The 57,671-nt window shown below is 37.4% G+C and carries 54 protein-coding genes and 1 tRNA gene (1 of these 55 running past the window's edge); 15 read left to right on the top strand and 40 right to left on the bottom strand.

Annotation, left to right across the window (positions count from 1 at the left end; all coding sequences use genetic code 11):
- Nucleotides 1–940, bottom strand: the 5' portion of a protein-coding gene (locus Q0954_RS10170; RefSeq protein ID WP_299456445.1) for a nuclear transport factor 2 family protein. 161 nt of this gene lie to the left of the window's left edge; 940 of the gene's 1,101 nt are visible here — the first part of the coding sequence; its start codon is at nucleotides 938–940; the stop codon falls past the left edge of the window.
- 147 nt (nucleotides 941–1,087) lie between these two features.
- Entirely contained in the window at nucleotides 1,088–2,182 is a 1,095-nt protein-coding gene (locus tag Q0954_RS10165) for an AraC family transcriptional regulator (protein ID WP_299456443.1), read from the bottom strand.
- A 134-nt stretch (nucleotides 2,183–2,316) separates the two neighbouring features.
- Here Q0954_RS10165 and Q0954_RS10160 point away from each other — a divergent pair, with 134 nt between their 5' ends.
- On the top strand, nucleotides 2,317–3,489 hold the full coding sequence (locus Q0954_RS10160; RefSeq protein WP_299456441.1) for a CapA family protein: 1,173 nt from the start codon (nucleotides 2,317–2,319) through the stop codon (nucleotides 3,487–3,489).
- A 7-nt stretch (nucleotides 3,490–3,496) separates the two neighbouring features.
- Here the strand turns inward: Q0954_RS10160 and Q0954_RS10155 are convergent, their stop codons facing one another.
- Nucleotides 3,497–5,065 (bottom strand): peptidase M61, encoded by a 1,569-nt coding sequence (locus tag Q0954_RS10155; protein WP_299456439.1) that lies wholly within the window; start codon nucleotides 5,063–5,065, stop codon nucleotides 3,497–3,499.
- A gap of 435 nt (nucleotides 5,066–5,500) precedes the next feature.
- Here Q0954_RS10155 and ahcY point away from each other — a divergent pair, with 435 nt between their 5' ends.
- Complete coding sequence (gene ahcY / locus Q0954_RS10150; RefSeq protein WP_299456437.1) at nucleotides 5,501–6,811, top strand: adenosylhomocysteinase; 1,311 nt, start codon at nucleotides 5,501–5,503, stop codon at nucleotides 6,809–6,811.
- A 68-nt stretch (nucleotides 6,812–6,879) separates the two neighbouring features.
- Here ahcY and Q0954_RS10145 read toward each other — a convergent pair whose 3' ends face one another.
- The 13 genes from Q0954_RS10145 to Q0954_RS10085 form a co-directional block, all read right to left on the bottom strand.
- Complete coding sequence (locus Q0954_RS10145; protein WP_299456435.1) at nucleotides 6,880–7,773, bottom strand: LD-carboxypeptidase; 894 nt, start codon at nucleotides 7,771–7,773, stop codon at nucleotides 6,880–6,882.
- Nucleotides 7,774–7,856: 83 nt separating this feature from the next.
- Nucleotides 7,857–8,366, bottom strand: coding sequence for an OmpH family outer membrane protein (locus Q0954_RS10140; protein WP_299456433.1), 510 nt, complete (start codon nucleotides 8,364–8,366; stop codon nucleotides 7,857–7,859).
- A 13-nt stretch (nucleotides 8,367–8,379) separates the two neighbouring features.
- Nucleotides 8,380–8,928, bottom strand: a complete 549-nt coding sequence (locus Q0954_RS10135) for an OmpH family outer membrane protein (protein WP_299456431.1) — start codon at nucleotides 8,926–8,928, stop codon at nucleotides 8,380–8,382.
- Between the two features lie 6 nt (nucleotides 8,929–8,934).
- On the bottom strand, nucleotides 8,935–9,489 hold the full coding sequence (locus Q0954_RS10130) for an OmpH family outer membrane protein (protein WP_299456429.1): 555 nt from the start codon (nucleotides 9,487–9,489) through the stop codon (nucleotides 8,935–8,937).
- A gap of 183 nt (nucleotides 9,490–9,672) precedes the next feature.
- Nucleotides 9,673–10,197, bottom strand: a complete 525-nt coding sequence (locus Q0954_RS10125) for an OmpH family outer membrane protein (RefSeq protein WP_299456427.1) — start codon at nucleotides 10,195–10,197, stop codon at nucleotides 9,673–9,675.
- Nucleotides 10,198–10,225: 28 nt separating this feature from the next.
- Nucleotides 10,226–12,733, bottom strand: a complete 2,508-nt coding sequence (gene bamA / locus Q0954_RS10120; protein WP_299456425.1) for an outer membrane protein assembly factor BamA — start codon at nucleotides 12,731–12,733, stop codon at nucleotides 10,226–10,228.
- 3 nt (nucleotides 12,734–12,736) lie between these two features.
- Nucleotides 12,737–13,483, bottom strand: a complete 747-nt coding sequence (locus tag Q0954_RS10115) for an isoprenyl transferase (RefSeq protein WP_002698809.1) — start codon at nucleotides 13,481–13,483, stop codon at nucleotides 12,737–12,739.
- 154 nt (nucleotides 13,484–13,637) lie between these two features.
- Entirely contained in the window at nucleotides 13,638–14,372 is a 735-nt protein-coding gene (locus tag Q0954_RS10110) for a DUF6089 family protein (RefSeq protein WP_299456422.1), read from the bottom strand.
- A 38-nt stretch (nucleotides 14,373–14,410) separates the two neighbouring features.
- Nucleotides 14,411–15,415, bottom strand: coding sequence for a DUF6089 family protein (locus Q0954_RS10105; RefSeq protein ID WP_299456420.1), 1,005 nt, complete (start codon nucleotides 15,413–15,415; stop codon nucleotides 14,411–14,413).
- Between the two features lie 53 nt (nucleotides 15,416–15,468).
- Nucleotides 15,469–16,344 (bottom strand): NAD kinase, encoded by an 876-nt coding sequence (locus Q0954_RS10100; protein ID WP_299456419.1) that lies wholly within the window; start codon nucleotides 16,342–16,344, stop codon nucleotides 15,469–15,471.
- 342 nt (nucleotides 16,345–16,686) lie between these two features.
- Nucleotides 16,687–17,352 carry a CBS domain-containing protein gene (locus tag Q0954_RS10095; RefSeq protein ID WP_299456418.1) on the bottom strand — a complete coding sequence of 222 codons (666 nt, stop codon included), beginning with the start codon at nucleotides 17,350–17,352 and terminating at the stop codon, nucleotides 16,687–16,689.
- 1,196 nt (nucleotides 17,353–18,548) lie between these two features.
- Complete coding sequence (locus Q0954_RS10090) at nucleotides 18,549–19,064, bottom strand: CvpA family protein (protein ID WP_299456416.1); 516 nt, start codon at nucleotides 19,062–19,064, stop codon at nucleotides 18,549–18,551.
- Nucleotides 19,065–19,067: 3 nt separating this feature from the next.
- Nucleotides 19,068–19,520 carry a GatB/YqeY domain-containing protein gene (locus Q0954_RS10085; protein ID WP_299456414.1) on the bottom strand — a complete coding sequence of 151 codons (453 nt, stop codon included), beginning with the start codon at nucleotides 19,518–19,520 and terminating at the stop codon, nucleotides 19,068–19,070.
- Between the two features lie 105 nt (nucleotides 19,521–19,625).
- On the opposite strand from Q0954_RS10085, the gene Q0954_RS10080 reads away from it, so the two are divergent.
- Entirely contained in the window at nucleotides 19,626–20,339 is a 714-nt protein-coding gene (locus Q0954_RS10080; protein ID WP_299456412.1) for a pyridoxine 5'-phosphate synthase, read from the top strand.
- Nucleotides 20,340–20,506: 167 nt separating this feature from the next.
- Here Q0954_RS10080 and Q0954_RS10075 read toward each other — a convergent pair whose 3' ends face one another.
- The 5 genes from Q0954_RS10075 to Q0954_RS10055 form a co-directional block, all read right to left on the bottom strand.
- Entirely contained in the window at nucleotides 20,507–20,917 is a 411-nt protein-coding gene (locus Q0954_RS10075) for a hypothetical protein (protein ID WP_299456410.1), read from the bottom strand.
- 188 nt (nucleotides 20,918–21,105) lie between these two features.
- Nucleotides 21,106–22,332: a VWA-like domain-containing protein gene (locus Q0954_RS10070; protein WP_002698792.1), complete on the bottom strand. Its 1,227-nt coding sequence runs from the start codon at nucleotides 22,330–22,332 to the stop codon at nucleotides 21,106–21,108.
- A 231-nt stretch (nucleotides 22,333–22,563) separates the two neighbouring features.
- Nucleotides 22,564–24,555 (bottom strand): FG-GAP-like repeat-containing protein, encoded by a 1,992-nt coding sequence (locus tag Q0954_RS10065; protein ID WP_299456406.1) that lies wholly within the window; start codon nucleotides 24,553–24,555, stop codon nucleotides 22,564–22,566.
- 166 nt (nucleotides 24,556–24,721) lie between these two features.
- Entirely contained in the window at nucleotides 24,722–25,513 is a 792-nt protein-coding gene (locus Q0954_RS10060; RefSeq protein ID WP_299456405.1) for a LytTR family DNA-binding domain-containing protein, read from the bottom strand.
- Nucleotides 25,485–26,642: a sensor histidine kinase gene (locus tag Q0954_RS10055; protein ID WP_299456404.1), complete on the bottom strand. Its 1,158-nt coding sequence runs from the start codon at nucleotides 26,640–26,642 to the stop codon at nucleotides 25,485–25,487. Before Q0954_RS10055 ends, Q0954_RS10060 begins: the two co-directional genes overlap by 29 nt.
- A gap of 198 nt (nucleotides 26,643–26,840) precedes the next feature.
- Between Q0954_RS10055 and Q0954_RS10050 the strand changes: the two genes are divergently transcribed.
- On the top strand, nucleotides 26,841–27,263 hold the full coding sequence (locus Q0954_RS10050) for a hypothetical protein (RefSeq protein WP_299456402.1): 423 nt from the start codon (nucleotides 26,841–26,843) through the stop codon (nucleotides 27,261–27,263).
- 28 nt (nucleotides 27,264–27,291) lie between these two features.
- A complete protein-coding gene (locus tag Q0954_RS10045; RefSeq protein ID WP_299456400.1) occupies nucleotides 27,292–27,732 on the top strand; it encodes a hypothetical protein in 441 nt (146 codons plus the stop codon).
- Nucleotides 27,733–27,744: 12 nt separating this feature from the next.
- Here the strand turns inward: Q0954_RS10045 and Q0954_RS10040 are convergent, their stop codons facing one another.
- Nucleotides 27,745–29,706, bottom strand: a complete 1,962-nt coding sequence (locus Q0954_RS10040) for a pentapeptide repeat-containing protein (RefSeq protein ID WP_299456398.1) — start codon at nucleotides 29,704–29,706, stop codon at nucleotides 27,745–27,747.
- 72 nt (nucleotides 29,707–29,778) lie between these two features.
- Here Q0954_RS10040 and Q0954_RS10035 point away from each other — a divergent pair, with 72 nt between their 5' ends.
- The 8 genes from Q0954_RS10035 (at nucleotide 29,779) to Q0954_RS10000 (ending at nucleotide 38,714) form a co-directional block, all read left to right on the top strand.
- Nucleotides 29,779–30,456, top strand: a complete 678-nt coding sequence (locus tag Q0954_RS10035) for an START domain-containing protein (protein WP_299456396.1) — start codon at nucleotides 29,779–29,781, stop codon at nucleotides 30,454–30,456.
- 413 nt (nucleotides 30,457–30,869) lie between these two features.
- Complete coding sequence (locus Q0954_RS10030) at nucleotides 30,870–31,151, top strand: hypothetical protein (protein WP_299456394.1); 282 nt, start codon at nucleotides 30,870–30,872, stop codon at nucleotides 31,149–31,151.
- 76 nt (nucleotides 31,152–31,227) lie between these two features.
- Nucleotides 31,228–31,734 (top strand): hypothetical protein, encoded by a 507-nt coding sequence (locus Q0954_RS10025; RefSeq protein ID WP_299456392.1) that lies wholly within the window; start codon nucleotides 31,228–31,230, stop codon nucleotides 31,732–31,734.
- Nucleotides 31,735–32,493: 759 nt separating this feature from the next.
- Nucleotides 32,494–32,814, top strand: a complete 321-nt coding sequence (locus Q0954_RS10020; protein ID WP_299456390.1) for a hypothetical protein — start codon at nucleotides 32,494–32,496, stop codon at nucleotides 32,812–32,814.
- Nucleotides 32,815–33,485: 671 nt separating this feature from the next.
- A complete protein-coding gene (locus tag Q0954_RS10015) occupies nucleotides 33,486–36,911 on the top strand; it encodes a two-component regulator propeller domain-containing protein (protein WP_299456388.1) in 3,426 nt (1,141 codons plus the stop codon).
- A gap of 7 nt (nucleotides 36,912–36,918) precedes the next feature.
- A complete protein-coding gene (locus Q0954_RS10010; RefSeq protein WP_299456386.1) occupies nucleotides 36,919–37,371 on the top strand; it encodes a 3-oxoacyl-ACP synthase in 453 nt (150 codons plus the stop codon).
- A 59-nt stretch (nucleotides 37,372–37,430) separates the two neighbouring features.
- Nucleotides 37,431–37,718, top strand: a complete 288-nt coding sequence (locus Q0954_RS10005; protein WP_299456384.1) for a hypothetical protein — start codon at nucleotides 37,431–37,433, stop codon at nucleotides 37,716–37,718.
- 144 nt (nucleotides 37,719–37,862) lie between these two features.
- A complete protein-coding gene (locus Q0954_RS10000) occupies nucleotides 37,863–38,714 on the top strand; it encodes a sterol desaturase family protein (protein WP_299456382.1) in 852 nt (283 codons plus the stop codon).
- 7 nt (nucleotides 38,715–38,721) lie between these two features.
- On the opposite strand, the gene Q0954_RS09995 is transcribed toward Q0954_RS10000, so the two are convergent.
- From Q0954_RS09995 to Q0954_RS09965, 7 genes are all read right to left on the bottom strand, one after another.
- Nucleotides 38,722–39,687, bottom strand: coding sequence for a M23 family metallopeptidase (locus tag Q0954_RS09995; protein ID WP_299456380.1), 966 nt, complete (start codon nucleotides 39,685–39,687; stop codon nucleotides 38,722–38,724).
- A gap of 122 nt (nucleotides 39,688–39,809) precedes the next feature.
- On the bottom strand, nucleotides 39,810–40,766 hold the full coding sequence (gene trxB, locus Q0954_RS09990; protein ID WP_299456378.1) for a thioredoxin-disulfide reductase: 957 nt from the start codon (nucleotides 40,764–40,766) through the stop codon (nucleotides 39,810–39,812).
- A 164-nt stretch (nucleotides 40,767–40,930) separates the two neighbouring features.
- Nucleotides 40,931–41,794 (bottom strand): sigma-70 family RNA polymerase sigma factor, encoded by an 864-nt coding sequence (locus Q0954_RS09985; protein ID WP_002698756.1) that lies wholly within the window; start codon nucleotides 41,792–41,794, stop codon nucleotides 40,931–40,933.
- Between the two features lie 402 nt (nucleotides 41,795–42,196).
- Nucleotides 42,197–44,335 (bottom strand): polyribonucleotide nucleotidyltransferase, encoded by a 2,139-nt coding sequence (gene pnp / locus Q0954_RS09980; RefSeq protein ID WP_299456373.1) that lies wholly within the window; start codon nucleotides 44,333–44,335, stop codon nucleotides 42,197–42,199.
- 89 nt (nucleotides 44,336–44,424) lie between these two features.
- On the bottom strand, nucleotides 44,425–44,700 hold the full coding sequence (gene rpsO, locus Q0954_RS09975) for a 30S ribosomal protein S15 (protein ID WP_299456371.1): 276 nt from the start codon (nucleotides 44,698–44,700) through the stop codon (nucleotides 44,425–44,427).
- Between the two features lie 245 nt (nucleotides 44,701–44,945).
- On the bottom strand, nucleotides 44,946–46,421 hold the full coding sequence (locus Q0954_RS09970; protein WP_299456369.1) for an LptF/LptG family permease: 1,476 nt from the start codon (nucleotides 46,419–46,421) through the stop codon (nucleotides 44,946–44,948).
- 16 nt (nucleotides 46,422–46,437) lie between these two features.
- Nucleotides 46,438–46,827, bottom strand: a complete 390-nt coding sequence (locus Q0954_RS09965) for an START-like domain-containing protein (RefSeq protein WP_002698749.1) — start codon at nucleotides 46,825–46,827, stop codon at nucleotides 46,438–46,440.
- A gap of 429 nt (nucleotides 46,828–47,256) precedes the next feature.
- Between Q0954_RS09965 and Q0954_RS09960 the strand changes: the two genes are divergently transcribed.
- A tRNA-Met gene (locus tag Q0954_RS09960) sits at nucleotides 47,257–47,330 on the top strand.
- A 579-nt stretch (nucleotides 47,331–47,909) separates the two neighbouring features.
- Here the strand turns inward: Q0954_RS09960 and Q0954_RS09955 are convergent.
- The 10 genes from Q0954_RS09955 to Q0954_RS09910 all read right to left on the bottom strand — a co-directional run bounded on the left by Q0954_RS09955 (nucleotide 47,910) and on the right by Q0954_RS09910 (nucleotide 55,646).
- Nucleotides 47,910–48,779, bottom strand: coding sequence for a toprim domain-containing protein (locus Q0954_RS09955; protein WP_299456364.1), 870 nt, complete (start codon nucleotides 48,777–48,779; stop codon nucleotides 47,910–47,912).
- Nucleotides 48,780–48,856: 77 nt separating this feature from the next.
- Nucleotides 48,857–50,191 (bottom strand): VapE domain-containing protein, encoded by a 1,335-nt coding sequence (locus tag Q0954_RS09950; RefSeq protein WP_299456362.1) that lies wholly within the window; start codon nucleotides 50,189–50,191, stop codon nucleotides 48,857–48,859.
- Nucleotides 50,192–50,384: 193 nt separating this feature from the next.
- Nucleotides 50,385–51,572, bottom strand: coding sequence for a site-specific integrase (locus Q0954_RS09945; protein ID WP_299456360.1), 1,188 nt, complete (start codon nucleotides 51,570–51,572; stop codon nucleotides 50,385–50,387).
- A 118-nt stretch (nucleotides 51,573–51,690) separates the two neighbouring features.
- On the bottom strand, nucleotides 51,691–53,028 hold the full coding sequence (locus Q0954_RS09940; protein WP_299456358.1) for a hypothetical protein: 1,338 nt from the start codon (nucleotides 53,026–53,028) through the stop codon (nucleotides 51,691–51,693).
- 172 nt (nucleotides 53,029–53,200) lie between these two features.
- Nucleotides 53,201–53,599 (bottom strand): hypothetical protein, encoded by a 399-nt coding sequence (locus Q0954_RS09935; RefSeq protein ID WP_299456356.1) that lies wholly within the window; start codon nucleotides 53,597–53,599, stop codon nucleotides 53,201–53,203.
- Complete coding sequence (locus Q0954_RS09930; RefSeq protein WP_299456354.1) at nucleotides 53,580–54,119, bottom strand: hypothetical protein; 540 nt, start codon at nucleotides 54,117–54,119, stop codon at nucleotides 53,580–53,582. Before Q0954_RS09930 ends, Q0954_RS09935 begins: the two co-directional genes overlap by 20 nt.
- Nucleotides 54,112–54,453 carry a hypothetical protein gene (locus tag Q0954_RS09925; protein ID WP_299456352.1) on the bottom strand — a complete coding sequence of 114 codons (342 nt, stop codon included), beginning with the start codon at nucleotides 54,451–54,453 and terminating at the stop codon, nucleotides 54,112–54,114. The genes Q0954_RS09930 and Q0954_RS09925 overlap by 8 nt, the downstream gene beginning before the upstream one ends.
- Entirely contained in the window at nucleotides 54,450–54,890 is a 441-nt protein-coding gene (locus Q0954_RS09920; protein ID WP_299456350.1) for a hypothetical protein, read from the bottom strand. Before Q0954_RS09920 ends, Q0954_RS09925 begins: the two co-directional genes overlap by 4 nt.
- Entirely contained in the window at nucleotides 54,883–55,410 is a 528-nt protein-coding gene (locus Q0954_RS09915; RefSeq protein ID WP_299456348.1) for a hypothetical protein, read from the bottom strand. Before Q0954_RS09915 ends, Q0954_RS09920 begins: the two co-directional genes overlap by 8 nt.
- Before the next feature lie 35 nt (nucleotides 55,411–55,445).
- Nucleotides 55,446–55,646, bottom strand: coding sequence for a hypothetical protein (locus tag Q0954_RS09910; protein ID WP_299456346.1), 201 nt, complete (start codon nucleotides 55,644–55,646; stop codon nucleotides 55,446–55,448).
- A gap of 111 nt (nucleotides 55,647–55,757) precedes the next feature.
- Between Q0954_RS09910 and Q0954_RS09905 the strand changes: the two genes are divergently transcribed.
- Nucleotides 55,758–56,186 (top strand): helix-turn-helix transcriptional regulator, encoded by a 429-nt coding sequence (locus Q0954_RS09905; protein ID WP_299456344.1) that lies wholly within the window; start codon nucleotides 55,758–55,760, stop codon nucleotides 56,184–56,186.
- A 71-nt stretch (nucleotides 56,187–56,257) separates the two neighbouring features.
- Here the strand turns inward: Q0954_RS09905 and Q0954_RS09900 are convergent, their stop codons facing one another.
- Entirely contained in the window at nucleotides 56,258–57,535 is a 1,278-nt protein-coding gene (locus Q0954_RS09900) for a hypothetical protein (RefSeq protein WP_299456342.1), read from the bottom strand.
- Nucleotides 57,536–57,671 lie beyond the last annotated feature (136 nt).

Below are 57,671 nucleotides of genomic sequence, written 5' to 3'. Positions count from 1 at the left end.
CGAGCAAGAAGGGTAAAATGTGTTTGATCTTGGCATCTTCGGCGTTAGAGTATCCGGTGGCTTTTTTGCCCGCGAGCAAGTAGCTGCCATCGCTTAGTTTTACATTGAGCAAACCCGCAGGTCCATGGCACACTGCTCCTACCACCTTATTGCTTTCATACATTTTGGCGGTAATTTGCTGTAGTTTTTTATTGTCAGGAAAATCCCACATCGTACCCTTGCCCCCTACATAATAAATGCCTGCATATTGGTCTATGTCTACCTGATCGGGTGACAATGTTTTTCTCAGCTCGTTTAAACGTTGCTTGTCACGAAAAAAGTGACGAGTGGTTTCGTCTACCGCAGCATTGGCTATACCGTTGATTGCCAGCATGCCTCCTTTAGGACTCACAAAGTCCACCTGATAACCTTTTTGGTTGAAAACCTCAAAAGGGTAGGTAATTTCAGGAAGGTAAGTGCCCGCCTTTTTATCCGTGTTACCTAGTTTTTCGTGGTTGGTTACCACAAATAGAATCTTTTTAGGCTGTAGCTTTTGCCCCTGATAAATCTTATTGACGATCTTCCACTCCCCTCCTACTTTCAACAACTGCATATAGTCGACAAACCTAAAGTTGGGGTACTCAATGAGCACCTCTGCATGGGCTATGTTTTTCATTATATTAATGGTGACTACCCGCCCTTTGCGATTCGATTTTTTGCCCGGCTTAATCATCTTCACATAATCGTCAATAGGCAGAAGTTTGTATTGATTACCCCTGATTCCTTGTAACCGGGCATCGGCATGAAAAGCCTTGCGCAACATGGCTACATCGCCATTGGTGCCTCCGTCTATGTAATAATTAAGGGTTTGAATGATGGCTTTTTTTTCTTGTTTTACCGATTGGGCTTGCGCCGAAACGACTATAAATAGTCCTAAAATAAGTCCAGATAACTTGTACATGGTTATTTGTTGTTTTTTTGATAAATAATGACACAAATAACGAGGGTATAAAATTCAAAATCTATTGAATTTATAAATCTATCAAACAAAAAAACATTCAATAGAAGGCATATAAGGGGTTTTTAGAATAAATTTCATTAACAAGGCTCAGGAGGTTACTTTGTATTGCTTGCGATATTGCGAGGGGGTTTGCTGGACATTTTTCTTAAATGCAGTATTAAAAGAGGACAAATTATTGAACCCGCTTTCAAAAGCAATTCCCGCAATTTTGTAGTGGTCAAACTCTGGGGTGACGAGCAGCTTTTTGGCTTCGTCTATTCGGTATTGGTTCACAAAATCGGCAAAGTTTTTTGCCAAATGTTCATTGATCACTTGTGACAAGAGGTAAGCAGGCATGCCTAGCATTTCGGCAAGCTTGGGCAAAGTCAATGCTGCATCTTTAAAAACCTTATTTTCTTCCATCAATGCCTTCACTCTGGCAATATGTGCCTGGGTAGTATTATCGGTCAAGGGGGAAGTTTTGTATTTAGGTTTGTCAAAAGTTTGGATAAAAACCTGTGACTGGGTAAGTGCTAACAAACCAATGAAAAATACCAAAGAAGTATAGATAATCAGGGCGTTTTGATACTTAAGAAAGGAGAAAAAATGGCTCGTGGTGTAAGCAAGCCATACCAAGGCAAGCATTACCCAAAGGCTACGCATCCATGTCCACTTGGCTTTATCCAATGCACTTCTGTTTTTTTGGGCTTTGTAAGACCGATAAAAACGCCTGAGCCATAAAAAATTAATAATTAGGTATACCAACAAATAAGCGTGTAAACCTCGGTAATACCACAAAAAGAAAGGAGCAATGCTTTGCCTGAATGCACCACTGTAGTTGGGCGGATATAATATAATGCTGCTGCAACACACCGCTACTACCCAAGGTACCAGCTGCAACAAGTCGGTATTCCGTAAGCTAAAGGTAGGCTGGGTCAATGCCCGAAAGTAAAACATCATAAGTGCCCCAATGAGCAAGTAGCCTGACAAACCTATGTTTACGAGTACATCGGGGTGATGCCCGGTACTGACAATGTAAGCCGATTTACCCAAACGCATTACCAAAGCCAACAACAAAAAGCCCAGCAGCTTGTTGGCTTTTTGGTTCCCCTTTTTACTGATAAAAAGGTATACTGCAAAAAACACACTTTGTAGTACGCCTGTATAAAAAAACAAAATTAGTAATACTCTCGAAAAACTCATCTCCTTTGGTGATTATTGGACTGTGTTGATATGTAAATATAACATATCTGACAAGATATACAGATTGACCTCACAACAAATAAAACTAGCACAATCATTGACTTAACCTGTGGCAGCAGATAATTTGTATATACATGAAGCTTTTCCGACTATTCATGGCTTTGGTTACCATTGCCTTTGCTTTAATTTTACCCACCAACCGCTCTGACCACTATCCCTCTAAGCGACAATTGACCTTAAGCAAGTATTGGAAACAAAGTGCTGTTCCTAAAGCCCCTGCTAAAACAGTTTTACGTAAAAAGCGCACCCAAACCAACGACACAATCACTATTACTGGGGTGGGCGATCTCATGTTAGGAACTAATTACCCTCATAAATATTTGATTCCCCCTAACAATGGCAAAGATTTAATGGCTGATGTCACTCCCTTGATTCGACAAGCTGATGTAGCTTTTGGCAACCTCGCCAGCCCAGTGCTCAATAAAGGAGGCAAACGCAAATATTGCCGGGACTCTACCAACTGTTTTGCTTTTCGTACACCTGAGGCAGTAGCGCAAAATGTGATAGACAGTGGGTTTGATGTACTCAATATAGGCAACAATCATATCAATGACTTTGGCAGGGCTGGTATTGTCAATACACTACAGTTTTTACGTAAAAATAGAATCCCTCATGCAGGCTTAGACTCTATTCCTTACACCATTTTCGAGAAGAAAGGCATTCGTTATGGTTTTGCGGCTTTTACTCCTTACGATACTATCACTATCAATATGCACGATAGCTCCAGGGTAAGTAGCATTATTCAACATTTAGACCAACACACCGATATTGTCATTGTGTCTGTGAGGGCAGGTGGCGAGGGTTCGGCTTATCAACAACTCACCAAACAGCCTGAGCACTTTGCAGGCGAAGACCGGGGAAATATCTATGCTTTTGCTCACTTTGCCATTGACCAGGGAGCAGATATTATCTTTGGGCATGGGCCTCACGTAAGCCGTGCAATAGAGATTTACAAAAAACGCTTTATTGCTTACAGCCTTGGCAACTTTTGCACCTATTCGGGCATTTACCGCAAAGGGGTAAGCGGCATAGCACCTATAGCAAGGGTAATGGTAAACCCACAAGGTGAATTTTTGATGGCACAACTAGTGTCTACCCGACAGCTTCGCAATGGTAAGGTAATAATAGATGCACAACAGCAGGTACTCAAAATCATCAAACGCCTGACCAAACTTGCTTTTCCAAAGTCAACGCTACACATTGATAACAAAGGCTGGGTAAGTTTGCTTACTCCTCCCAAAAAATAGGTCCAACTTACCTGCCCAACCAAGCCTTTCGTAACCTCTTTTGTTGGTCAGTGATATTTTTTACTGGCCTAAAATGATCATCTTTGGCATCATACGAAATACCCACCTTTAATAAATACTCTTTGAGTGGCAATGCCTTGGCATTGATGACATAGTCGGTAAAAAAATGTCGAATTTCAGGAAAAGTCATTTTGGCTATTTCAGAAATTAACTCTTCGTCTTTAAACGGCTTATGTTTGCCATACTTTGCCGACAAATTCCTCAAAAGATGTTGGGTGCCATATTTTCCATTGGAGAGTTCTCTCAAACGAATATCCAGGCATAATCCAATCAGAGCCCCCTTGAGGTAGACATTGTAATACTGATTGCTTAGGTTCAGGATATTTTTACTCATCTGAGTAAAAGACAAACGGTTATTGAACTTTCGGCTGTTTACAATTTTTTGTCTTACATTTTGTAAAAACTCCGCTACTCCCTGTAATTTTTGTTTGACAGGCATATGCAAGGTGGCATACTCAGTCATACCTTCGTATAACCACAAATGCTGAGACATTTTAGGTTGATTAAAGTCGTAATTTGCTATTTCCTCAGAGTGGATATTGAGTGGAGTTACAATGTGAAAAAATTCGTGTGAGGCAATTTTTCGTACCAAGGATGCAATAGGGTCAAGCTCGTCGTTGCTTGCTGCAAACAAATAAAACGATGAGTAAGAGTGCTCCAGTGCATCTCCGGTAATGCTGCCTGGTTTGCCTATGCCATGACTTATAATAAAAGAGTAATGATTGACAGGAAGCGAGCCTCCCAAATAATCTTTTTGAGCCTCTAGCAAACTTTTCAAATGCTGAGCTATTCCTGCCGAATACTTATTGCCAGTACGCGAGTGTACAGCCACTGTTATTTTAGTATTGGCTACTTTTATCACTGTAGTATCAGGTTGGCTATACATCAATGGGGCGTCTATCAGGCTACGGTAGTCAGCTGCTAAAAACACATCTTTGGTGGGCTGTTTTTTGATTGCTAACAGAGAGGTAGCCCCAAAAAAACCCACAGGTTTTACAAAGGTAAGTTGAACTGGAAGTTTGGTCATACCATCAAAATACCCAAACAAACAGTTATGATTGATTACAAATAGCTCATCTTTGACAAAGCTGCTCGCTGCTGACTGATACGGCTTGTCGCCCAAGTCTTTGTGTGTTTCATAACCATCGTCTACAGTATAACTCAACCTGTACAATTGGTGGGCATTATATATTTTCCATCCATTCTTCCCTACTTTTTCATGTTTCAATTGTCTGCCTTGCACAGTTTCTGCCCGAAAGTTAGACACAAACTGCCCAAAATGAAGTTTACTATAAATACCCGGTACAATTTGAGGCAAGTAGTAGATCACTTCTTTTTGTTTGATGGCAGGTACTTTTAACACTACACGCAATTGATCATTCTCTACCTTGGTCAAGTCAACATCAAATTCATAAGCAGGTAAGTTACCTTGACCTTGAGCAGCACTTACCCCGGCTAATATCCAGAAAAGCAAAGGGTATAGCAAGCTCACTTTTAAAATATTGTATATCCTCATCTGACTTATTTAAATAATTAGAAATATAATAGAACCACCACATGTTACACCTTATAATTTTCAACGCCAATTAACCAAATAAGATAAGGAACCTCTGCATAATTATTGTGTAACTTTTTAGTAAAATTAACATCAAAATCTTACACAAACAGAATTTGATGTGATTGCAGAACATAGGGAATAAACACTTAATTCCATTTTTATCTCAAAACATATCATCTACCAGTACATACAATTTCAACAAAGTATATTTTGAAAATAAGATCAAACCAATAATAATATTATATTTTTCAGTAAAACACAAAATTACACACAATAAGCATTGCTTGTAGAATAGCCTGATAACCCGGCTTATAAATTGCCATTGTCATTGAAATCAAGTATTTTTGCAACACTTATTCGAAAATTTACATAGTAAGAATAAATTTTAGGTCAATGTTAGAAACAACACAAGATAACTATAAAGTAAAAGACATTACTTTAGCAGATTGGGGACGTAAAGAAATTGAACTTGCCGAAGCTGAAATGCCAGGTTTGATGGCTCTAAGAGAAGAATACGGAGAGTCTAAGCCCTTGAAAGGTGCCCGCATCGCAGGATGTCTGCACATGACTATTCAAACTGCCGTTTTGATTGAAACTTTGGTTGTTTTAGGAGCAGAAGTTACCTGGTCATCTTGTAACATATTCTCTACTCAAGACCACGCCGCAGCCGCTATTGCTAAAGCAGGTATTCCTGTATTTGCCTGGAAAGGTATGAACGAAGAAGAGTTTGATTGGTGTATTGAAGCAAGCCTTAGATCATTTGAAGGTGGCAAGCCTTTGAACATGATCTTGGATGATGGCGGAGACTTGACTAACCTTGTATTAGACAAAAACCAAGATTTAGTAAGTGACATCCGTGGTCTTTCAGAAGAAACCACTACTGGTGTACACCGTCTTTACGAAAGAGTAAAAAATGGCACACTCACTATGCCTGCCATCAACGTAAATGACTCTGTAACTAAGTCAAAATTTGACAACAAATATGGTTGTAAAGAGTCTTTGGTAGATGCTATTCGTCGTGCAACTGACGTAATGCTGGCTGGAAAAGTAGCCGTAGTTGCTGGTTATGGTGATGTAGGAAAAGGTTCTGCTGCATCTCTTCAGGGTGCTGGTGTACGTGTAATTGTTACTGAAGCTGATCCTATTTGTGCTTTACAAGCTGCAATGGACGGTTTTGAAGTAAAACCAATGCTCAAAGCTATCTCTGAGGTAGACTTAGTAGTGACTGCTACTGGTAACAAAGATATTATCACTTCTGAGCACTTTAAGCTCATGAAAGATAAAACAATTGTATGTAACATTGGCCACTTTGACAATGAAATTGATGTTGCCTGGTTAAACGACAACTATGGTACTACTAAAGTATCTGTAAAACCACAGGTAGACATCTACAATGTAGAAGGAAACGATATTATTCTTTTGGCAGAAGGTCGTTTGGTAAACCTGGGTTGTGCTATGGGCCACCCATCTTTTGTGATGTCTAACTCTTTCACAAACCAAGTATTGGCTCAAATAGAACTTTGGAATAACAGTGCTAACTATAAAAACGAAGTTTATATGTTGCCTAAGCACTTAGACGAAAAAGTAGCCAACCTTCACCTTACGAAAATTGGCGTAGAGCTTGAGAAACTAACTAAGGAACAAGCTGATTACATTGGAGTAAAACCAGAAGGTCCTTACAAGCCAGAGCATTACCGCTACTAAGACAAAATAGAGTATAGACTCTATCAAAATATACATCAAGGGTTGCTCTTATCAAGAGTAACCCTTTTTTATTGAAACTGCATTTCTACCCGTTTCTCTGTTACTTGTAAGCGTGCCAGCCTATTACAAATTACTGTCATGTTATGCTTTTCGTGCCCCACCGGAAAATTGTAACACACAGGATACCTCAAATTTCTCGTCAAATCGTTTACAATCTCATATACTGTTTGGCCAAAAAATGCATCGTTGTCCTTTACCCCGGAGAAGTGTCCTATAATCAGCCCTGCCAAATTATCCAGTTTTTTGGCACGCTTAAGCTGCACCATCATTCGATCTATATGGTACAAGTACTCGTTTACCTCTTCAAGAAATAATATTTTTCCATCTGTATTTATTTCAGACGGAGTACCTATGGCGTTTGCAAACAATGTAAGGTTTCCACCTACCACAACTCCTTCGGCATTGCCCAGCTTATTCATCACACTCAATACCGAACTAATTTTAAGAGGTTGTCCAAACAAGGCCTGTTTCAAGCTTTCTATGGATACTTCTGTCTGTTTAGGAAAGAGCAAAGGCATAACACCATGGATAGTTTCTACCTTTAAATTATGCAAATGGCAGTGCAACACGGTTACATCACTAAACCCCACAATCCACTTTGGGTACTTCAAGAACTCGGTAAAATCTAATTGATCTACAATCCTTGTAGTTCCATATCCCCCTCTTGCGCATATAATGGCTCTAATCTCAGGTTCGTCTAACATTTGCTGAAAGTCTCCTGCCCGTTCTTCGTCTGTACCTGCAAACTGATAATGCGTATTAAATAAGTTTTTACCTAACACCACTTGCAAACCCCAACTCTCAAAAATAGACACTGCCATCTTAATTTCAGCCTCATTAATGCTTCTAGCTGGCGCCACAATGGCTACTTTTTGCCCCGGTTGTAAATAAGGAGGTCTCATAATTTATTCTTGTTTCAAATACACATAAAAAAACCTGTTTGATCTTTGATCAAACAGGTTTAAAAACTAATAATTTTAAAGTATTAATTTGTCTTAATACCTAGTTTTTTTAGCACAACATCAGAAATATCATATTTCTTGTTTGAAAACAAGGCAGTTTCTTTTCGAATAATAAAGTTATACTTACCCTCTTTTGCTACCACTGCCAATGCTGCTTCTACTTTTTTGTAGATAGGGTTCAACAAGTTGCCTCTTTTCTTGTCTATCCTTGTTTGGGCAGTTTGCTGAAACCGTTGTAACTCCATTTGTTGTTTTGATAATTGCTCACCTTTGGCTTTGCGGGCTGCAGCCGACATTTTAGCTTCCTGTTGTCTAAAAGCCTGCACTTGTTTTTGAAACATCTGTTGCTTTCTTTTAAACTCATCTTCTAGTTTTTTGGTATAGGTTTGCATCTCAGTTTGTGCTCTTTTATACTCTGTCATTTTAGGCAACACATACTGAGTATCAAAATAACCTATTTTATATTGTTGTGCCTGTGCTGTACTCAAAGTAAGCATACATAGCCCCAACATTAAAATCCAAATTCTTTTCATAATTCAAATATCCTTATTTTTTATTATTTGAGCCTTTAGGAGTAACCTTTTTAGGTGTAATGCCCATTTTTCTTAGTATATCATCCGATATATTAAACCCTTTGGTATCGTATACCAATTGGTCTTTTCTCAACACAAAGTCTATTTGCTTTTCAGCAGAATAAGCTTCTACGTTCTTACTGATGCTTTTGTAAATAGGCGATAGTAATTGTTGTTCTTTTACCATCGTTTGTTGGCGGGCAGTACGATCAAACTTTACAAGTTCATCTTGCAATCTCTTCAATTCCTGCTCACGGCTTGCTCTAATCAAATCACTCATCGTTGGCGCTTCTTTTTCATAGGCGCCAAACTTCTTTTTCAACTCCCCTTGTTTGTTCAGTAGTTCTGACTCCAACTGTTTTCTAAGGGCAGACAAATCTTTTTGCGCTTTCTTAAAAGCAGGAAGTTGTTGTGCCACATACTGTAAGTCTATAAAACGTACTTTAGGCGACGTTTGAGCCAACACATTCGACGTAAAACTTACCAATAAGATAAGTAATAATATATAAGTAGTTTTTTTCATGATGCCTTATTTATTGCCTTTCTTCGTAACCGTTACCCCTAAATCTTTCAATACCAAGTCTGAGATATTATCTCCAGGCACTTCGTATAGCAAAGCTTCTTTTTTAATTATGATAGCAAAGTTATTAGCCTTGGCTACCTTGTCAATAGATGTTTGTACTTTCTTGGTAACAGGGTTGATTAACGCATTTTCCTTCTGTAACGACTGCTGTCGGGCAGCTTGCTGAAACTGACGTAACTCCTGGTCAAGTTTGGTAATCTCTTGTTGACGTGTCTGGAGTATAGCCACTGGTGTAGCAGGTTTAGCACTTGCCAACTTCTGATATTCGGCAATTTTACTTTGCATTTCTTTTTGCTTTTTATTAGCTTCTGCCGTTAATTGCTTTTTGTATATATCCAACGCACTTTGGATTTTCTTATATTCAGGTAAGTTGCTAAACACATATCCCGTATCAAAATACCCTATTTTGGCAGGCGCCTGAGCCATTGCTTGCCCAAAGCTCCCTAATAAGATCACACCTAATAATAGTGCTTTTAAACCAAAAACTTTTTTTGTATCCATTATTCAAAATTTAATTCAAGAGTTGTTTTAAATAATCTACCTAGAAAGATGATGCAATTTTACTAGAATAACTGTTGTTTCACAATCTAATTGATAGAATTATAATAATGGGTGGTATAATAAATATAAGCTATTTATTACTCCCCCATTAAAACGGCCACCTATTCATTTTATTTCAACTGACTAATCCTCTTCAGCAAGTCCTAACTGTACCAAAACCCTTTCTGTATAATCATGGGTTGGACTGGCATAAATCATTATTAAATCACTGGATTTATCAAACACCACCTGGATTTTATAACGCCTGGCCACACGTTTGACAGCTTTTTGTAACTCTTCTTGAGCAGGTTTAATCAGCTCTTGCCTGCGCTGAAACAATAAGCCCTCATAACCAAAAACCTTTTTTTGATATTCCCTGGCCTCTTGTTCTTTTTTGGCAATTTCTTTCTGGCGTTCATCTTTCATTTCTGCAGTCAGCAGAATCTCTTCTTGAATATACTTGGCACGCATTCGCTCTACAGCTTTTAGCTTAGCTTCTACTTGCTGCTGCCAGTTAGTGGCAGCTTTGTCAATTTCAGCCTTTGCTTTTTTATATGATTCCATTTGTTGCAGAATAAAATTAGAATCAATAAAGCCAAACTTCTGAGCACTTACATAGGTAGCGCTCACAAGTATACACGTAAGAGAAAAAAATACACTTTTCAACATTGTTTCCGATTTTTATGTGACAAAATTTCTATCGTAAGATTTGTCCAATCGTAAAGTGAAACTGTCCTTTGTTTGCTCCAGGAGCCCCTCTAACCTCATCAAATCCATATCCCCAGTCTAAACCAAGCATACCGAAAGCAGGCATAAAGATACGTGCTCCAATACCAGCCGATCTGTAAATATCGAAAGGATTAAAGTTAGCATAGCTACCCCAGTTATTTCCACCTTCAAGAAACCCTAAAACAAAGATGGTTGCTGAAGGGTTGAGTGAAATAGGATAACGTAGCTCCATCACAAATTTATTAAATGCAATACCTGCTTCCTGTCTTCCATCCGTCAGGCGCACTGGCTGTATACTATTATTATTATATCCTCGTAAACCAATAATATCGTTGCCTAAAAGGAAGTTTTGCCCTGATAAACCATCACCTCCTAATATAAATCTTTCGAAAGGTCCATACCCAACATCAGAATTATACAAACCTAAGAAACCAAAATGTGCACGGGTATGGAAAACCAAATCGCCCACTATTGGAGTAAAAAATGATGCATCGAACATCCATTTATGGTATTCTATCAATGCAAACTTTTCCTGGTCAGATAATGTTGTGTAATCCTTGTTGTTAAACAAAGAGTAGGGAGGGGTTAAATTGATGCTCAAAGATAAGCTAGACCCGTTACGTGAATAAGTAGGATTATCAATACTATTTCGTGAGATTACAGTATTAAATGTAAAACTTTGAGAAATGCCCGCAGATGTAAAAGCACTAAAATTATCATTGTTGTACACCTGATAACCAAGAGAGTTGATTACTGTAAAATAGTTATCTGGCCACTTTAATCTTCTACCTAAACTCAGAGTCACACTTGAAACCTGTAAAGAACCAAGCACCTGATCAAATTGAATATTACGTTGAATAGAATGACTAAGAGATAAAGTAAATGAATTGGGCTTACGTCCACCTAACCACGGCTCAGTAAAGGTCAAAGAATAAGTCTGAAACCTTGTACCATTCGCCTGCATTCTCAAGGCAAGGCGTTGTCCATCGCCAGAAGGCAAAGGTCGCCAGTTGCTTAAACGCCCCATTTTACGCACTGAAAAGTTGTTAAAAACAAGCCCCAAGGTACCAATGAAGCCAAAGCCTCCACCCCAACCACCAGATAACTCTATTTGATCACTGGGCTTTTCTTCTACTGTGTACTCAATGTCTACTGTTCCATTTTCAGGGTGCGGAACAGGTTTAATGTCTAAGTTCTCAGGGTTAAAATACTGTAAACCAATGATCTCTCGTTGGGTACGAATGATGTTACGTCGGCTAAACTTTTGACCAGGGGTAGTTCTCACTTCGCGTATTACTACGTGGTCACTTGTTTTGGTATTTCCTTTAAGTATTACCTTATTGATAGTGGCTTGAGGTCCTTCATAAATTTGCATTGCTACATCAATAGAGTCTCCTTCTATAGCTATCTCAACAGGGGTTACTCTAAAAAACAAGTAGCCATCATCCATATATAGAGAGGTAATGTCTAAACTGGTTTGGCTAAAGTTCAAGCGTTTATTTAAGTCTTCCAGGTTATAGACATCCCCTTTATTAATGCCTAAAACTTTTCCAAGTTGTTCATCACTATATAAGTAGTTACCTTGCCAGGTAATGCTTCTAAAATAGTAACGACGCCCTTCTTCTATTTTTATATCAATATATACCAGGCCATCTTTGCCTCTACTCACTTTATCTTCTAGAATTCGGGCATCTCTAAACCCTTGTCTATTATAATAAGCGATCAGCTTGGCTTTATCTTCTTCAAAGTTGCTTTGTACATACTTTGATCTTTTGAATATTCTATACCACTTTTTTTGCTTAGTAGCTTTTAATTTTCGCCTTAGCTTTTTATCTGAAAAAACCTTGTTTCCTGTAAAGTTAATACGACGAACCTTGACCTTGCTTTTCTTTACAACTTTGATTTTCAGAATTACACCGTTTGCCACCAGTTTATCAGGAATTTCTTCTAAAAAGACTTCGGCATCCAAAAATCCTTTCCCTATAAAGTATTCTTTTGTTCTTTGTTTGATATTCTTTTTCTTGGAACTTGTCAAAATTCGCCCAAGCTTAATATTTTCTCCTACTTTATCTCTTTGCCCTCGGGTAAAATTCTCATACTGTACCCTTGTCAGTCGGGGTCTTTCTTTTACCTGAATATTGAAAAAGACTTTATCTCCTTCAACTTTTGCAATTGACAACTTTACATCTCCTAAAATCCCTTGCTTCCATAAGCGCTTTATAGCACTACTTACTTTAGGTCCAGGAATCAAAATCTTGTCACCTGTTTTTAAACCAGAAATAGAGATTAACACATTGGGGGATAAGTATTTGGCTCCTGTAACGGTAACACCACCTATGATATATTGTTTTGGAGTTCTGTAGTCTATATCTACTACTTGAGCCTGGGTTTGTGTAATAGAAATTACTAATGAGCATAGTATTAGTCCTAAAACTGAAAATCCCCGAAGACGGGGCAATTTAACTTGCTTTTTCATCAATTAATCATTTAATAAATTCACTTGTTCACTAGTCTTACCAAATCGTCTTTCTCGTTTTTGGTAATCTATAATTGCTTCATACAAGTGTTCGCGCCTGAAATCTGGCCATAGAATAGGTGATATGTAAATTTCGGAGTAAGCCAATTGCCACAGCAAAAAATTACTTACCCTCATTTCGCCACTTGTCCTGATCATCAGCTCAGGGTCGGGCATTTTATCGGTGCTGAGGTATTTAGAAAAGAGGTTTGTGTTAATATCATGAGGATCAACTTTACCATTTTTCACATCATGTGCGATGTCTTTCACTGCATTCACAATGTCCCAGCGTCCGCTATAACTCAAAGCCAATGTCAATGTAAGTCCTGTATGATCTTTGGTAAGCTCTATGGCTTCTGCCAACTCACGTTGACAGCCCTTAGGTAGATCATCTCTATTGCCAATAGATTGCAGTTTTACATTGTTTTTGACAAGCGTCTTGACCTCCTTACGTATAGTAGAGACCAAAAGCTTCATCAAGGCTTCAACTTCGGCTTTAGGGCGAGACCAATTTTCTGTCGAAAAAGCATATAATGTCAGGTATTTGATGCCTAACTCTGCTGATGCCTCTGTAACATCTCTTACAGCTTTTACAGCGTTTTTGTGCCCAAAAACACGACGAGCACCTTTTTTCTTTGCCCATCTACCGTTGCCGTCCATAATAACAGCAATATGCTGTGGTAAATTTTCAGAATTTATATTATCTTTCATTCAAAGCGGAAAGCTTTAAAATAGTGTCAATTTATAGCAAATTGACACCATTTATTAATCGAGACGCAAGTTATAAAAATGGATTGGTTATTTAAATTCTTATAAAGAATAATTATAGTCTTATTCTTTATTTGTGTTTTTGAGGAGGGAAATATTAAAAAGTTTTAATTTTTATAGGGCAGAGTCTTTTGGGAATCGGCATTACATAGCTAAGCGTAAAGCCAGTAAAGAAGTACATATCATTATCGGCAGTATTGCCAGTAAAGTAAATGGGGTTACGTGGATTACCAGCTTGATCTACATTTACTCCAATATCATCAATAAAATCAGTAAAAGTTTTACGTGCGCCAAACTCCATCCCCAGGTTGAGTTTATCATTCAGCATAAACTTCATACCTATACCTATTGGGATAGTGATAGAGTATAAACCATAAGTAGGTAAAAGATTATATCGGGGAGACATTTTCATACCACCCACACCAACAAAAAGATAAGGGGTCCAGGTTTCAGGAAACTTGAGGTTGCGCCTGAAATCTCTAAAGTTATATTCTATCTGTGCAGACAGCTCCAGCAAGTCGGTCTGAAAGAAATGTCCCCGCTGTTGAGAGATAAAATCAGTACCATTAGCATCAGTACCATCAACTTTTCCGTAAGTAAAGTTTCCCCTGATACTAATAGATCGGCTAAAGTTTCCACGATAAAAAGCGCCAACCGCTATGCGATTTGCAACATTATCTATTTGATGTAAGTTAGGAAAGTACTGAGACATTTCACCTTTGTAGCTGGCAAGCCCAGCCATTATCCCTACCTCGTGTATTTGTGCTTTTGCAGGAGAGTAAATCAACACAGAGGATAAAATAGCTATGAATATATATTTGAGAGATTTCATTCTACACAATTTTCTAAAATGTATAAGTATTTGATTGATTATCTAAATTGAGGACACTTCAAACCCACATTAATGATATAGGATAGTCTGATACCAGCTACAAGATAAATATCATTGTTTCCAGCTTCTCCTCTTTTATCACCTTTGCTTCCAAAGCCAGCAATCGTATTGTAAGGATTACCGTCACTACCTACATAAGTAACTCTAGGGCTTACTTGCTCCAGAATACGGCTCAAGTCTGGCTCACGGCTTCTGCCTGTTACAGCATTGTTTGTTTCTAGTGTACGATTAGATAATGAGCGAACCAAATCATTTTGTAAGTCACCCATATCGGGGTAAGTACCACTTACATCATCTATCTGATCAAAGAATAAATAACGAAATGCCAATTCAAACGAAAGGTTAGTACGGTCATTGAGTTTCCACTTTACCCCTGCACCAAAAATAAGTGCCGGTTGAATACGGGCATAAGGCTTTGCGTAACCTTCTACACCTGACTGTTGCCCTTCGGTACCTAACGGCTGAAGAGCTACCCATTTGCCCCCAAACTCATCAGAAGTTTTGGCCTTGGGATTGTGATGAAATACAGCAACTCCCCCTAGTATGTAAGGAGTAAAGTTAGCCCGGCGGTAATACTTTCCACTACTTCCTATAATATTATATTCACCCACGAGCGATAACTCTTTAATATCGTTTCGAAAATGAGTATTACGCATATAGCGATAACGGTGTCGTTCACTGTTTGGACTTGCAGAGATAAAATCATCGCCACGTAAACGACCATAAGTAAACTCTAGGCGTACATGAAAATTACTACTAAGTTTTCGTTGTACATTGATGGCAATACTTGGACGCAAAAAACGCCATTCAGGAGCCACATATTGGGTCAAAGGGTTCATATCTCCAAAATAGTTGATCGTACCCACTTGTGCCCCAACTGTAATAAAACCTTCAGTAACTCTTCTGTTAAACCTTTGTGCTTCTACGTTGTAACCGGCTAATGATAATAAAGTGATGATTAGCAGTATCCTATATTTATTCATACCACATTTTTTTTACAAAAATACCTATTTAACATTATCATACGTACAAAATCTTAGTTACGAATATCTAACCCCCAACTAAGTTTTCTTCGCAATGTATTTAAAAAATTATCTTCATTCATTTTTAGCAGTTGTGTTCTAAATCGTTCTTTTTTCACTGCTATCTGTACCGATGCATCTATTACTTTAGAACGAGAGTCTAATGAAACCAAGAAATTTTTGCTTCTACCTTCTATCTCGAACGATATAATGCTGTCATCTGAAATAATCAAAGGCCTTACGTTTAAGTTATGCGGACTAATTGGCGCAATGATAAAATTGTTTGATTCGGGTAAAACTACTGGTCCACCACAGCTTAAAGAATAACCTGTAGAGCCAGTGGGTGTTGAAACGATCAAGCCATCTGCCCAATAAGAATTCAAGTATTCACCGTTGATATATGTGTGTACCACAATCATCGATGAAGTGTCCCTTTTTGTAATTGCCAATTCATTCAAACCAAAATTCAAGCCATCAAAAATATCAGTGTCAGACTCTAAACTTACCAAACTTCGCGAATCTATACGGTAATACCCTTTACATATACTACTGATGGCTGCCCCTATTTCTTCTGGCGCAGTAGTTGCCAAAAAACCCAAACGACCTGTATTGATGCCTAAAATTGGGATTTCTTTATCTGCTACTTGGGTTACAGACTCAAGTAAAGTACCATCTCCCCCAAGGCTAAATAAGAAATCTGCACCTTTAAGATCATCCTTATTAGTATAAACAGAAGTACTTAAAGGATCAACACCTACCTCTTTCAGAAACTCATAAAATATTGATGACACTTGTACATCAATCCCTCTTTGTTTTAATTCTTTAAACATTCCTTGTACATAAGGTGTAGTTTCTGTGCGAAATGTTCTTCCATGTATGGCAATATTCATTCGTTCAAACTATTTGACTAACGAAGAAAAATGTATCATATTGAATAATTACTCTCATTGATAATATAAGAATAAATTATTGTCACATAACATACACTTTCCAGACTATGAATCAAGCAAATTCCAGTTTTATAACTTGCTGGTATATTGTGTTTTATTGTTGATATTTTGAGCGTAAAGAACCATCACCATCTGTATGGATAGTGAATGCTGATATATTAAAGAATGGTGATAATAGAATGATCTGTGTTATTTATATTATAACAAATACGACTTAGGTCTTGTTTAGTTGTACACTCAACCTAACTTTTACAACTTTTTGAAAGAATGCTGGTTTAGCCGTTACAAATCTAAATATCTGAATAAAATATCCAGACGCTCTTTATCTATTTCCTGGTTTTCAGTGGCTTGAAATTTAGCTATAATTCTGTAGCTAAACCGTTCAAAAGTAGAAATAATACGGGCCAAGTCTGTTTTATCTACTTTTATAGTTACATTAATTTTTGATGGATCTTGATTGTCTGTGGCAATATAAGTGCTTAAAATCTTGGCATGGTTAGATTCGACCAAACGGCTAATCTCTGTAAGTGAGTAGTCCCTCTGATCCATCCATAGAACAAAGATACTACCGGGCTCTTTCATTGCAGTAGATTTTGCAAATGCGCTTAAGGTATCATTCATTGTAACAACTCCTAAAAAGTTGTTTTCTTCCCCTAACACAGGTATTACCTCTACCCCATAAGTATCAGCCACCTTCAATACGTCGTAAAAGTGCTGGTAATAAGATACAAATATGTCTTGACCAAATAACTGCAGGTCTTTGATCAGAGCATTTTGATTGTTGTATTTATATATAATATCTTCACCGATTAAACCTATATATTCACCATTATCAACTACAGGAAGCTGATTAACACGTAATTCTTCCATCCAGGTCAACCCCTTATTTATAGAGTCTGTCGGCTTTAATGGTGGAATCATGTGATTAATTAGCTCTTCGGCGATCATAATTTTCTTATTTAAGTTTATTTTAACAAGCTATACCAAATAAGTGTTTGGCATGACTGAATTATCTTTATTTATCTTTTATAATGATTTTATTGTACTATTCAGCATTCAAAGTAACAACGCTAAAGTCAGAACTTTAGGTATCTGCTTAAATTTATTTATATAAGTTTCCTCAACCCGGTACCTGCATGTTTTTAGACAATACTAACACTGTTATTAAGCAATATTTACAACTAGTGCACTGGAAACTCAATTCCTATCATATTATTCGGAGTCTTTAGCCCGCTTACTTTACTTCAAAAAGTTTGCGTAGCTCCGGTTCCGATATGCATCGCATGCGTCAAAGCTTAATTTTACGAACACTTAAAATACCGTCAAAATCATCAAAAACGACTCTTTTAGGCGCAACTCCTACGGAGCCGTGTCCCGTTTCGTTTATTTTTTCTACCAAGGTTTCGCCCCACTGGGGCTAATATTCGTAAAAAGTGGCATAAAAACGAGCAAAGAGTTTTGAGCGATTCCATAAAAATTGTGATTCAACACAACTTGAAGCTGGTTTTTACAGGCGGAATTTTAAGCCCTGACCAATGCGATATGCATCGGAATTGTAAACTAACTCTGCGCACTTTTTGAAGTGCGTCAACAAACAAAATACCCTCGAATAAATAATATATTTATGTACCAAGACAAAATTAAATATACCTAATATGCAAGTATAACTGTCATATTATGAGAGAGTTATCTTTGCTTGTAGCTTATAGCTGATTGCTTGCTGCTACTTATTTAATCCCCAATGCACTAGTACTGGAGTACGTGTTAATATAAAGCATTTTTTTCACCTATTATAACATCATTTTTAGCCAACTTATTTGTAAGGCTTGATAACTGAAAGAAAACAGGCTATTATTAATATTTCTTTTAAATAATGTTTCAATGGTTTGCTTCCAAAACACATCTACTAGTAAGACGTAAAATAAACATAAACCCCTGATAATTCAAAACAAGTGCTTTTGGCAAAGCGTAAGTTTTAAGTGAAAAACAGAGAGAATTCTTTAGAGGTTCATCTAATGAAAAGAAAATGTTTGAATGGTACAGTGAAAATATGGGCAGTTCTCACTCTAAAACCTTGAAACTTACAGAATGATTTATTTGATTTCAAGGCTTTTCTGTATTGAATCTACACTTGGTAAAACAGACTATATAGAGTTTCGAATCATATCTGAGATATTGTTTTTGTTTTTTTTCCCTGCTAATTCTTTCCCTATCTTTTTGATAGTGCTATACAAAATAGATTTTTTCTCCATTTTGGCCTTAAAGCTTCCGGTTCCTTCTAGAGTCCAAATCAAAAATGTCATGATAATGGCATATTTGAACAAACCAATGACTGCTCCAATAATATTATCCCAGCTTCCAGGAAAGTCGTAGTCTATTTCTGTTTTAAAGTGATCGCCAATCTTATCTAAAAGGACTATGGCTAATAGCGCACCTAAAACAAAGACAAGTCTGGGGTATGCCTCTACACTGAACTTAAAAGCGTGTTCACGCAAAAGGCTTAATAATAAACCTACTACTTTGAAGCATATAATGAAGGCAATAGAATAGTGCAAGATGCTTACTACTTCTGACAGTAGCCCTTTTCTGAAGCCAATATAAGCTCCCCATGCCATAGGGAGCAATACCATTCCATCTAGTATTAATGCTGCTATTTGCATATTTTAGTTTGCCAATAAAGTTTTTACCATGCTGGCAATTGCTTTGCCATCTGCCTGACCAGCCAAAGCTTTAGAGGCAGACCCCATTACCTTGCCCATATCTTTAGGGCTTGATGCTCCTACTTGTTGAATAATTTCTTTGAGTTTTGCAGATAACTCATCTTCTGATAATTGTTTAGGCAGGTATTTTTCAATGATGGCAATCTCATCTTCTTCGTTTTTTGCCAACTCAGCTCGACCTTGTTCATGGTATATGCGGGCAGATTCACGTCTTTGCTTGGCTGCTTTGCTTAGCAGTTGTATTTCCTCCTCCTCGCTTAACTCACCAGTTTTGCCTTCTTTGGTTTCTTCTAATAAAATTAATGATTTAATTGCACGCAACGCGCGTAAAGACTCTTTGTCTTTTGCCCTCATAGCATCTTTAATATCAGCATCTATTTGGGTTTTTAAACTCATATCTTTTTAGTTTTAGGTTTTTTCTTGGATTATTTGTTTTATATACTGATTTATAGAGTGTTTTGATTTTGAATAATAAAGTAAATTTACATAAAAACTACTAAAATGACCAAACTTAGTGTAAATATCAACAAAGTCGCTACTTTAAGAAATGCTAGAGGTGGCAACAACCCTGATGTAATAAGGGTAGCGCAAGATTGTGAACGATTTGGCGCACAGGGCATCACAGTTCACCCACGCCCCGACGAACGGCATATCCGCTATCAGGATGTAATGGATTTGCAGAAAGTGGTAACCACGGAATTTAACATTGAAGGTAGCCCAAATGGGCGTTTTCTGGAGTTGGTAAAGAAAATAAAACCAACCCAGGTAACACTAGTGCCTGATGCTGAAGATGTGTTAACCTCGGATACAGGCTGGGACACCATCAAGTATGAAGCTTTTTTGACTGAAATAATTGCAGAGTTAAAGTCTTATGGTATGCGTACTTCTATTTTTATCAATCCAGCAAAGGATTTAATTACAGGAGCTGCTAAGGTGGGCGCTGACCGCATTGAGTTTTATACAGGTCCTTATGCTGAACAATACAGCAAAGACCGTGAGCAAGCCATAGAAGCTTATGTAGAGTGTGCCAAACTTGCTAATGGGTTGGGGTTAGGAATCAATGCAGGTCACGATTTAGATTTAACAAACCTTCACTACCTTAAACACCAAATTCCTGCGTTGAAAGAAGTATCTATTGGGCATGCATTGATTTGTGATGCCTTGTATTATGGTTTAGAAAATACTATACAGATGTATTTGAGGGAATTGCAATAAAGGCATAATAAAACCCTCTTGTTGTTACTTTGGCCTAAGGTTAAACCTAACATCAAGAGGGCAGTTTTATTTTTACAATGCCTGATATTCCAACATAAAGTTACATTGAAAGTTTTTATGGGTAAATAACAGCTATTATCTATGTCAAAGAATGTATAAAGTAAGTTTTAAACACTGCTTAACCATCTTATAGCAGCGCCTTCATCTTCAAAGTTTTTATAAGTAATTCCATTAAAAGCCATCTCAGTTTGCTCTGCTGAAAGTGAAGCAAAAATGTTGCTCGATACAATCGTAGCAGCATATTTCAACCCTAAACTCTCAGCTTTAGGCATCCACTCTTCGGCTATCCATTTGTCTATGCCTACGGGATAAGGACCTTTGATTGCAGTATTATAGTTCAAAACTTTATTTCTGCCAGTAGCTTTAAGTACTTCTAGCTCCTTGAGCATTCCTGCTTTTGACCTTTCAATCTTCTGAAAGCCCTGCCAATGCACAGTAATCCAATCGTTATCAGCTGCAGCTTCTATTTCAAAGTATACTTTGACATCTTTTAAACATTCTTTTGGGTAATGAGTCATATTGGTTAAAAATTACAAGTTAAGACATTACTTAAAAGCAAGAACAATTGATTAACATATAGCCATACAAGTTACTTACTTTTAAAAGATGGAGTTATAATTAATTATTCTAAATTTATATAAAAATCTTTTAGAGAGAACAGTTTCTGTAGTAGTGGTGTTACCCATATCAATTTTATCAATAGTAATTATATCATTTTGACTTTTCTTCCAGGGAAGTCACGTAAATATTCAAGGTCAGATCCTTCTTTACTGATAAGCCACAACAAGGGACAAACTGCTCTTACTGTAGGGTTTGAAGCATAACCATCTGTAAAGTAAATTAACGCATCAGGTCGGTATACATCATTGGCATACTGTAATGGTGGCTCAAAAGCCGTTCCTCCTCCTCCACTTACTGTTTTAGGGGTTTTACCACTGTAATAATACTCTGAGTGAATAGCAGTGTCACACTCTATTACAAACACTTCTGTTCCTTGTTTCCATATATGGTATACTTCATTAAAAAAATCTTTAAGTTCTTCCATATTAATACTTCCAGAGGTATCTATAGCAATCAAGAGTTTTTGTTTCTTTTTCACTTTAATGCCAGGGTTTGTTCCATACCTTTTAGAGGGGCGTCGCAGCGTATTTCTGATTTCGGTACGGCTACTGCTATTGGCAAAAAGTTTTAGTACCCTTTTCCAATTTACGATTGGCACCATCGACTTTTCAAATTCTTCGAGGTATTGCTGTAAGCCTGCTGGTAATTTGCCAAAATCTTTAGACTTTACCCTCTTCAACGTATTTTCTAATGCTTGGTTAACCGCAGCTTCAGCAATATCTTTTTCAGCACTTGATAGTTTATCTATTTCTTTCCAAAAAGAGTGGCGTTTTTGGTTTTCAGCATCCTGATCCAAAAAATTCTTTAAGTTTTTCCAAGCCTCGTTGCCTTCTGCTTCCTCTTCATTTTTGCCATCAGCAAATTTATTGTACAAGTCAAGCAATGCATTATAATAATGGTTGACGTGTTGATGGGGCTCTAGGTTTAGCTCAGGAAAATTACTTAGCAACACAGCTCCTTCAATCAGCTGATTAGCAGCCACATACTGATTTACAACTATATCAGCAGCTACATTAAAGATGGTTTTTTGGCTAAAGCTTTTGTAACGGAATATATGTTTGAAAACGATGTGTAAGATTTCGTGTTTGATTCCTCCATACTTAAAATCTTCGTTGGTAAGCGAATCTGTCCAAAACTTAGAGTTAATATACAAAGTAATCAAGCTATTGTGATACCCCACAGCCAGTGTATCAATTTCTTTACTTACTTTTTTTATCAAACCTGTAAAAAAGTGTCCATAAAAAGGCTCTTGTAAAAGTAATTGAATACTTACTTTTGACACGTCCTCTAATATTTGTTCGTCGTTTTGCATTCTTTTCTCCTAGTATAAACAATAACTCCAATTTAATACGGTAAAAAGTTTGTGTTAGCTATTGTTCGTGATTGTTTTTATCAAAAAAATAAAAAATTACTCTCTTCACAAATATACAAAATTTAAAAGAATGCCTATTACTGTCTGGCTATAGCACTCAAACAAAAAAAGCTGACCCTGAGCGTATTGTACAAACACGTTCAGGGTCAGCTAAATAATTTACTTACAATATTACATTTTCAATACCCTAAAGCTTTTAGATGCTCCATTACTTAACAGTAAAGTTATAGAGTAGGTGCCTTTGGGCAAGTGTTGGCTTTGCCATATTGTATCTGACTGCCCCTCTTTAAACTCCTGACACCCTATTTGTCGCCCTTTCACATCATATAAAAGCATTTTTTTTAATTGGAATTTATCAGTGTAAATTCTAAGGTAATCAACAAATGGGTTAGGGTAGATGGCTATTTCGGAAAAAAAAGCTCTATCTACCCCGTTAGGGTCAAGTATTTGAATGTAATTTGGGCGGATAATTGAATGACTACCTAACGCATTGGTAATGGTCAATTTTATGGTATATGTCCCTGCCTGATCATATATGTGGTTTGGGTCTTTATCCACCGTATCTTCTGTTCCATCGCCGTTAAAGTCCCAGCTATAAACGGCACTTTCACTTGTATCAATCAAGCTCGTATTTACGAAACTTACTGTTTCTTGAATATTATATTGAAGTTTGGCTGTGTTGAAATTTGCTCTCAAAAAGCCTTTGGTTACAGGCTCTTGAAAAGACATAAACTTCTTTGTTTGTACATTCACAAAGTGTTCTTTGATGCCTAAAGGCCACTCTATCACTAACGAGTCTACTTTTTGGGCGTCACCTAACCCAAAGTGTACCCTTAGACTATTTTGACAATTATACCCTGACTGAGCAGAAACTTCACGCATTTGCCATACACTTTTACCTCCTATGGTAGCTTTTACTCTTACCTTTGCTCCTATTGCTGAAGCATTAGATACAACGCCTTTCAACGAAATATTAAGCCAATGGTTGTTGTTTCCCTTGTTGCGATATAAACCGTTAGTCTCTGCTTCTTTGTAGGTATTGGCAGTTAATAAATCCAAGTCACCATCATTGTCATAGTCACCTAGAGCAGCCCCAAAAGTAGCGCCCTGATAAGTCGTCACGGGATCATTGGTTACTTTGGTAAAGGTACCATTGCCATTATTCAAGTAGAGAAAATTTTTCACTTTGATGTTAGTAAATGTAGCATTTGCCACAAACAAGTCAAGGTCACCATCGTTGTCTACATCACCCCATATAGAGCCAAAAGAATAAGCGGTTTCCTGTACTCCTGAGTTATTCGCTTGAACAAACCCACCCTTACCATCATTTTGAAACAGTTTGTTTTGCCCCTTAAAATTTGCTACAAACAAGTCAAGGTCACCATCATTGTCATAGTCGCCCCAAGCACTGCCCGTAGACGATGCCTGCGAAGTGACCGCAGCATGATTGGTAGATGCACTAAAACCTTTGTCTCCATTGTTGATGTATAATTCATTGGTCGCATTTCCTTCATTAGACACAAAAAGGTCTAAGTCATTGTCATTGTCAAAGTCTACCCAGTTAACGCTTCTGGAGCTTTTGGTGGCCTTAGACACTATTTGGCTGTTATCTACAGTAAAACGCCCATCTCCATTGTTTTTAATTAATACATTGCGTTCTCCTTCTGAGTTGGTCACATATAAGTCCAAATCACCGTCTTTGTCATAATCTGCCCAGCAAGCTGTTTCTGAGAATTTGCCTGCAATAATGTTACTATTTTTTATTTGGGTAAAATTTCCCTTACCATCATTAAGGTAAAACAAGTTGGCTTTGCCATACCAGTTTACTACATACACATCTAAGTCTCCATCGTTGTCTACATCGCCCCAAGTGGCGCCATCAGAGGGCATTTTATCCTGTACCAAAGGGTCATTTGTTTTTTTCATAAAAGAACCATCTTGTTGGTTGATGTATAGGCTATTATTTTCTCCACCTTTGCGTCCATTAGACACAAAAGCATCTAAAAATCCATCTCCATTTACATCAACCCAAGCAACGGAACGCGAAGCAGCAATATCAGAGGTGATGGGTGAACTTGTAATTTTTTCAAACTGTTGAGCTACTGTCACATACGGCAATACACAACATAGAAAAGCAATTAGGGGTTGGTTAAGTTTTTTCATTGAGATTGGGTTATATGATTTGCAAACCTTGGTAAAGTTTTCACTACTACGAAGACTAGGTACTATTACCTTTATTTGGAAAGCAATTAAACATATAACTTGCTATTTGTCAGGAACCAATCGGCTAACTGAGTGTTTTTCTCGGTGAACTGTTAGGGGTTTGTCTTTATTGAAATAGTCGTTGTACTTGTGACTTGTAAGTACGCCCTGACTTGTATTTTTGCCCATTTTTCATCACAAAAAAATACTCCCCATTAAAGTGTGGTACTATTTCTTTGATTTGTTTAACAGGTAAAATATAAGACCGATGAATCCGGATAAAATCTTCTGGGTTCAAGCGAGCTGCAGTTTCCTGAAGGGTAGTATTTACCAAGCTTTTATTGCCTGCATGGTGTACTTCTATGTAGTCGCTTGCTCCTACTATCGCTTCTACTTCCTCAATAACTATAAATACTATTTTATTCGCTTGACGTGCCACAAACCTACTCAAGTAAGTATCATTACTAGCCATAAGTGTAGGCTGAACTTGTGTTTTAAGTTGATTGTAGTCTTGGGCTAGTTGCAATAGTTTATCTTCCAAACGGTTCAACGAAGCTTGTTGAAACTTACTTTGTACTTTTTCAATCGTTTGATGAAAGCGTTTTTTGGTAAACGGTTTCAGCAAATAATCAATGGCGTTAAGTTCAAACGCGGCAAGTGCATATTCATCATAGGCAGTTACAAACACCAAATGCCCTCTAAAACCTGCCAGCTTTTGCGCTAGGCTAATACCTGTCATTCCTGGCATTTGAATATCAAGAAATAGTAAGTCGGGTGTTTGAGCATCTATTAGTTTAAGCGCTTCCTCCCCATTACTAGCTTCGCCTACCACTTGCAAGCTATTGTATTCTGTCAATAAAATATTGATCATTTCACGGGCAATGGGTTCATCATCTACTATCAATACTTTGATGCTCATTTTTGGGGCTTATTTTAAGTTCTTTGTCCTGATATGGGAAATATAACACAGTAGAAAATCCTCCTTCAGGTTTAGCTTTCAGGTCTAAACCATGTTTTTGCTTGTACAAACTATCTAACCTTTTTCGGCAGTTTTGTATCCCTATACCTTCTTTCAATGCCTTTCCATCTTTTAATCCAGCTCCATTATCTACTATTTCTATATAAAGTGTCTCATTTTCAAGCCTTACCGACAGAGAGATGCACCCCTTGTTCATATTAGGGGCTATACCATGTGTGATGGCATTTTCGGCGATGGGCTGAAGTATAAATGAGGGAACCAAAGCACTTTCGTAGCGTTGGGGCACATTAATGTCTAACTGACAGTCGTCTCCAAATCTTATTTGATGAATTTCAAGGTATAAACGCATCAGTTTTATCTCTTCTCTCAGGGGAATCAGTTGTTGATCGTTGTAATGCAATGTAAGTCTCAGTAAATCACTGAGCTTGGCAATCATTTCTAACGACTGGTCATAGGCTTCTTTAATGATTAGCCCAGAAATGGTATGTAAAGTATTGAATAAAAAATGAGGTTTTAACTGACGTCTAAGCAACTCTAGTTTTGACTCGGTTAGCTGCTGTTGCAACTGACTAAGTTTAACTTGTTGCTGTTCACGCTCTAACTGCAAATGTTTGGCGTTTTGCCAATGCCTAATAGCCATTGTAATGCCCGCCAGAGCAAATACAATCAATATATTAATGTGGGTTTTATAAGTAAGTACATTGAGGAGTATGGCAGTAAAAGATTTGGCTTGGTCAAATACAGGATATAAAAAGTAAGCCAGTATGGTTTCAAACAATACTTGGGTAACAGATATAAAAAAAGCAAATAATGTAACATTGATGATGATACGCCAGGCTTGTTGAATTTTCCCCAAAAAATATTGCAATGCTTGTAACACATAAGGGGTCATCAATAACCACATAACCCAGCTAATATCCCATATTAATATGCGCCCTATGGGTACTGGCCGGTTATTTACTTTATAAAAAAACACACTCTCACTAATGCTTACACTAGCTACTATTAACCATAGAATAATGCTGGTCACTACTACATACTTATGCTTTATAATTTCTGTTTTATTCATTTATTTTATTCATTGTAACCAGTGCAATGTATCACTAAAATACAGAAGGCATTGCATATATTTTGAGTTTTCTACCTTGATCAAATATATTTTTACGATTTTAGCTTCAAAATCGTTTGTACAATAATGTACTATTAACCTTTTTGATTTCTTAGTCTTATGGTAATAAACTACAGCTTTTTTATAATTTTTTATACAATGACCAACCTTGTTCCTGTCAATGTCCAGCAGTTTCAGATGGCGTGGCAAAGTTCTACGGTGCGTACTATGCGTATTAACTTTGAAAAAACCGATGATCGTTGGAAAATGACTCCCAGCCGGGCAGAGGATGACTATGTGATTTTGTGGACAGATAAAAAAAACAATCTATGTATACAAAGGAAAGAGAGTGAAGAACAGGTACATAAGGTATCATTGGATAAACATATAGGCAAAAAGGAACACAAAAAGTGGCATAAATTGAAGTACTTTGAACTCAAAGACTTGGATGATAAAGGAGAGCCTGTAAGACTTGAGATAACCGAACGAGGTGAAAACTTTGTACAATTAAAAGTGAAAGACCAAAAAGGTGAATTGCAAAAGTTTCAAGGTATTAAACTTACCTGGACGCCAAAAAAATAATTTTAATTACCACTAAAAATGTTATCCTATGTTTAGTTTTGGTTTTTTTGTGATGTTTTACGCTATGACCAACTTGGTACCTGCCAAGGTGCAAAAGTTTAAAATGAGTTGGCAGACTTCGGGAGACCGTGTACTGGAAATGCACTTTGAAAAGGAAAATAAACGCTGGAAAATATCTGATGGTAAAGGTGCTGATGATAACGTATACCTTTCGCTCAAAGATGCTCACACATTGCTGGTAGATATTCAGTCGGAACAAAAGTTTCCTTTGGACTTAAAAAAATTACTGAAAAAGGAACCCAACAAAAACTGGAAGAACCTGAATTATTTCTATGTGATGGATGATGAAGCAGGCAAAACCCAACTAAAGGTGCATAGGGGTAAAAAGTTAATCAGAATAACCAAGGCGAATGAAGGTAGCGAGGATTTTGATAAAAACTTCATTCGTGTCAGGGTTACCTGGGAGTAAAAATTAACAATGTTAATTAATTTTCACTTTGCCTCTCTTCACTATTTTTTCATAAACACGAGCGCAATTATTCCTCAAATAATCACTTAATTGCTGATAAATGCGCTCGTTTTCCTCGATGCTTTTCAGTGGTGTTTGCGATAAAATCCCCTCTGCAATGTATATGTTCTGGCAGGCAATTTTCTTTCGTTCCTGTACAAAGTTATCTCCATTGTTTGCTCCAAAATAGTCCTGTATATCTGTGGTGTCCGGTTTGCTCAGGCGTTGTTTAGCCAACGCAATGCGTTCTTCTATGATGTCTTTTACCTCACGGGTGTGCAATTCTAAATGTTTACTCACATTGTATTTTTTCAGTTGTTTGTGTAATGGCCTCCAATATGGTTTTTGGCCACGGTTTACCGCATAATAATAATTATGGGTACTCTCTTTGATTTTGGAAAGTATGGAGCCCTTGATACGGGCTTGTACCAAACAATTTCCTGAAAAAACTTTTGCCTCAATCAAAGCTCCCTGCAAGTGGGCATTCCGCAGGTTGACACCTTGTATTGAGTCTCTTTGCCAGATGGCACCTTCCAATGCAACATTGCTCATATCTGCTCCTTGCAAACTTACCCCATTTAAATATGCGGCTTTCATTTGTGCATTTTGCATACGAGCACCGTCCATTTTGTTGGCTTGTTCAAAAGTTACTCCATTCAACACTGCCCTTTGCATTTGCACTCCTTTCATAAAACAATGTTTAAACACTGCTCCAGTAAACTCAACATTACTCAAATCTGCATTTTTAAAATCTACATTGGTACACCTGACACCTTCAAATATATAGTTTTTCAGGTTTAAGTTACTCAAATCCAATGCACTCAGTTGAGCATGCCTCAAGTCTAATGCTTTGTGGAGCGTCTTACGAAAAGCAACTTTATGAAGTTTTGCATAATGCATTTTGGTTTCATAGAACACTGCTCCAGGTACTATAGATTTAGTAAGGTTGCTGCCGTGTAAGTTAGCCGAAGAAAAGTTAGCTCCCCTTATGTCAGCTTTTTCTAAGTTGGAGTTGACTAAATACGCCCCCGAAAAATCACAAAACCGTAAATCACGCCCCCTCAAATCGAGCCCTTTGGCATATTCACAATAAGCCTCTTCTTTTGACTTGCCTAAGGCAATAAACCGTTGGATAATTTGATCGCTGGGTGGAGCTTTGATCAACACTTGATGCTGCACTTTGAGATGAGGCATCAAGTGTTGTACACTTTGCCCATCGGTGCTTTTAAAGATGAGTAAAACGGTTAGGTTAAATAATGCAAAAATCACAAATACAGCCGCTTGCCAAGACAACTTTATACCTTGAAAAGCTTTTTTTGTTTTTAGAGAAGGCTTTGTTACATCATTATTATGCGACAGTGTTGTTTTTGTTGTCAAAGAGGGATGGAAGATTTTATGCCAAGTAAAGCTTAAAACTAAGGCATCGAGCACTACTATCAAGAAATGCCAAAGAGTCATCGTACTACTATGGTAAGCTGAAAACTGCCATTGAATGGCACATAGTACCCCTAAAGGAAATGCGAAAATTATCAGCCAAAGAACAAAACGTAACCACCAGAAGTTATTTGTTTTTTGGCTGGCAATCACAAAATTTACTATGAAAGGGTATGTTGTAAGATGATCAGCGTCTTTCTCTATCTGTTGATATGCATAGGCTTTTTTACTGTGCTGAATAAGGTTATACAAAAGATTGAAGTGTAATATTACCACCAACAGAGGCATACAGAGGTAAAACTCCCACAACGGTAAAGGAATGTCCAACACTGGTAGTATTACCCGGCTGGAAGGCATCAATATCATTGCGTCAGAAGTAGACACCACAATAAGTAAGAGGTAAAACATAAACACTAGGTAATAAAGAATTGATTTAGCGTTTTCTACCGATGAATTATTGAATGCCCAAAAGTGAGCAATGTGATTTTTTAATGTTGACATAAGGCAACCTTTTGGTAATGTTGGGGTATATCGTTGACTAAAATAAGCACTCAAATAAATCTATTGCAATTTATGACTAAACTATTGGCAATTTTGCTGGTTTTTACTAACCACTTTGCAAGCACGCCCTCCTACCCTTTGCATGGCAATAACTCTGCTACTACTTTTAAAGCGTGGAAATTAATAAAAAACAAAGAAGGTGTATCAGTATATGCACGCAAATATAAAAACACCAATCACCGTGAGCTAAAAGCCATTGCTGTGTTCAAAGCTTCACTCAGCAGTTTGGTTGCTATTATAAAAGATGATGCGTCTGTGCCTCAATGGATTAACCGTATGAAACTTTTTCAAAACATTCATACAGTCTCTAACCAACAGTGGTATACTTATGCCGAAATTTCACTTCCTTTTCCTTATTACAACCGCGACCTGATTAGCCTCAACACACTCAAGCAAAATAACGATAACCATATTGTGGTGATTGATATTGAAAGTAAGCCTAACTATCTGCCCAAAAAACGGAAAAAGGTACGAATGAAAAATGCCGAAGGACAATGGAGGTTTAAACCATTAGGTAACGGTAAAACACTTGTCTCTTATCAGTTTTATGCTGAGCCTAACCTTGGGCTACCCGCCTGGATCATCAACCCGCTTGCAACTAAAGGTGTTTGGAATACCCTCAAACAATTTCGTGAAATGGCCAAAAAGCCCAAATACCAACAAATAAAACTGCCTTACATCAGTCAATAGCCAGCTTATCATCTATAGTCTATTAAAGATGAATGAGTCAGTGTCTTTTCATCCCTGGTTTTGCTACCAACAATATAACAGCCAACAAGTAAATACAATAGCTAACCAACCCCTGCCACACCCTTACTTTTAGCCAGCTTTCCCACCTTTTTACTCAACATAATTATTTGGAAACCCACTTATATTCTCATTTTTTGAGCATAAAATATTTTAGCTCATTTATTCAACATTCTGGTTACCAGAGTTATATACAAAGCTTTTTCTTGGACAACTGATTTGTTAAAGAAAATAGCAATTTTTATGTTTAAAAATTTGGCATTATTTCTAAATCACTCTATATTTGCTTAACAATAAAGATTAAATGCTCAATTAATTAACAAACCTCTTTTTTAAAACAACAAATATTGGATAGCATGGAAAATAATTCAACCAATACCCCTACACGAGAATTTGTTTGGAAAATTAACAAAGCACCCAAAATGAAGTCAAAAACTGCTACAACTGATCAAAAAAATATCAGGGAATTAGTAGAAAAACAGTTTCAAAATATGTCAATGGTTTTGTTTAATAAAATCAATACGCTTGAAAACGAAATCAAGACTATCAAAAACAGAAATACACAACTTGAGCAGCAAATAAGTAATACCACTTTTCAGGATACCAACCATTCAATATATGATCCTTGGTATTTGTAACAAATAGGGTCCTCTACCCAATATTAGTTGACAAACATTTTATACAAAATAAAAATATATAAATACACAACACACTATGGCAACTGTATCATTTATCTCCCCTAAAGTAATGTTCAACAAATTAGCTGACGTGCTTTATAATACACCAGAAAAACCTCAAAAACGCGCTGCTTTGGCTAACCGGGCAGTAAATAATAGAGCAGCTTCCAAAACACCTGCCTCTGGTAAGAACAATAAGTTAAGTGTAAGTAAAGATGATGTGAAAATTATATCAGCAGCGCTTATTCATTACAAAAAATTTTTGGCGCGTAAAAAACAACTGGATAAAGCCGAAGAGGTAGGTGACGTAGATAAAAAATTTATGGCGTTTATTCAGGCATTAGAGGGTACTCCAACAACTCAAACTACAAAAACAGTCGCCCCAGTGGTAAATGGTACCACCCAAAAAACATTGAAACATACAGTCAATACTCAAGATATTGACCTTAACAAAGAATATAAAACACCGAAACTACCGCAAGAGACTTTGCAAACAGAGTGGGTGGTAAAAAAACCCAAGATTAAAAAAAGATCTGCTTCTTAGTAAAGGTGTTAACCTCGCTATTATGTGTAGCCTATTATTTTAATTACCCATGACATCGTACACTAAAGAAACCTCCTAATGGGGGTTTCTTTGTTTTATATTACTATATTTCTGTTTTATTGCCTACAAAATATAGCCATAATACAAAACAAATATTATTGGGTATACTAATAAACTTCTAACAAGAGTTATAAGTTATATGATTCAAAGTAATTTTGCCAGATGACTGTGTGGTTTTTGAGCAACACATTTACCTTTTTATATGAGGTATTTATCAATACAAGACTGATCAACAAGTACAGTTGTTAATTGTATATTTGCTGATTATCAAAATAAAACATACTGAAGACAAGACACTGCTCATTTATATAGTCGCTATTGATTTACATTTTTTAGAAAGCAGTTCAACAACCAATAGCATTTAGAGTATATTTAAAAATCATAATCTGGGTTAAAAAAGAGATTTTTACGCGCTGACTTTGTTGATTTTTACGTCAATAGTTTTAAAATCCTCCGAATACAAGCTCGGAGTTATGAACCAAACTTGTATTCGGGGCTATGGCTATTCCCTTAAAAATACGCCTCACCAGCACAAAAAACTCATCATTTTTAACTCCGAAGACAAAATTTAAACATACTCTTAGTAGTGTAGGGCTCCCTACAGAGTTTCTGGACAAAAATAATTGAACACCTGCTTGGTTATACAAGCAATACACTTTAATTTACATAAACTTGTTGAGAAGATATTTATTTATAACTATGTCATTTCCAACTGGAGGTTTTTTTATTATAGAAGAGGTCAATGAAGCACCTCATAACATTGAATATGGAGGTTTTCGTCGTCTTATCCTTTCTGGATATGTAGATTTTGGCACCATCAAAATGGGCGATATTATATGTATACCACTTGCTTCAGGAATGCATTACCACCAAAGAGTGCACAGTATACAGCTACTTAGAAATCAACTGACAGAAGTAAAGACATCTGAAGGTAAGGTTTCACTTATTCTGAAAGCTCCAGAAATAAAACCAACTGATATAAAATTAGACTTGGCGTATGTTATGCCACTAGCTTACTAAAAAGGCTCAACTCATTATCATAACTAATGATGGCTTTTGCTGAAGCGTTAGTTCTACTAAACATACTTTCCCCTTAGTTTTCTCAATGATTCAAAGTTAGTTTTTTGATTACAAACTTCGTTGAATCTGTTCTTTATACCGCAGTTAGAGCATTTAAAAAAGCTGCTTTATACACTTTCATTGTAAAAAGAAAATTACCACGCTCAATAGCCTCCTTAGCTTAATCCATATAAAAAACAAGGATTTGTAAAGCATTTCTATCTAACAAAAAACAGTTTTTAAATAGCCACTTTATACTGTATTACTACATCATCTTGTTTCTACAACTTTTTATTGAACAAAACAGGTAAACAATTGTCATGTTGTAACCGTTACAAACTGTACTGGGCAAAAAGTAAAGGCTTGGTTTTGCTTTTTTATTTGGCTAACAAGTTCTCATTGAAATATATAAACTATCCTAAAAAAAGAAACCGTCACCTACCGATACTTCACCCTAAAATAATTACTATAAAAACGCTCACAATAAATACAGAAATAATAGCTTTTATTTTATTCAAAAAATCTAATATAAAGGCGTAATTATTGCCTCTATTAACTAAATTACCGTTTTAAAGCAAGTACAATCCTACCTAACTATGAGCAGATAATTCACCAACAATCTATCATTACTTATGAAAAAACTAATGCTTGTGTTTTGCTTATTTGGCTGGGTAAATTATGTAAGCCAGGCTCAACAAGTGCCGCCTGACATGCTACACAAGTTTGACATCACTAAATTTACAACTAAATCTGGTCTATCTCAAAATACTATTTGGTATACCATACAAGATAAGCAAGGTTTCATGTGGTTTGCTACTGGTGATGGGCTGGACAGATATGACGGCAAAAGTTTTAAATATTATACTCCTCAAACTACTGGTTTAAGTAGTAGTTATATACGTGAAATATATCAAGCAAAAAACGGTATTATTTGGCTGGGTTCATCTGACAAAGGACTAGACCGCTTTGACCCTACAACCAATAAATTTACCAATTACCCCGCAAAAAGTACCCTTGCTGGTACAAATGTTCAAAGCATTACAGAAGATCAATTAGGGAATTTATGGGTAGGAACACAAAACGGTCTAAACCAACTCACACCTGCTCCCAACCAACCGGACTCAATGCTTGTACACCAACACCTGCCTGACTCAAATAAAACAAACGCCCTTAGTCAAAAAGATGTGTTAAGCTTATGTACAAGAAAGGATGGTAGTGTATGGGCAGGAACAGCTAATGGGCTTAACCAAATCATCGTGAAACCCAATGGTTCAGTAGAGTTCAAACATTACTTTACTCAAAAAAATAAACGATTAGGCTTTGTAGAAGCCATTTACGAAGATAAACAACAAAGGCTTTGGATAGGTACCTCTCATGATATAGGTATCTTCGACCCTGCTTCTGGCAAGTTTACCTCCTATACCAAAGGGCTAAAAAATAATTACCTCCGTTGTATTATACAAGACCGCAATGGGATTATATGGATAGGCACAGATTCAGGAATATATTGGTTTGATGATCAACGTCAAGTATTTATTCATTTTGAAGATCGTATCAAAGGCTCACAAGCATTGTATGAAACTGGGGTTATGAGTATTTGGGAAGACCGCGCAGGAAATTTATGGGTAGGTACTATAGGTAATGGTGCTTATATGCTTAACAGAACTACTCAAAAATTTGCATTGTATACACTTTTTTTACCAAACAAAACCGGAAAAAAAACGCAGGTTTCTTGTTGGCATATGGTACCTGGAGACTCTAGCACCATTTGGCTACGCACACTTAGTGATCGGCTGGTAAACTTCAACCCTAAAACTGACAGTGTTATTGAATACAAACATCACAAGAACGCTCCTAACAGCTTAAGCCACCCCAGGGTGCGAAGTATTTATAAGGATAAAGACGGCAGATTATGGGTAGGTACAGTGAATGGACTTGACTTATTTGTTCCCTCAAAAAATCATTTCAAACGCTATAGGCTCTCTAACGACCGACTCAATGTTATTCATCATATTATTGAAGATCCACAAGGAAAACTTTTGGTAAATGTAAATTCTAAATGGCTGTATCAATATGACCCAGCCACCGATTCGTTTTCAAAATACATTCAACTTCCAAGAAATAAAACCCGCAGAAGACAAATTAACACTATTACTGTCACACAAGATGGTACTGTATGGTTAGGCACTCTAACAGGACTGATGAGGTTAGATTCCAAAAATCAAAAACATACACTTTACACCGAGTCATCAGGGCTAAAAAACAATAGCGTATTAGACATTTACCAGAGTACAGATCAACAAATATGGTTTACCAGCTATGGAGGGGGGCTTAGTAAGGTTGTTCAAAACACAAAAGAACAAGTAGAGTTTCATCATTATGGCAAAGCTCAAGGTTTGATGAACGAGTTTGTATATGGCATACAAGAAGATGCCCAAGGTAATCTTTGGATGAGCCACGAAAAAGGGATTTCGAGATTCAACCTAAAAACAGAAAAATTTACTAATTACACCATTACAGATGGTATTCAAGATGGAGAGTTTAATCAAGACTCTTTTGGTAAACGCAATAATGGGCAACTATTTTTTGGTGGTACTAAGGGTATCAATGCTTTTCACCCAAAAAACATCCAACCCAATCCATATATTCCTCCTGTTGTACTTACGAGTTTTCAGCTCTCAAACGATTCAGATGAGGCTGCCCAAGCCTTTGATGCAAACATTGGCTACAGAAAAAAAATTGTGCTTAACCACGAGCAAGCTAAAGGGTTTTCTTTTGAGTTTGCTGCTTTGAGTTATGCCAATGCTGACAAAAATCAATATAAGGTAAAGCTGGAGGGGTATGATAAAATATGGCATAATCTCAATACCAGAAACTTTGCCAGCTATACCAATATTCCTCCGGGTCGCTATGTGTTCAGGGCACAAGGATCAAATAATGATGGTGTATGGAACACCAAAGGGTTAGCCATAGAAATAGTAATTTTACCTGCTTGGTGGCAAACCTGGTGGTTTAAGGTTGGATGGATATCTACAATAATTTTGTTATCACTGGGTTTTTACCGTTACAGAATTAATAGTATTGAAGCGCAAAAAAGGATACTGGAAGAGAAGGTGGTGAAACGTACTAAAGAAGTGGTAGCACAAAAAGAAGAAATACATCAACAAAAAGAAGAGATCATTTCCCGCAACGCCGCAATTACCGCTCAAAATGAAGAACTTTATCAACAACAAGAAGAGATTATGGCACAAAGAGATGCCATAGAACAACAAAATAATGCCCTAAGCACTCAAAATCGCCATATTAGACAAAGCATCAAATCGGCTAAAACAATTCAAGAAGCTATTCTCCCTTTTGATGTGCGAATGCAACAGGTATTGGGTGAACACTTTGTAATTTACCGACCACGCGATGTAGTCTCAGGAGATTTTTATTGGTTAGGGGAAGTAAACAACAAAAAAGTACTTGCTGCCATTGACTGCACAGGGCATGGGGTTCCTGGGGCATTTATGAGTATGATTGGCTTTACTATTCTCAACGAAATAATTAACGCTAAGCAAATAACTGACCCAGGGACTATACTGGAGGAACTTCGGTATTATATTCGTTATGCGCTACGGCAAGACGAAACAGGTGGACGTAATGGCATGGATGTAGCACTCATTACCCTTGAAAATGTGGATGAACAACATACTAAGGTAGCTTTTGCTGGTGCCAAACGACCATTATGGTATATAAGACAGGAGGATACAGAGTTGCAAAAGATCAAAGGTAGCTCAATATCTATAGGTATCATATATGATGAAGAAAGGCGCATTAAAACTGAAGAGTTAATGTTTAAAAAAGGTAGTTTACTTTATCTATGTAGCGATGGCTTTGCTGACCAGAACGACCAAGAAAGGAAAAAAATTGGCAACCAGCGATTGACTAAAACGCTGTATCAAAACCACTTGCTGCCTTTAAATAAGCAAAAACAAATACTGGAGGAAACATTAGATCAACACATGGTAGGAACAAAGCAAAGAGATGATATATTGCTTATAGGATTGAAAACATAAAACTACCATGATAAATACAAAAATACAGCTTTATGCACACTGTGAAAAATATGCGTCACAGAAAATAAGTAATGCTCAAGCTGCCATCAACGCTGCCCAGCAAGCCGCCAACGAGGAAACTAAAAGTAGTGCAGGAGATAAATACGAAACAGGAAGGGCAATGATGCAATTAGAAAAAGAAAAGCATGCAACCCAAGTTAACGAGGGTCTAAAGCTCAAAAAAGTATTGGCTCAAATCAACCCCAAAGTTCAATTATCTGCTGTACAACTCGGTAGTTTAGTAATGACCCCTCAAGCTAACTACTATATTGCAATTAGCGCTGGTAAACTAACTCTTGAGGATAAAACTTACTTTACTATTTCACTTGCCTCACCCATCGGACAAGCACTTAAAGGGTTAAAGATAGGGGATGAAATTGTTTTTCGTCAACAAAACATTAAAATCCTCACAGTTTGTTAATTCAATAATTTGTATGTATAATACAATTAAACATTATACTACTTGAGTTAACGTACCACATGGCAAATTTAAGAATAGAGGACGCCGATACACTTATTGTATTTGGAATTTTACTTATTTTTGGAATTTTAGACGCTGTTACTGGACTTTACCATCAATCTAAGCGAACTAAAGATGATTGGCTAATAGAAGTGATTAGTATTACGATCATTGCAATATTTATAAAACCTGGAGCAGCCTTTTTAACTCTTATGCTGGGCAAGTATCTTCTCCCAGATTACTTTCTTTACTATAAGGAAGTGCCTCTAAGGAATTGTTCAAAAATAAATTTACACTCTAAGGGGTGATTTTTCGCCTTGATACTTCGTTATTTTTATTGCCCGTAGCGCTGCTATGGGCGCAAAAAATAGCCTCGTCTCAAAACAAAACCTCTACCTCAAGAATGGTAATTTAATTTCTCACCATTCCTAAGCATCGCTCTCCTGATTTTTTTGTTAGTAGACGACTTTAGCCAATACTGGTATCATAGGTCTGCTCATGAATATCCTTTTCTTTGGAAACTGCACCGCCCACATCATGCTGCTCCTGAAATGGGAGTTTTGGTAACTTATCGTGAAGCCTTCCTTTATCCTATATTTATCCCAAGTGTATGGTGGATGGGTATTTGCCTGTTTTTAGGTCTGGCTAAAGCCATTGCGTTAGGGGTTATTATTAAACAACTTGTACTTATTAGTAGTCATAGTAATTGGAAGTGGGACCGATATCTTTATAAAAATAAAATCACTAAAACTATCATGTGGGTAGTTAGGCGTATAATCGTTACACCTACTTTTCATCACGCACATCATGGGCTTACAGCCAAAGATGGTATAAGTAACCCTCATGGAAATTTTGGCAACTTATTTTCTATATGGGATCAATTATTTGGAACAGCCATGTATACCAATGAGTTCCCAAAGCGCTATGGTATTGAAAACAACCCAAATGAAGGGTGGCTTCCCAACTATTTTTACCCTTTTATTACATCCCAAAAAGAGAATAGTGAACTAAACAAAAACTTTGTAAAGCAATCGTACATAACAGCCAAACCACTCAATATTACTTTAGACCCTGGACAATATTTGTATTGTACCTGTGGACTTAGCAGTCAACAACCGTTTTGCAACAGTTCACATAATGGAACGAAACATAAACCTATGTTTTTTACCACTAAGAAAACCCAAAAAGTAAGTTTATGTCAATGTAAGCTTACACAAACACCACCCTATTGTGATGGTGCTCATAAGAAGCTAAAAGAAAAGCAAGTTCAGAATAACACAAATAAAGCTTCTGTAAGCAATTAAATACACACTATCTAATAATTAATCGTTGTCCTACTTTGAGACGAGATTTATAATGCAGCTTATTTTGCCTGGCCAGTGTCCATATTGGAATACGGTACTTACGACTAATGGAATACAATGTGTCTCCATACTTTACCTGGTGATATATTCGTTTTCGGGTTTTATTGCCCAAATGCCAGAAGTGTTCAGGCTTTAAAGTAAATATATCTTTGAATACTTCTTTTCCTTTTTTAGAAAAATCAAATACTAACAAAGGGTCAATCGAGTTGCCTTGGTAACGAACCTCAAAGTGTAAATGTGGTCCGGTACTCCATCCAGTGCTCCCTCCCAAGCCTATGAGTTGCCCAGCTTTTACTACTTGCCCGACTTCTACTTTACGGATACTCATGTGACCATACAATGTTTCTAACCCATTGTAGTGGCGCACTACGACATAGTTTCCAAAACCCATACCATAGGCAGAGATTCTAACAATGCCATCAAACACACTATAAATGGGTGTTCCAATAGAAAGATTTAAATCTATTCCATGATGAAACCTCCCCCAACGATAACCAAAATTAGAGGTTTTAAAATTAGTGGCTAGAGGAGCCGACCAGAGTTGCCCCCGACCGGCATCATACAATTTAATATCAATAGTATCGCGGAACCTTTTTGCATCTTTTCTGTAAGGATTGATATAGGTCGAATTCCACACAGAGTAATACTCTGCGGCTTTAATCCAAACACAATCTATTTTTATCTCTTCCGAAATTTTAACAATTTGATTGGTTCCTATATCAATACTACCAACAGAATCTTCGCGAACAATGGCTGCATTACGCTTAAAAAGGTTAAAGTTTCCTCTATTGGCTGTTTGTGTTTTTTTAGGCCCTGGCATAGCTGCTCCTGACTCATCCTGTTTTTTGGTAGAATCTACTTTTACCAAGGTATCTTTCTTTGTTTTTTTTGCAGGAGTAGGGACAATTTTCATGTTCCCTTTAGGGTTTTGGTTTTCTACCTGTGCCCAGCTTGCTTGTAAACAAAAAATCAATAAAAATCCAAAAATATACTTAAACCCAAACATTCAATATTACCTTTTCTTTAAGCCTAACTTTATGCAAATGTACCTATTGCTTCTTGTTCAGCAAGATAACGCTCTGCATCTAATGCTGCCATACAGCCTGATCCTGCGGCAGTAATTGCTTGGCGATAATCTTTATCTTGCACATCGCCTGAGGCAAACACTCCTTCTATATTGGTTCTGCTGGTGCCTTTCTCAGTGAGAATGTAGCCAGTATCGTCCATATCTATATACTCTTTAAAAATATCAGTATTTGGCTTATGACCAATTGCTACAAAGAAAGCACTTACTGAAAGGTCTTTAGTTTCACCTGTTACGTTATTTTTAACTCTTACAGCCTCTACCTGCTCTTTCCCAAGCACTTCTTCTGTTATGGTGTTCCAAAGTACTTCTACATTTTCTTTACTGGTAACACGTTGCTGCATAATTTTAGAAGCACGCATTTCATCACGACGCACCAACAAATAAACCTTGTTGCAGATTTTAGACAAATAGGATGCCTCTTCCGCAGCAGAATCTCCCCCTCCAACAACCACTACATCCTTATCTTTGAAAAAGAAACCATCACATACCGCACAAGAGGATACTCCCCCACCAATGTCACGTAAACGAAGCTCAGACTCAAGCCCCAACCATTTGGCAGATGCACCTGTAGAAATAATTACACTTTTGGCAGTGATTTCGTGTTTATTATCCACGATTACCTTGTGTAACTTTCCAGAGAAATCTACCGAAGTAGCCAACCCCATTCTGATGTCTGCACCAAAACGAGTTGCCTGTTTACGGAAATCTTCCATCATTTGCGGTCCCATAATACCATCCGAATAACCAGGAAAGTTTTCAACATCGCTCGTAAGCATCAATTGTCCACCAGGCTCTGGTCCGGTATATAATACAGGCTTTAGGCCTGCTCTAGATGCATAAATGGCCGCAGTATAACCTGCTGGCCCTGATCCTATAATCAAACAATCTACGTTTTCTGTAGTCATTTTCCGACGTTTTATAATATGATCGATACTCAAATTTGGGTAAACTCTAGGATTTATCCAAAAACCCTATACAACAAATTAGCCTAAGAATTTAATTTCTTAGGCTAATTGTAAAAAAACAAAATACTTTTGAACAACTGATGATGTTCTACCTTACAACAAAATTATCCCAAGTAAGGTTTCAATGCTTTGCTTCGGGAAGTATGTCGCAGTCGGCGGATAGCTTTTTCTTTGATCTGACGTACACGCTCACGGGTAAGATTAAACTTTTCTCCGATTTCTTCCAGAGTCATTGCGTGCTCTCCGTTCAGACCAAAGTATAGAGTAATTACATCGGCTTCGCGTTGGGTAAGCGTAGAAAGCGCCCGTTGTACCTCTTTACGTAACGAGTCGTTCATCAATTCTGAGTCCGGCTTTACCTCGCTTTCGTTTTCGAGAACATCTAACAAGCTATTCTCTTCTCCTTGTACAAAAGGTGCGTCCATAGATACATGTCGCCCTGAAATTTTAAGAGTATCTACCACTTCCGAAGTAGTAACATCTAATACTTCGGCTAATTCATCTGGGGAGGGCTCACGTTCATATTTTTGTTCGAGTTCTGAAAATGTCTTTGAAATCTTGTTCAACGAACCTACGCGGTTCAACGGTAATCGAACAATTCGTGACTGCTCCGCCAATGCTTGTAGAATAGATTGTCTTATCCACCAAACGGCATAAGAAATGAATTTAAAACCACGAGTTTCGTCAAAACGCTGTGCAGCTTTAATGAGCCCAAGGTTACCTTCATTAATCAAATCTCCCAAAGATAAGCCTTGATTTTGGTATTGCTTTGCCACAGAAACCACGAATCTTAGGTTGGCCTTGGTTAGTTTTTCCAAAGCTACCTGATCGCCTTCTCTAATTCTTTTGGCAAGTTCTACCTCTTCATCAGGTGTTAGCAAATCTACTTTTCCGATTTCTTGTAAATACTTGTCAAGTGACTGACTTTCTCGGTTGGTAATCTGCTTGCTTATCTTCAGTTGTCTCATTGAAATAGTTGTGTTTTATGATATAACTAAAAATGAATATGTATAGTTTTGAAGTTTAATAGCAAATACTATTTGGTCAAACTAAAACATCATACTAGTTAAAAAAATAGTAGTAAGCTCACTGTTTATGTGTTGACACACAACAGCACTATACTTACCAGTACCTTATATATACAGGTATTGGTTCATTGGTAACCCTTAAAAAAATCAAGGGTATTATTATTATACATTATATAGCAAGTTGGTCGAACAACTTTCTGTTACAAAACCTCTTATATACAATAAATATATTTCTCCTACATTATTCCTTGCAAGAGTTACAAGTGAGGCTGTTAACAAGAGAACGCTTCAATAATTGTTTAATGTATATTGAAGCTATCTCAAGTAATTATAAAAAGTAAATTAGTTTTGCTTTTTGGCAGGCCTTGGTAATAACGCTTTGCGTGACAACCTGTATTTACCACTTCGTTTGTCTACATCTATCAACTTCACAGTTATTTCCTCTCCTGACTCAAGTACTCCATCCATTTTCTCTATGCGTTCCCACTTGATTTCAGAAATATGTAGCAAACCTTCTTTTCCAGGCAAGAACTCTACAAATGCCCCAAATGGCATAATAGACTTCACTTTGCCCTCATAAACTTCGCCTACTGTTGGTACAGCTATGATTTGTTTTACCATTTCATGTGCTTTGTCCATTGACTCACGATCATTGGCAAAGATGTTTACATGTCCGTGCTCATCTTTTTCTTCGATCACCACAGTAGCACCAGACTCTTTTTGAATCAACTGAACGATTTTACCACCAGGTCCAATAACAGCACCAATCATGTCTTTTTCTATCACAACAGTGGTAGAACGAGGGGCATGAGGCTTCAAATCGCTATTGGTAGAAGGGATAATTTCCTCGATTTTATCAAGAATGTGTAGTCTTCCTTCACGTGCTTGCGCAAGCGCTTTAGTTAGAATATCATAAGATAACCCTTCCATTTTAATATCCATCTGACAAGCAGTGATACCATCACGTGTTCCTGTTACTTTAAAGTCCATATCTCCTAGGTGGTCTTCATCACCCAAAATATCAGACAATACAGCGTAGTTTTCAGAGTCACTTTCATCAGAAATCAATCCCATAGCAATACCAGATACAGGTGCTTTGATAGATATACCTCCATCCATTAATGCCATTGTACCAGCACAAACAGTTGCCATTGAAGACGAGCCATTAGATTCCATAATGTCTGATACTATGCGTATAGTATAAGGATTGTCTTCATCTTTTGGCAACATTCCCTTCAATGCACGATAAGCAAGGTTTCCATGTCCAATTTCACGACGAGAAGCACCTCGATTAGGCTTTACCTCTCCAGTAGAAAAACCGGGGAAATTGTAATGGAGCATAAACTTCTGAGTACCTTTAAATGTAGCATTGTCAATAAACAACTCATCCAATTTAGTACCCAAAGTAAGGGTAGTCAATGACTGTGTTTCACCCCTGGTAAATAAAGCTGAACCGTGAGTAGCAGGTAAGTAGTTTACCTCTCCCCAAATAGGACGAATCTCATCAAAATTACGTCCATCAATTCTTTTTTTATCTTTAAGAGCCAAATCACGACAAGCCTTTTTCTTGATTTTATTATAATACTGTTTAATCAAAAAAGAATCGAACTCGTGGTCTTCAGGAAGGCTATCAATAAACTCATCTTTAATAGCATTGAAAGCGTCTGAACGCTCAGACTTATTACTGATTTGTTGCTGGGCTATCTTGTAAGCTTTTTCGTACAATTCATCATACAATCTTTGCTCTAATTCAGGGTCGTGTTTTTCGTGATCATATTCACGCTTTTCAGTTGCACCTGCTTCCGCTTCAAGTTCTTTTTGAGCCTGACATAAGACTTTAACTGTTTCATGTCCGAAACGAATAGCATCAAGCATATCTTGTTCAGACACTTCTTTCATTTCGCCCTCTACCATCAATACACTATCAAGTGTAGCAGCCAACATAATATCAAGGTCAGCTTCTTCAAGAGCCTCTACTGATGGGTTGATTACAAACTCACCATTGATTCTGGCAACTCTTACTTCGGCAGTAGGACCGTTGAATGGAATATCAGATACAGATACTGCAGAAGAGGCAGCCAAAGCAGCCAGGGCGTCTGCAGGTACTTCAGGATCAGAAGATATTAAAAAGATATTAATTTGCGTGTCTGCATGGTAATCATCCGGAAACAGTGGACGCATGGCACGATCAACCAAACGACATGTAAGAATTTCATAGTTAGACAGTCTACCTTCTCGTTTCAAAAAGCCACCTGGAACTTTTCCAGCAGCCGCAAAACGTTCTTGAAAATCTACTGATAGCGGCAAAAAATCTACGTCATCTTTAGCTTCTTTTTGTGAAACTACAGTAGCCAACAACATAGTTTGGCCCATAGTAACTACAACAGAACCATTTGCCTGCCGGGCAAGTTTTCCCGTCTCAAGAGTGATTTTGCGTCCATCTGCTAAGACAATTTCCTTGGTAATAACTTTTGGTAACATATAATATCGCTAATGGATTGATTTTGATTGATATGAAAAAAAATTAAGAATGAATCGCTTCATTCTTAATTTACTGGTACAAAGAAAGGTTACTTTCTGATACCAAGTTCTGCAATAATAGCACGATAACGATTGATTTCATTATCGTAAAGATAATCCAATAATCTTCTTCTCTTACCTACCAATTTTTTCAATCCCAGCTGAGTAGAATAATCTTTCTTATTGTTCTTAAGATGTTCAGTCAAGTGATTAATGCGGTACGTAAACAACGCAATTTGTGCTTCTGGAGAGCCCGTGTCGGTTTTTGCTTTTCCGTTTCCGTGCTGCTCAAATAATTCTTGTTTCTTTTCTTTCGTCAAATACATTTCTTCTCTTCAATAATATATGTAAATCACAATTATGATAACAAACCGCAAAATTGACGTTTTTGGCAACAATATCCAATTATATAGTCTTTTTTTTTGACTCTCAGGAAATGTGCCCCCTTGCAAAAGGCTTATCTATAAGGTTTGGGAAATCATATAACTCTCTAACTTACAGACTTACAGCAGGTTTTGTAATATTGCGTGATCACAGACTTGTGTTAATTAATTCTTGGTGCAGTCTTAACTTATAACTTCAGCTCAGGCTTTTTCTTGCTTTTGGGTTTGAAGTTTCTAATAAGTTTATCCCAATAAATACGGTACATATCAGCCTCTAAGATTCTTGAATCGTTTTTTGCCTGGCGTAAGAAAAATAACCCAACCCAAAACAATATGAAGTTTGCCCCCCACATTCCATAAGCCACCGGAACCATTGAGTCTTTTGCCCACTTTTCTCCTGTCATAGAGAGCAAGTAAAAAATAATAAAGAAAATAATAGAGATGATAATGGGCATGCCAAGTCCCCCTTTTTTGATGATGGCTCCTAGTGGTGCCCCTATCAAAAACATAATAATACAAGCTACTGCATTGGTATACTTTCGATGTTTTTCAATGGCAAAAATATTACGGTCTTTAATTGTTTGTTGCCATTGTTTGGTACGATTCACTACTACGGTTTTTACATTACTAGCTCGGTTATAAGCATCTTTATAAATGGCTGTCTGGCTTTTTTTATAACGTGTTGTATCTAACTCTTTTTTCCAGGTTTTAAGTAAGTTTACCACTTTTGTTCCTTTATTGAGCAAAGTATCAATTGTGCGGTCACGCATGTGGTACAAATAATAAGGACTGATATATTTTAAAACTCTTGCTTCCAAATCTTTGCGTTTTCTTGTCAAAGAATCAATATCTTTATTTAGCTCTGTGACATTACGCATGATTTTATTGCTTTTGAAAAGGTTTTTATCAGTGGTGTCCATATTAAAAGACTCCAGACTAAAAATCATTTTACTATGTTTAAACTTACTTTTCAAAAACTCTTCGGAAGGGCGGGCACCTTCACGGGTGGGTAGTTCGTGGTATCGTACTCCTTTAAACAACTCAAACGCCAAAAAATTTCCCTTATCAAAAGTATACATTTGCCCTGAGTCTGCTAAAATAACTTGCTTGTTGCCCCTACGTCCACTATGGTCATAAATAATAACATCTTTAAGTGTACGGCCATCAGGAAACTTGTGGTTTACTTTGATGCTGTAGTTAGGAATTCCTCCATAAAAAGCGCCTTCTTTGATATCAAGTGCGGGTTTGGTTTGGCGAATATCATACAATAAGCTGTAGGCATCGAGGTTGGCTTTAGGCACAATTCTATTGTTAAACCAAAAGGATACAACAGCAAAACAGACCACTACCATAAAAAGTGGGGTGAGTACCCTAATAAGTGATATACCCGAACTTTTCATTGCGGTAAGCTCGTGATGTTCGCCCAGGTTGCCAAAGGTAATAAGCGAAGCCAACAATGTTGCCAACGGCAAAACCATAGGAATGATATGAAGACTAAAGTAAAAAACCAGTTCGGCAAACACTAAATAGCTTAAGCCTTTGCCCATAAACTCGTCTAAATATTGCAGCAGCTGTTGCACTAAAAATATAAAGACAAGTACTGATAAGGTAAGTATAAAAGGGCCAAAAAATGATTGTAAAACCAGTTTATCTATTTTCTTCATCTAATCTGTATTATTTCTAACCTCCTACTACTTCACGAAGGTCAGCTACCAGCCCGTCCCACAAACCGTTCAAGTCGTCTTCATCTTCCATTTCTGAGTAGTCGGTTACTTTCAAAAAAGTAGAATCTGTCATCTCGTTGTGTTCTAGCCTAAATTCAATATAGTTGGACTTGCCTTCTTCGTCTGAAATAAATTCAAATTTAACCAATTTGTTGGTACGGTGTGCAACTATACGGGCAAAATGATCTTCGTTGTCCCATACAAAGTTAAAAACTTTCTCTTTGCCTTTCACTTCCACTTTTGTTGCAAACCATTGCTCCAATCCGTTTGCTGTATGGACATAAGAATAAATACGTTTGGGAGAGGCGTGTATTTCATATTCGCTAGAAAACTTATACTTTGTCATAGAACATAATTTTGGTGATTGATTATGGGTAAAGTGCTATTGAAATATTTGGGCTATTTGTACTTACAAAAGGTTTTTTGTTTAGACATAACTCATTGACGATCAAAATATGTGATCACCATACAACGCTCATATTTTCAAAAATGTAGAACGCTTAATATATTGTACAATACACAAATATTTTTGAATTATTCCTAGTTATTTAATACTAAAGTGCGGTCAATCTGTGTATTTTTTTTTATTAAGACAAATTTTAAAGAATTAATTCAATAGGAAAGTTAGATGAAATAATGTTAATTCACTGATAATAAACCAGTTAAAGCGATGAATGATTTACAAATGCTTTGTTTATAATTAAAAAAAACTTTTTTTTTCATCATTATTTTTGCATTCAATAAAGTAGCTCTTATATTTGCACTCCAATTCAACGGCGAGATAGCTCAGATGGTTAGAGCGTCGGATTCATAACCCGGAGGTCGGGGGTTCAATTCCCCCTCTCGCCACTACAAAAACGTAACTCCCTGTAAATCAAACATTTACAGGGAGCTTTTTTTTAGGGCAAATACTCGTTTTTGTCACTTCTGTCACCAAGGCATTTTCACCCGTCAAACCTCCCAATAAACTCTCCTATTTCCCCAACTTTTCCGGCATAAAAAAAGCCCGTCAGTTTCGGCAACTAACGAGCTTATATTACCTATATGTTTTCGTAAAAAACAGGAACTATTGCTTTTGTACTTTTCCAAGTTCCGGAACTCTTGTAGATTTCACACAACAAATTTCTAATCTTAAAAAACTCAAATTCTCCTTACTACATTACTACAAGTCTTGTAACTTACTGAAAATGAAAGGCTTATATTTTGTAGTAAGTTAGTTACTACACTAACTACAACCTACTACGTTACTACAATAAAACTGCTTTTGCAGTGCGTATAAAGGGTTTTTGAGTTAAACCCCTTGAAGAGTTACCATCGTTTGTATGACGACGGCTTTCTAAACAAGTGTAAAAGTTTTTGTAGTATTTCTATACTTCAAGCCCAAAAGCTTGATTTCCTACCCTGTTTAGCTTTCCAATATAGTGATTTTCATCCGCTTTCCACCAAAAAATCATTGAAATCATTATGGTTCTGGTAGATGTTCCTATAGTCAGCTACACGAGGTAGCTTTGAACAAAGAAACTGGGTTGCCTCATCCCCTGCCTGGTCATTGTCCATAAACAAGTTTGCTTTATCGTAGCAATATAGATACCCGATTGTGATAGGACTCCGAGCAAGCGCGGTTGAGTTCATAATCAGGCAATCGTATTTTGGCTTTTGAGTTTTGCTATAAACAAGTGCGCTTAGAAAATCAAACATTCCTTCAAAGACATTTACTACATTCATTTTTGTGCATTTTCCTGGTACAAACGAAAACGCTTTGTTCGTAGCTGTTTTGAAGTACTTGTTTCTAATCTCCAAACCTTCGCTATTGTTTTTCCAGCACAGACCGAAGTAGTGATTCTTACCTATATAGTAATAGCACTCTTTCAGATATAACTTTGCCAGTTCTACGGGTACTTTCCTAGACTTTAGATAATCAATTAGAGCCTTGTTTTCAATATCCCTAATTTTTTCAATTTTGGGTGCATTATTTTTTTTTGGTCTAGCCGTTTGCAACTTAGTTAATGCGCTATTATAGTTATGTGGGTTGTTAGTAATCTTTGCTATATAGGCTAGTGCCTCCCCTACTCCACAGTTATTTTGGTACTGCATTACAAAATCTATGATGTTCCCACCCGTTCCCGTGCTTTGATCAACCCAGGTATTTTTCTCTAGGTTCACCCGGAAAGAGGCTCTTCTCTCGTTTCTTATGGGTGATTTGTACCAGTACGAAGTCTGGTACTTATAGTCAGGTTCATAGCCCAACAATGATAGTAGGGCTATGAGTTGAATTTGTTTAGCTTGTTGTGTGTTCATTACTTCCTGAAATTTCAATAACTAAAATAAAATATTATTACAATATTGCTGACAGATACCTGTCTGATTACTCTTTACTAATCCTTGAATATATCTCCCTGCCTTCTTTTATCCCCACTTGCCAGATAACCATCAGCATTTAACTTGGGTTCCTCGTTTTTTTTGTCAATACTATTAAAAACTCCTCCCCTATTCCATTCAAAATACCAAACTTTTACTGGGATTGATTTATCTTCTACTCTAGCCATTTTTTGAACAAACTTGTAGTACCTCATCGCCTTACCTAGTCGATTCACGCTTAATCTTTGACCTTTAGCTTCACTCTCAAGTATGTCCAGAATTTGTGTGGCCGTTTTTCTCTGGTGATCTGAGTTTTGTTCACTGAAGTCTTCTGGTTTTAGTGGTTTCATTGCCTTAGCCACTAATTCCATTTCTGGAGTCGTTATTTGGTACTTTTTATTAATTTCTTCATTCTCCTTCACATCCTCTTTTGACAACTGGTAATCAAAACCATTTTTTAGTAGTGCAAAAGCTTGTGCCCAAACAAGGTTTATATCAACCTTTTTGGAGTAATCAAAATTGATTGCTTGCACTTCAAAGCACAACCACCTTACCGACCCCGTCGGGTCAGTCAAAAATTCCGAATCGTTGGTGCTTCCAACAAAATTCGCTACTCGTTTTGATCTACTGGTAGTAGCCGCATAAGGCCTACGAACGTTCACATTTTTGCGCGTGAAGTATGACTTTAGTGCGTTAATGTCTGCACGCGACAAGCCTGACAACTCATCCAAATTGATGATAAAGTTCTCTGTTAATGCTATCTCCCCATCCTTGTCAGTTGATGGATTGTCTGTAATATGATCGTTTAGTTGAGGTGGGCATAGAAACCTGCAAAAGGTTGATTTCCCATCGTTTTGGCTGCTCGTAAGCGTCAAACATTGCTTATTGAAAACATCATCACTTAGCGTACAGGCTATACTTCTGACAAGATGCTTTTTGAAATGCTTCAACCAACGCTCCTGGTCATTAGTAGTGATATACCCAGCAAGTTCGCCTATATAATCCTTGCCCCCTTGCTCCCATTTGGGCAAACCTTCAAAATAGGCTTTTAAGGGATTATATTCAACTACATAACTGCTCTTAAGCAGGGCTTTTAGGTTCTCTGAGCCACACGGTATTTTCTTTTCGTGAAGCTCTACATAAAGATCGTTTTCGTTCAACTGAACAAAATCATTCTCATCCTTAGTGCTATACTCTAAGCTATTAAGAATAGTATTCAGCCTTATATCATACCTACGTCCAAGGTATTTTTTGGCAATCGTGATGCCCGGCGTTTTCACTAACTTATCATAGATTAGCCCTAGCTGAAACTTGGATTGGCTTTGGAGTACGCCATTGATTTGCTCAATCAATTCTTTTGACCCACCACCGTCAGGTTCTTTTTTGCGATGTGTTCCCCCTTTTGTCATAATGTTGTTTTGTTGTTAGTTTTTTGATTGTGTTCTCCCCTATCTCAATCTTTTTCTTTCTTCCTAGTAAGAAGTTATATCAGTGAGCAATGGCTTTTCTCAGTCTACCATTACTTTAAGCTTTGCACCTCCTTTTCTACAATGCCGGAAAATTATTTTTCACTTGGGTATTTTCCATCAGCCCAAGGCTGTGCATGTAGTGGTCTGTTTCTTCGAGGCTATGGTGCCGCAATTGCATTTGCAGTGCCTTCAAATCTTTGGTAGCTTGATAGAATGATATTACCCCAGTATGTTTCCAAGAGTAGAGAGACACATCCTTATCAAAGCCCAAAGCATCTAATATTTTCCGGTGTTTTTTCCTAAAATAATCCCGACGACGATGTGTTTTACCTCCATCGCCTGAGAACACATACTCTTTGGGTTGCTTGTCCTCTATCCAATCCAAAACATTAGGCAAGAACGCTTCAGGTATATCAACATGCTGCCTTTTACCATTTTTACTAATCTCAGCCCGAACCAAAATTTTCCTTTGGTCAAGGTTAATGTCAGCAACTTTCAACTCTCGTAACTCACGCGGGCGAATGAAACAGTAATAAATGAACTGAATTACCATCCACTCCTCGTAGAGTTCTTTTGCCTCACAGTATTTTTTTATCCGGCGTTGCTCCAACATTTGGAAGGCCCGTTTTGCGTGGGTAGTAGCGGCCGGTGGTAGCTTTGTTCCTTCCCACACGTTTTCTTCAATTACTTTCTGGTCTTTTAGGAGGTTGAACATTCTCTTTAGGTTATTCCTGTAAGCAATTCTTGTTCTCCCGTGTAATTTCAACTCATTCAAAAAGGTTTGCGCTTGGGCAGTTGTGAACTCCCCTATCTCAATCTCTGAGAGTTCATTTTCTTTGAGCCACGCTACAAAACCTCGTATGTGACTCTGGTACAATTGAAAAGTACGCGGGGAAATGTTAGCTCTATGACTTGAGAGGGTTTGACTTAGGTATTGCTCTATCGAGTAATCCACCTCTTTTGCTCCGCTTTGGTACTTTTCACCTGGCTTTTTTGAATAAGCCGTAATGTCTTGATAGATAAATTTTCTATTTTCGAACGGGTTATAGCCGTTTTTGAGGCGACGCCTCAAGTTTCTTACTATTCGTTGCCCTTCTTTGTATCTTTCCTCTGTGGTTTTGAGATTATTGATACCCTCAAAAACCCTTATGCGCTCTAGTTTTTGCGTTTCAGGATTGCGGTATTTGTATTCTACATACCACCTTTTTGCAAGATCACTTCCTCTATCCCGCAAAACGGGCATTACTACTTTTTTTACAAACATTTTATTATGTATTGGTTTACAGTTCTTTATAACACCTACTTATGTTAAGCAAACACGTGGTAGGTGTTATGTTTTTTATCGAATTATTTTATTATTATGCGTTATTACTCACTCATAATCAGTGATTAATAACTTTACCGTTCAGTTTTTTTAGCTTTCCCCGTCTTTTTATTATGCTGGATTCTGCACATTCCATTTGTTCAGCAATTTCTTTGTTTGATAACTGACCCTTTTTGATTAGTTCGTCTATCTTTTGATAATCAAGCGTTGTACCACGCCCACGCTTATGCGGACTTGATGGTACCTGCTCTGTACTTTCGTTTTCAGGCACTTCCTTTTGAGTTTCGCCTCTACCTTTTGGTTCAACACTGCCTGGCATAAGCCTTTGCTCAATGCCCTTTAAATTTGCCAGCTTGCCAAACTCAAATAGGGGTTGATTTTTAGGCTTTGGTACTTGGTCTTTTACATTTTCAGCCTGTACTTTTAGATTTCTGGGTTGTTCTTTTAAGTTTTCACTATGTACTTTTACCTTCTCATTGACTGTATTCGGCGTTTTTGGTTGTTCTTTTAAGTTTTCACTATGTACTTTCACCTTTTCGGTATTAGCAGGCTGCAAGGGTAGGGGCATAGTATTTTCGCCCTGTGTTTTTGCTTTGTCTATAGCGTACTTATCGCGTAGGCTTCGGTACTTATAGTATACCGGGAACACGATAGCCACCACGCACAAACTTTCTATGAGTAGTGAGAGCACCACAAACACAGTGATATATTTATTAGTGCCTGACTCATAGTTTTTTACTTTGTTGGTGTTGGCTTTTTGGGCTTTAGCCACTGCACTTTCCTTTTTTGCCTCTAACTTTCTTATATCGTTGTCCCATTTTTGGTATACCAGCTCTTTTTCTTTGCTGAGCCAGGTTTTCCCTTTGTAGGTGTTTCGGGCAATTAGTTGCTTTTGCTTTGCTTTTACCTCTTCTGCTTGTTTATTATAGTCTGACTTTAAGTGTTTTAGAGGGATAAGCTCCGGTTTTGCCTCGTTTCTGGCAATGCGCACTAGCTCAACGCCCCCGTACACAGTAGCCGCCATTGAAGCCGCTATAAAAGCCAGATTTACAGTGAGTAATACAATATTTAGCTTTCCATCGCGGTAATATCCAATTGTAAGGTTGGTAAGCACGGTTCGTTTGATGGCTTCGCACAAGCCCAACACCAAAAAAGCCGGTAACGCCATAAGCCAAAGGTCAGGGAATATGAAAGCCGCGAGGAGAGAGGCAACACCCAACACCCCGCTGGCAATGCTGAGCAAGTTAAAAAGCCAACTGGCTCCGGCCACAATTGCCGCCGTTACTCTGTACTTTTCATAAAACAAGCGTGCTTTAAAGGTTTCTTCAAAAGCTTTGAAGTTGTCTTTGTGTTTTTGCTCTTCTAATATCTGCTTATAAGGATCACTGTGAAGCATTATATGTGTTTGTTTTGAATTGGATAATTTCTGAAAGGAAAAGACTGTATTTGCTCAGTCTCAGAGAAATGACTATCTTGCGAGTCATTCATACATTTAGTTGCTGCGTAATGCAGTGTTTTTATTATGTACACCCTCACAAGTTTGCAGACGTTATGAGGGTGTTTTTGCTTTAGAGTTCTGTTAGTTCTTTTAAAGCCTCTAACTCTCTTTTGCACCCTTCATTTGAGCTTTCAATGGCAAGCTTTAATTCATGTATTAGTATCATTTTTTCTTCAGGGTAATCTTGAAGGCACTCCTTACAAGTACCAGCATAGAGTTTTTCTTTTTCCTCTTTGCACCTCAAACAATGCACTCCAACTTCTTTGATACTTGCAGCACCACATTCCAACATGTCGGCTATCATATTGGCACCATACAGGCGACACTTTTCCGTATCGCTTAGGTTGCCTTCAATCAAGTCAGCCTCACTAATCTCTTCGTATTTCCATTTGTGGTAAGTATTATCTGATACCATTACGACTTTCTCTTCTATTACCACCTGCGGGTATTTAATTATTAGTGTTTTCATCGTCAAACCTTTTTATCATGTTTTTTAATGTTTGGCTTAGAGCCTTTAACCTTTGCTGTTCTTCAGTATCAGTTGAAGGATTAAGAGCTTGAAGTCCAGTAAGTACACTAACTGCATCATCTTTAGTGAGTAGGAGGGTAGCCAAACGATTGACTGGATTCTTTTTCTTGATCAACCAACAGGTTTTATAAGGCTCACCTGAACCTTTAATGAATCGTTCTTCAAACTCCATTTCACGAAGCAACTCATCAAGTTCAAAGTCAAGCTCTTTCCAACCTTCCGCCAATTTGATATGTTGCTCAACCTGCATTGTGGTCATCAATTCCCCGTCGTTTGTTTCAAACAAATCAAAACTGATAGGCTCAAAATACTTTTTAATCAAGCTTTGATTTCTCATCTCTTCACCAATGATACTACTCATGTCATCATCAATGCAGTCTTCGCACAAGCGCCCTTGGGTTCTCCATATAGTTTGCCCACACCTTCCGCATTCGCTGTAATCTTCGTCGTAGTTATTCATTAATAATCTCGTTTACTTGATTAAGAATGTTTTGATAGGCTTCAGCGGCTTCTAAGCTGTTTGATAGCCTAATACTGGTTTGTAACGAAGCTCTAAGAAGTAGAAACTCACTTGCTGTAAGTTTTAGAACTTTTGTTCTTACATCTGATTTCAGCCCTTCGATTTGCTTTTTCAGCACTTCACATTGACCTTCCAGGTATTCTTCGTCAAAACCGGGCATGATTGTTTCCCACCAATAGTCGTCTAGTTGTTCCGCAGACCACTCGTGATACTTTGAGGGGCTTAATTCTTCAAGCTCTATAGTCAGTTGTATTAATTCTTCTTGTTTACTCATTTTACTTTTCTGTTTTCATCTTTTGTGTTATAAATTTTTGCACTAAAAAAGTGTTGAAACGGCTCTCCAAGGGTAAAGCTTAGTCCAGTGTGCTGGTATAATTGGCGCAAAAAGCTTTGGCAAAACTCCCTGGCATCGGTGTTTTTGTCTAGCTTGAAAACGGCGTGAAAAAACAAAATATAATTGCCCTCATAGAGGGGGTTCATCTGGTCTGCTTCGTACCAATACCTCACTTCGGGGAAGCAACCCTTCACCCTTATAAACCGCTCTATTTGAGCGTAGTAATCGTGGGGGAAATCTATGCCTATGGCTTTTGTACTACCATTTTGCTTGTAAAAACTCATGTCGGGCTTTTCTTCGCAAGTGGCACACAACAATGCGCCGGGGGCGTGGCAACAAGTACAATACTCTGTGTCGTACATAATGTCCTTAACCATTGTTTTGTTCAACTAGAGCAAGGGCTTTAGCTTGCGCCCAAACTTTGTTGTTGTTTATATTTTTGTTATAGCCCCAGTCAATGCTATCAATTTGCCAGACCTCCTCCCAAAAATTGTTGGATTTCCAAAAATCAGGGTCGTTTGTGCTACCAAAAAATGAAACGGGGTGTGGCAATTCGCTTGCAAAAGCCTTTATTTCTTCCTTAGTATAATCATTGTCTATATTGAGCACGAACAGGTTCGGATCTGTGCCCAAACCCTCGAAAAAATAAGGCGCTAACCCATTGTCGAATAAAAATCTTATAAAGCAACTCTTACCACAACCTGCCTCACCCACAAGCATCAGGCGCTTATAAATACCTCCACCATAAGCCGTTTCTACTATGTTTACCAAATGCGTTTTCAATTGCCCGACGAACTTTTTTTGGTTACCAGCTACTTGTACATAACTAGCAAGTGCATGTATATGGTCAGTGTCATTTGCCGACCAAGTAGGTAGATTATCGAAATACTCTTTCATAATTTTTAGAATTAAAAGATTAAAAAAAAATAAGGTTATTTATTGAGTGGATTGTCGAGCGGAGGTAGACCCGCCGACAACACGTTGATGCAAACTTCTTTGAGGCTAGTAGACCTGCCAGTAGACTCTATGCGCTCTATCTCGCGGTTGATGCGCAGCCGTAACTCGCGAGGGGCTTCAAACACTATCCGCTTCCCTTTTCGAGTTTTACCCGGTTTATTTACTATTTTCGTCATTGTTATTATGTTATATTGTTATTTTGTTACAATTATAGTCTAAAAAGTATTAAAAATAAAATATTAGACTATTTAAAATTCTATTTTAGTTTAAAAACTAAAAAAAAGACTATGAATGATATTACAGGAGGGGTTGCCAAACGTGTACAACATGTGAGGGTTGAATTGAAAAAATCGCAAGGAGAAATTGCCGAAAAAGTTGGTTTAACCCAAAGCCAATGGGCTAAGATTGAGCGAAACGAAAGAAAACTGGATATAGAAACGCTAGTTAAATTAAAGACAGCATTCAAATCCATATCCATTGAGTATATTTTATTTGGTAAAGGAAGTTTCTTTGTTCAAGAAAATGAAATGAGTGTTTCTAGTAATGTAGCAGAAGATGGGAAGACAGTAAAAAAGCTACTTAGCTATACCGATTACCTTGAAAGAGAGATTGAAGAGTATAAGCTGGACATTAAAACGTTTGAAAACGCAATCAAAGCAAAAGGGCTTGATATAGGAGAGTTGCTTGGAGGAAAAGGAGAAGCAGATGTAGGTTAATTTAACGGCAAAAAAAATACCTTGACTAAAAAAACATTCAATCAAGGTATAAAAGGGGATTATAGGATATTTTAGGTTTTTGGTGGTCGGTACCTGCTATTCCGAAGAAATGCAAATACTTCTTCGTTGTCGCTTTTAGTACCAATGGTACGTACTTTTGTGGCCTTGTGGCTTATTTTTAAACTATACTTAAGGTCACTGGCTTTTATATCCTTTTTTGTAGGCGTTGCCAGTACCAAGTTATCTGGTGTAGTTTCTACTTCGGTAGCTTGCTCTGTGGTCTTATGCCAGGCAAGTAATGCCATTGTTCCGGCAATGCTCAACGTTAGGCTCCACAAGCCCAATTGCCACCACCAATTCATTGTGGTAGTAGTGTCTTCCTTGTGGGCAAGTTTGTTTTTTAACACTTCTACCTGGTGGTAGATTTGTTCATCTATAGCATAGTATTGGCTGCGATCAGCACCTAAAAGGTTTCCACGGCCATTCATAAGCACTTTGAAGTTATTATATGACTGTTCAAGTTGTGCATAATTACCTTGTTTATAATACATATCGCTTTCCAGCTTAAGTATCTGAGCTTTGATATTCAACTCACTAGACTCGTTCTGAGCAAGGGCTATATATTGTTGCGCCTGGTGGTAGCGATTTGTCTTAGCGTGGGCTACAGCCAATTTCACAAAGGTTTCGGCTTTTTTGTAAGGCGTTTTTTCGTGCTTCAGGCTTTTTTTGTATAGATTCTCTGCCAAATCGGGGCGACCGTTTTGGGCATACATATCGGCTTGAGCAGCCAGAAACCCTCCAACTACCTTGTCTTTGTGGCTTGCAGGGATGGCTTTGATAGCTTTGGAGAAATAATGCTTTGCTGAGTCAAGTTTGCCTTGTTTTGCGTGTACTTTGGCTATTATGCCGTAAACAAGGTAAAGATACTGATGTTTGCTCTTTACCCTCTCATGTAGAACTTCTTTTGCAAAAAGCAAGGCTTGCCTTGTCTTGTTTACGAGAAAATAACTGTAGGCAAGGTTATTTTTCAAAGAAATTTGCTGACTTTTGTTCGCATATTTCAATGCTTCTTCGTATAGGGTACAACTTTTATGGTACTCTTTTTTGAAATGAAAGATATTGCCTAACAAATATTTAGAAGAGTACTTTTGAGCTTTGCTTTTAGCCTCAAAATCAGCTTTAAATGCGTTGATTTCAGCCTTGTTTATATCTACCTGTAATTGACTAGTGGCTTTTACATAGAAGAAATTGAAAGATTTCTGTCCATTTGGGGTTATGCTTTGACAAAATGCCCCTTTTACAATACAAAAAAGTAGGGCAATGGTTAGTTTTGGGTTAAAAAGATTCATTGCTGATTTTTTAAAAAAGGGAGGGTGATTGCTCACGTTTTTATAGAAAGCCCCTCTAACTACTTACGTTTCGCTGATTTCTAGGTTGGAAAAAAGAAAATAGTTAAACTCGCTGTATGATCACAGAACGAGTAGA

The sequence above is a fragment of the uncultured Microscilla sp. genome, from assembly GCF_947493425.1.
Taxonomy (GTDB): domain Bacteria; phylum Bacteroidota; class Bacteroidia; order Cytophagales; family Microscillaceae; genus Microscilla.
The sequence above is the reverse complement of the archived record's forward strand: the minus strand, read 5'-3'. Positions and strand labels throughout refer to the sequence as shown.

Bases quoted from the DNA above. Each gene is read 5' to 3' on its own strand.
- Q0954_RS10040 (WP_299456398.1), bottom strand. From the start codon at position 29,706: ATGTCAACATTAAAAAATCACATTGCTCACTTTTGGGCATTCAATAAT.
- Q0954_RS09900 (WP_299456342.1), bottom strand. From the start codon at position 57,535: ATGAATCTTTTTAACCCAAAACTAACCATTGCCCTACTTTTTTGTATT.
- Q0954_RS10125 (WP_299456427.1), bottom strand. From the start codon at position 10,197: ATGTTGAAAAGTGTATTTTTTTCTCTTACGTGTATACTTGTGAGCGCT.
- Q0954_RS10015 (WP_299456388.1), top strand. From the start codon at position 33,486: ATGAAAAAACTAATGCTTGTGTTTTGCTTATTTGGCTGGGTAAATTAT.
- Q0954_RS09955 (WP_299456364.1), bottom strand. From the start codon at position 48,779: ATGAACACACAACAAGCTAAACAAATTCAACTCATAGCCCTACTATCA.
- Q0954_RS10045 (WP_299456400.1), top strand. From the start codon at position 27,292: ATGTTTAGTTTTGGTTTTTTTGTGATGTTTTACGCTATGACCAACTTG.
- rpsO (WP_299456371.1), bottom strand. From the start codon at position 44,700: ATGTATTTGACGAAAGAAAAGAAACAAGAATTATTTGAGCAGCACGGA.
- Q0954_RS10085 (WP_299456414.1), bottom strand. From the start codon at position 19,520: ATGAGTTTAAAAACCCAAATAGATGCTGATATTAAAGATGCTATGAGG.
- Q0954_RS10160 (WP_299456441.1), top strand. From the start codon at position 2,317: ATGAAGCTTTTCCGACTATTCATGGCTTTGGTTACCATTGCCTTTGCT.
- Q0954_RS10080 (WP_299456412.1), top strand. From the start codon at position 19,626: ATGACCAAACTTAGTGTAAATATCAACAAAGTCGCTACTTTAAGAAAT.
- Q0954_RS09985 (WP_002698756.1), bottom strand. From the start codon at position 41,794: ATGAGACAACTGAAGATAAGCAAGCAGATTACCAACCGAGAAAGTCAG.
- Q0954_RS09940 (WP_299456358.1), bottom strand. From the start codon at position 53,028: ATGCTTCACAGTGATCCTTATAAGCAGATATTAGAAGAGCAAAAACAC.
- Q0954_RS09915 (WP_299456348.1), bottom strand. From the start codon at position 55,410: ATGAAAGAGTATTTCGATAATCTACCTACTTGGTCGGCAAATGACACT.
- Q0954_RS10130 (WP_299456429.1), bottom strand. From the start codon at position 9,489: ATGGATACAAAAAAAGTTTTTGGTTTAAAAGCACTATTATTAGGTGTG.
- Q0954_RS09925 (WP_299456352.1), bottom strand. From the start codon at position 54,453: ATGAGTAAACAAGAAGAATTAATACAACTGACTATAGAGCTTGAAGAA.
- Q0954_RS10095 (WP_299456418.1), bottom strand. From the start codon at position 17,352: ATGATCGCCGAAGAGCTAATTAATCACATGATTCCACCATTAAAGCCG.
- Q0954_RS10070 (WP_002698792.1), bottom strand. From the start codon at position 22,332: ATGCAAAACGACGAACAAATATTAGAGGACGTGTCAAAAGTAAGTATT.
- Q0954_RS10155 (WP_299456439.1), bottom strand. From the start codon at position 5,065: ATGAGGATATACAATATTTTAAAAGTGAGCTTGCTATACCCTTTGCTT.
- Q0954_RS10110 (WP_299456422.1), bottom strand. From the start codon at position 14,372: ATGAAATCTCTCAAATATATATTCATAGCTATTTTATCCTCTGTGTTG.
- Q0954_RS10140 (WP_299456433.1), bottom strand. From the start codon at position 8,366: ATGAAAAGAATTTGGATTTTAATGTTGGGGCTATGTATGCTTACTTTG.
- Q0954_RS09995 (WP_299456380.1), bottom strand. From the start codon at position 39,687: ATGAAAATTGTCCCTACTCCTGCAAAAAAAACAAAGAAAGATACCTTG.
- Q0954_RS10065 (WP_299456406.1), bottom strand. From the start codon at position 24,555: ATGAAAAAACTTAACCAACCCCTAATTGCTTTTCTATGTTGTGTATTG.
- Q0954_RS10055 (WP_299456404.1), bottom strand. From the start codon at position 26,642: ATGAATAAAACAGAAATTATAAAGCATAAGTATGTAGTAGTGACCAGC.
- Q0954_RS10105 (WP_299456420.1), bottom strand. From the start codon at position 15,415: ATGAATAAATATAGGATACTGCTAATCATCACTTTATTATCATTAGCC.
- Q0954_RS09905 (WP_299456344.1), top strand. From the start codon at position 55,758: ATGAATGATATTACAGGAGGGGTTGCCAAACGTGTACAACATGTGAGG.
- Q0954_RS10100 (WP_299456419.1), bottom strand. From the start codon at position 16,344: ATGAATATTGCCATACATGGAAGAACATTTCGCACAGAAACTACACCT.
- Q0954_RS10025 (WP_299456392.1), top strand. From the start codon at position 31,228: ATGGCAACTGTATCATTTATCTCCCCTAAAGTAATGTTCAACAAATTA.
- Q0954_RS09930 (WP_299456354.1), bottom strand. From the start codon at position 54,119: ATGAATAACTACGACGAAGATTACAGCGAATGCGGAAGGTGTGGGCAA.
- Q0954_RS10005 (WP_299456384.1), top strand. From the start codon at position 37,431: ATGGCAAATTTAAGAATAGAGGACGCCGATACACTTATTGTATTTGGA.
- trxB (WP_299456378.1), bottom strand. From the start codon at position 40,766: ATGACTACAGAAAACGTAGATTGTTTGATTATAGGATCAGGGCCAGCA.
- Q0954_RS10145 (WP_299456435.1), bottom strand. From the start codon at position 7,773: ATGAGACCTCCTTATTTACAACCGGGGCAAAAAGTAGCCATTGTGGCG.
- Q0954_RS10060 (WP_299456405.1), bottom strand. From the start codon at position 25,513: ATGAGCATCAAAGTATTGATAGTAGATGATGAACCCATTGCCCGTGAA.
- Q0954_RS10035 (WP_299456396.1), top strand. From the start codon at position 29,779: ATGACTAAACTATTGGCAATTTTGCTGGTTTTTACTAACCACTTTGCA.
- Q0954_RS10050 (WP_299456402.1), top strand. From the start codon at position 26,841: ATGACCAACCTTGTTCCTGTCAATGTCCAGCAGTTTCAGATGGCGTGG.
- pnp (WP_299456373.1), bottom strand. From the start codon at position 44,335: ATGTTACCAAAAGTTATTACCAAGGAAATTGTCTTAGCAGATGGACGC.
- Q0954_RS09935 (WP_299456356.1), bottom strand. From the start codon at position 53,599: ATGAAAACACTAATAATTAAATACCCGCAGGTGGTAATAGAAGAGAAA.
- Q0954_RS10165 (WP_299456443.1), bottom strand. From the start codon at position 2,182: ATGAGTTTTTCGAGAGTATTACTAATTTTGTTTTTTTATACAGGCGTA.
- ahcY (WP_299456437.1), top strand. From the start codon at position 5,501: ATGTTAGAAACAACACAAGATAACTATAAAGTAAAAGACATTACTTTA.
- Q0954_RS09965 (WP_002698749.1), bottom strand. From the start codon at position 46,827: ATGACAAAGTATAAGTTTTCTAGCGAATATGAAATACACGCCTCTCCC.
- Q0954_RS09910 (WP_299456346.1), bottom strand. From the start codon at position 55,646: ATGACGAAAATAGTAAATAAACCGGGTAAAACTCGAAAAGGGAAGCGG.
- Q0954_RS09970 (WP_299456369.1), bottom strand. From the start codon at position 46,421: ATGAAGAAAATAGATAAACTGGTTTTACAATCATTTTTTGGCCCTTTT.
- Q0954_RS10075 (WP_299456410.1), bottom strand. From the start codon at position 20,917: ATGACTCATTACCCAAAAGAATGTTTAAAAGATGTCAAAGTATACTTT.
- Q0954_RS10135 (WP_299456431.1), bottom strand. From the start codon at position 8,928: ATGAAAAAAACTACTTATATATTATTACTTATCTTATTGGTAAGTTTT.
- Q0954_RS10010 (WP_299456386.1), top strand. From the start codon at position 36,919: ATGATAAATACAAAAATACAGCTTTATGCACACTGTGAAAAATATGCG.
- Q0954_RS10030 (WP_299456394.1), top strand. From the start codon at position 30,870: ATGGAAAATAATTCAACCAATACCCCTACACGAGAATTTGTTTGGAAA.
- Q0954_RS09920 (WP_299456350.1), bottom strand. From the start codon at position 54,890: ATGGTTAAGGACATTATGTACGACACAGAGTATTGTACTTGTTGCCAC.
- Q0954_RS10090 (WP_299456416.1), bottom strand. From the start codon at position 19,064: ATGCAAATAGCAGCATTAATACTAGATGGAATGGTATTGCTCCCTATG.
- bamA (WP_299456425.1), bottom strand. From the start codon at position 12,733: ATGAAAAAGCAAGTTAAATTGCCCCGTCTTCGGGGATTTTCAGTTTTA.
- Q0954_RS10115 (WP_002698809.1), bottom strand. From the start codon at position 13,483: ATGAAAGATAATATAAATTCTGAAAATTTACCACAGCATATTGCTGTT.
- Q0954_RS09945 (WP_299456360.1), bottom strand. From the start codon at position 51,572: ATGTTTGTAAAAAAAGTAGTAATGCCCGTTTTGCGGGATAGAGGAAGT.
- Q0954_RS10020 (WP_299456390.1), top strand. From the start codon at position 32,494: ATGTCATTTCCAACTGGAGGTTTTTTTATTATAGAAGAGGTCAATGAA.